The organism is Pseudomonas sp. FW305-3-2-15-E-TSA4, from assembly GCF_058787295.1.
Genome location: NZ_JBYSZP010000005.1, coordinates 113,258 through 169,458, shown reverse-complemented (window position 1 = coordinate 169,458; position 56,201 = coordinate 113,258). Strand labels below are relative to the sequence as shown.

Annotated in this window: 52 protein-coding genes (2 of these 52 running past the window's edge); 26 read left to right on the top strand and 26 right to left on the bottom strand. The window is 61.9% G+C overall.

What is annotated here, in order from left to right:
* The 5 genes from AC3WMV_RS08660 to AC3WMV_RS08640 form a co-directional block, all read left to right on the top strand.
* Positions 1-613 carry the end of a TROVE domain-containing protein gene (locus tag AC3WMV_RS08660; RefSeq protein WP_103367629.1) on the top strand. Its footprint begins 935 nt before the window's first position, so 613 of the gene's 1,548 nt are visible here — the last part of the coding sequence; the start codon falls outside the window, past its left edge; its stop codon occupies positions 611-613.
* Between the two features lie 335 nt (positions 614-948).
* Positions 949-2,175: an RtcB family protein gene (locus tag AC3WMV_RS08655; protein WP_027611573.1), complete on the top strand. Its 1,227-nt coding sequence runs from the start codon at positions 949-951 to the stop codon at positions 2,173-2,175.
* Positions 2,176-2,189: 14 nt separating this feature from the next.
* Positions 2,190-2,978, top strand: a complete 789-nt coding sequence (locus AC3WMV_RS08650; protein ID WP_097088701.1) for a nucleotidyltransferase domain-containing protein — start codon at positions 2,190-2,192, stop codon at positions 2,976-2,978.
* An 8-nt stretch (positions 2,979-2,986) separates the two neighbouring features.
* Positions 2,987-4,015, top strand: a complete 1,029-nt coding sequence (gene rtcA, locus AC3WMV_RS08645) for an RNA 3'-terminal phosphate cyclase (RefSeq protein WP_097088703.1) — start codon at positions 2,987-2,989, stop codon at positions 4,013-4,015.
* A gap of 106 nt (positions 4,016-4,121) precedes the next feature.
* A complete protein-coding gene (locus tag AC3WMV_RS08640) occupies positions 4,122-4,451 on the top strand; it encodes a hypothetical protein (RefSeq protein WP_007961262.1) in 330 nt (109 codons plus the stop codon).
* Between the two features lie 57 nt (positions 4,452-4,508).
* Here AC3WMV_RS08640 and AC3WMV_RS08635 read toward each other — a convergent pair whose 3' ends face one another.
* A complete protein-coding gene (locus AC3WMV_RS08635; protein WP_103367630.1) occupies positions 4,509-4,922 on the bottom strand; it encodes a VOC family protein in 414 nt (137 codons plus the stop codon).
* A 202-nt stretch (positions 4,923-5,124) separates the two neighbouring features.
* On the opposite strand from AC3WMV_RS08635, the gene AC3WMV_RS08630 reads away from it, so the two are divergent.
* On the top strand, positions 5,125-6,936 hold the full coding sequence (locus AC3WMV_RS08630) for an ABC transporter ATP-binding protein (RefSeq protein WP_103367631.1): 1,812 nt from the start codon (positions 5,125-5,127) through the stop codon (positions 6,934-6,936).
* Here AC3WMV_RS08630 and AC3WMV_RS08625 read toward each other — a convergent pair.
* The 3 genes from AC3WMV_RS08625 to AC3WMV_RS08615 form a co-directional block, all read right to left on the bottom strand.
* A complete protein-coding gene (locus AC3WMV_RS08625; protein WP_103367632.1) occupies positions 6,933-7,877 on the bottom strand; it encodes an alpha/beta hydrolase in 945 nt (314 codons plus the stop codon). The two genes, AC3WMV_RS08630 and AC3WMV_RS08625, sit on opposite strands and share 4 nt — an antisense overlap.
* 109 nt (positions 7,878-7,986) lie before the next feature.
* Complete coding sequence (locus AC3WMV_RS08620) at positions 7,987-8,985, bottom strand: NAD(P)H-quinone oxidoreductase (RefSeq protein ID WP_103367633.1); 999 nt, start codon at positions 8,983-8,985, stop codon at positions 7,987-7,989.
* A 61-nt stretch (positions 8,986-9,046) separates the two neighbouring features.
* Positions 9,047-10,237 (bottom strand): YbfB/YjiJ family MFS transporter, encoded by a 1,191-nt coding sequence (locus tag AC3WMV_RS08615; protein WP_103367634.1) that lies wholly within the window; start codon positions 10,235-10,237, stop codon positions 9,047-9,049.
* A 112-nt stretch (positions 10,238-10,349) separates the two neighbouring features.
* On the opposite strand from AC3WMV_RS08615, the gene AC3WMV_RS08610 reads away from it, so the two are divergent.
* Complete coding sequence (locus tag AC3WMV_RS08610) at positions 10,350-11,225, top strand: LysR family transcriptional regulator (RefSeq protein ID WP_103367635.1); 876 nt, start codon at positions 10,350-10,352, stop codon at positions 11,223-11,225.
* A 171-nt stretch (positions 11,226-11,396) separates the two neighbouring features.
* Positions 11,397-11,885 (top strand): hypothetical protein, encoded by a 489-nt coding sequence (locus tag AC3WMV_RS08605; protein ID WP_256578446.1) that lies wholly within the window; start codon positions 11,397-11,399, stop codon positions 11,883-11,885.
* Between the two features lie 51 nt (positions 11,886-11,936).
* Here AC3WMV_RS08605 and AC3WMV_RS08600 read toward each other — a convergent pair whose 3' ends face one another.
* On the bottom strand, positions 11,937-12,659 hold the full coding sequence (locus AC3WMV_RS08600; protein ID WP_097088717.1) for a pirin family protein: 723 nt from the start codon (positions 12,657-12,659) through the stop codon (positions 11,937-11,939).
* Positions 12,660-12,879: 220 nt separating this feature from the next.
* Between AC3WMV_RS08600 and AC3WMV_RS08595 the strand changes: the two genes are divergently transcribed.
* Complete coding sequence (locus tag AC3WMV_RS08595; protein WP_103367636.1) at positions 12,880-13,830, top strand: GlxA family transcriptional regulator; 951 nt, start codon at positions 12,880-12,882, stop codon at positions 13,828-13,830.
* 90 nt (positions 13,831-13,920) lie between these two features.
* Positions 13,921-15,390 carry an ATP-binding protein gene (locus tag AC3WMV_RS08590; RefSeq protein ID WP_103367637.1) on the top strand — a complete coding sequence of 490 codons (1,470 nt, stop codon included), beginning with the start codon at positions 13,921-13,923 and terminating at the stop codon, positions 15,388-15,390.
* Here AC3WMV_RS08590 and AC3WMV_RS08585 read toward each other — a convergent pair.
* Positions 15,355-18,162, bottom strand: a complete 2,808-nt coding sequence (locus AC3WMV_RS08585; RefSeq protein WP_103367638.1) for an ATP-binding protein — start codon at positions 18,160-18,162, stop codon at positions 15,355-15,357. The two genes, AC3WMV_RS08590 and AC3WMV_RS08585, sit on opposite strands and share 36 nt — an antisense overlap.
* A 354-nt stretch (positions 18,163-18,516) precedes the next feature.
* Between AC3WMV_RS08585 and AC3WMV_RS08580 the strand changes: the two genes are divergently transcribed.
* The gene (locus AC3WMV_RS08580; RefSeq protein WP_095136686.1) at positions 18,517-19,086 is read left to right on the top strand and encodes a flavodoxin family protein; all 570 of its coding nucleotides are present in this window, start codon (positions 18,517-18,519) and stop codon (positions 19,084-19,086) included.
* 34 nt (positions 19,087-19,120) lie between these two features.
* On the opposite strand, the gene AC3WMV_RS08575 is transcribed toward AC3WMV_RS08580, so the two are convergent.
* Positions 19,121-19,576: a helix-turn-helix domain-containing protein gene (locus AC3WMV_RS08575; protein WP_103367639.1), complete on the bottom strand. Its 456-nt coding sequence runs from the start codon at positions 19,574-19,576 to the stop codon at positions 19,121-19,123.
* Between the two features lie 119 nt (positions 19,577-19,695).
* On the opposite strand from AC3WMV_RS08575, the gene AC3WMV_RS08570 reads away from it, so the two are divergent.
* The 6 genes from AC3WMV_RS08570 to ycaC all read left to right on the top strand — a co-directional run bounded on the left by AC3WMV_RS08570 (position 19,696) and on the right by ycaC (position 24,619).
* A complete protein-coding gene (locus tag AC3WMV_RS08570; RefSeq protein ID WP_256584828.1) occupies positions 19,696-19,827 on the top strand; it encodes a hypothetical protein in 132 nt (43 codons plus the stop codon).
* Between the two features lie 57 nt (positions 19,828-19,884).
* Positions 19,885-20,808 carry a LysR family transcriptional regulator gene (locus tag AC3WMV_RS08565; protein WP_096796195.1) on the top strand — a complete coding sequence of 308 codons (924 nt, stop codon included), beginning with the start codon at positions 19,885-19,887 and terminating at the stop codon, positions 20,806-20,808.
* Positions 20,809-21,022: 214 nt separating this feature from the next.
* On the top strand, positions 21,023-21,439 hold the full coding sequence (locus tag AC3WMV_RS08560; protein ID WP_098964597.1) for a DoxX family protein: 417 nt from the start codon (positions 21,023-21,025) through the stop codon (positions 21,437-21,439).
* The gene (locus tag AC3WMV_RS08555; RefSeq protein WP_095136682.1) at positions 21,432-22,058 is read left to right on the top strand and encodes an antibiotic biosynthesis monooxygenase; all 627 of its coding nucleotides are present in this window, start codon (positions 21,432-21,434) and stop codon (positions 22,056-22,058) included. The genes AC3WMV_RS08560 and AC3WMV_RS08555 overlap by 8 nt, the downstream gene beginning before the upstream one ends.
* A gap of 30 nt (positions 22,059-22,088) precedes the next feature.
* Positions 22,089-23,927 carry an amidohydrolase gene (locus AC3WMV_RS08550; RefSeq protein ID WP_103367640.1) on the top strand — a complete coding sequence of 613 codons (1,839 nt, stop codon included), beginning with the start codon at positions 22,089-22,091 and terminating at the stop codon, positions 23,925-23,927.
* A gap of 68 nt (positions 23,928-23,995) precedes the next feature.
* On the top strand, positions 23,996-24,619 hold the full coding sequence (gene ycaC / locus AC3WMV_RS08545) for an isochorismate family cysteine hydrolase YcaC (RefSeq protein WP_007961287.1): 624 nt from the start codon (positions 23,996-23,998) through the stop codon (positions 24,617-24,619).
* 192 nt (positions 24,620-24,811) lie between these two features.
* Here ycaC and AC3WMV_RS08540 read toward each other — a convergent pair whose 3' ends face one another.
* Together AC3WMV_RS08540 and AC3WMV_RS08535 are read right to left on the bottom strand one after the other, a co-directional pair.
* On the bottom strand, positions 24,812-26,239 hold the full coding sequence (locus AC3WMV_RS08540) for a mechanosensitive ion channel family protein (RefSeq protein ID WP_103367641.1): 1,428 nt from the start codon (positions 26,237-26,239) through the stop codon (positions 24,812-24,814).
* 207 nt (positions 26,240-26,446) lie between these two features.
* Positions 26,447-27,463 carry an alpha/beta hydrolase gene (locus AC3WMV_RS08535; protein ID WP_097088731.1) on the bottom strand — a complete coding sequence of 339 codons (1,017 nt, stop codon included), beginning with the start codon at positions 27,461-27,463 and terminating at the stop codon, positions 26,447-26,449.
* A gap of 129 nt (positions 27,464-27,592) precedes the next feature.
* Between AC3WMV_RS08535 and AC3WMV_RS08530 the strand changes: the two genes are divergently transcribed.
* Together AC3WMV_RS08530 and AC3WMV_RS08525 are read left to right on the top strand one after the other, a co-directional pair.
* Positions 27,593-28,480: a LysR family transcriptional regulator gene (locus AC3WMV_RS08530; RefSeq protein ID WP_095136678.1), complete on the top strand. Its 888-nt coding sequence runs from the start codon at positions 27,593-27,595 to the stop codon at positions 28,478-28,480.
* A gap of 201 nt (positions 28,481-28,681) precedes the next feature.
* Positions 28,682-29,488 carry a class I SAM-dependent methyltransferase gene (locus AC3WMV_RS08525; RefSeq protein WP_103367642.1) on the top strand — a complete coding sequence of 269 codons (807 nt, stop codon included), beginning with the start codon at positions 28,682-28,684 and terminating at the stop codon, positions 29,486-29,488.
* Between the two features lie 134 nt (positions 29,489-29,622).
* On the opposite strand, the gene AC3WMV_RS08520 is transcribed toward AC3WMV_RS08525, so the two are convergent.
* From AC3WMV_RS08520 to AC3WMV_RS08440, 17 genes are all read right to left on the bottom strand, one after another.
* Positions 29,623-30,315, bottom strand: coding sequence for a GNAT family N-acetyltransferase (locus AC3WMV_RS08520; RefSeq protein ID WP_103367643.1), 693 nt, complete (start codon positions 30,313-30,315; stop codon positions 29,623-29,625).
* A gap of 55 nt (positions 30,316-30,370) precedes the next feature.
* A complete protein-coding gene (locus AC3WMV_RS08515; RefSeq protein WP_103367644.1) occupies positions 30,371-31,162 on the bottom strand; it encodes a ChbG/HpnK family deacetylase in 792 nt (263 codons plus the stop codon).
* A complete protein-coding gene (locus AC3WMV_RS08510; protein ID WP_103367645.1) occupies positions 31,134-32,318 on the bottom strand; it encodes a GNAT family N-acetyltransferase in 1,185 nt (394 codons plus the stop codon). The genes AC3WMV_RS08515 and AC3WMV_RS08510 overlap by 29 nt, the downstream gene beginning before the upstream one ends.
* 4 nt (positions 32,319-32,322) lie before the next feature.
* Positions 32,323-33,012 (bottom strand): GNAT family N-acetyltransferase, encoded by a 690-nt coding sequence (locus tag AC3WMV_RS08505; protein WP_103367646.1) that lies wholly within the window; start codon positions 33,010-33,012, stop codon positions 32,323-32,325.
* A 215-nt stretch (positions 33,013-33,227) separates the two neighbouring features.
* On the bottom strand, positions 33,228-35,147 hold the full coding sequence (locus AC3WMV_RS08500; protein WP_103367647.1) for a hypothetical protein: 1,920 nt from the start codon (positions 35,145-35,147) through the stop codon (positions 33,228-33,230).
* Positions 35,144-36,448, bottom strand: coding sequence for a lipopolysaccharide biosynthesis protein (locus tag AC3WMV_RS08495; RefSeq protein WP_027611601.1), 1,305 nt, complete (start codon positions 36,446-36,448; stop codon positions 35,144-35,146). Before AC3WMV_RS08495 ends, AC3WMV_RS08500 begins: the two co-directional genes overlap by 4 nt.
* Positions 36,445-37,446: a polysaccharide deacetylase family protein gene (locus tag AC3WMV_RS08490; protein WP_103367648.1), complete on the bottom strand. Its 1,002-nt coding sequence runs from the start codon at positions 37,444-37,446 to the stop codon at positions 36,445-36,447. The genes AC3WMV_RS08495 and AC3WMV_RS08490 overlap by 4 nt, the downstream gene beginning before the upstream one ends.
* A 13-nt stretch (positions 37,447-37,459) precedes the next feature.
* Positions 37,460-38,596, bottom strand: a complete 1,137-nt coding sequence (locus tag AC3WMV_RS08485; protein ID WP_103367649.1) for a glycosyltransferase family 2 protein — start codon at positions 38,594-38,596, stop codon at positions 37,460-37,462.
* Positions 38,589-39,557, bottom strand: coding sequence for a glycosyltransferase (locus AC3WMV_RS08480; protein WP_103367650.1), 969 nt, complete (start codon positions 39,555-39,557; stop codon positions 38,589-38,591). Before AC3WMV_RS08480 ends, AC3WMV_RS08485 begins: the two co-directional genes overlap by 8 nt.
* Complete coding sequence (locus tag AC3WMV_RS08475) at positions 39,554-40,924, bottom strand: O-antigen ligase family protein (RefSeq protein WP_103367651.1); 1,371 nt, start codon at positions 40,922-40,924, stop codon at positions 39,554-39,556. Before AC3WMV_RS08475 ends, AC3WMV_RS08480 begins: the two co-directional genes overlap by 4 nt.
* Positions 40,921-42,012, bottom strand: a complete 1,092-nt coding sequence (locus tag AC3WMV_RS08470; protein WP_103367652.1) for a glycosyltransferase family 4 protein — start codon at positions 42,010-42,012, stop codon at positions 40,921-40,923. Before AC3WMV_RS08470 ends, AC3WMV_RS08475 begins: the two co-directional genes overlap by 4 nt.
* The gene (locus AC3WMV_RS08465) at positions 42,009-43,601 is read right to left on the bottom strand and encodes a GumC family protein (protein ID WP_103367653.1); all 1,593 of its coding nucleotides are present in this window, start codon (positions 43,599-43,601) and stop codon (positions 42,009-42,011) included. Before AC3WMV_RS08465 ends, AC3WMV_RS08470 begins: the two co-directional genes overlap by 4 nt.
* A 17-nt stretch (positions 43,602-43,618) precedes the next feature.
* Positions 43,619-44,644 carry a polysaccharide biosynthesis/export family protein gene (locus tag AC3WMV_RS08460; protein WP_103367654.1) on the bottom strand — a complete coding sequence of 342 codons (1,026 nt, stop codon included), beginning with the start codon at positions 44,642-44,644 and terminating at the stop codon, positions 43,619-43,621.
* Between the two features lie 21 nt (positions 44,645-44,665).
* Positions 44,666-45,313, bottom strand: coding sequence for a CpsD/CapB family tyrosine-protein kinase (locus AC3WMV_RS08455; RefSeq protein WP_007961335.1), 648 nt, complete (start codon positions 45,311-45,313; stop codon positions 44,666-44,668).
* Positions 45,313-46,059, bottom strand: a complete 747-nt coding sequence (locus AC3WMV_RS08450) for a sugar transferase (RefSeq protein WP_096796214.1) — start codon at positions 46,057-46,059, stop codon at positions 45,313-45,315. Before AC3WMV_RS08450 ends, AC3WMV_RS08455 begins: the two co-directional genes overlap by 1 nt.
* An 18-nt stretch (positions 46,060-46,077) precedes the next feature.
* Positions 46,078-47,115, bottom strand: coding sequence for an NAD-dependent epimerase (locus AC3WMV_RS08445; RefSeq protein ID WP_097088761.1), 1,038 nt, complete (start codon positions 47,113-47,115; stop codon positions 46,078-46,080).
* On the bottom strand, positions 47,112-48,464 hold the full coding sequence (locus tag AC3WMV_RS08440) for a UDP-glucose dehydrogenase family protein (protein WP_103367655.1): 1,353 nt from the start codon (positions 48,462-48,464) through the stop codon (positions 47,112-47,114). The genes AC3WMV_RS08445 and AC3WMV_RS08440 overlap by 4 nt, the downstream gene beginning before the upstream one ends.
* Positions 48,465-48,853: 389 nt before the next feature.
* On the opposite strand from AC3WMV_RS08440, the gene AC3WMV_RS08435 reads away from it, so the two are divergent.
* The 7 genes from AC3WMV_RS08435 to AC3WMV_RS08405 all read left to right on the top strand — a co-directional run.
* Positions 48,854-50,551: a sulfatase-like hydrolase/transferase gene (locus tag AC3WMV_RS08435; RefSeq protein ID WP_103367656.1), complete on the top strand. Its 1,698-nt coding sequence runs from the start codon at positions 48,854-48,856 to the stop codon at positions 50,549-50,551.
* A gap of 304 nt (positions 50,552-50,855) precedes the next feature.
* Positions 50,856-51,509 carry an ABC transporter ATP-binding protein gene (locus tag AC3WMV_RS08430; RefSeq protein WP_027611612.1) on the top strand — a complete coding sequence of 218 codons (654 nt, stop codon included), beginning with the start codon at positions 50,856-50,858 and terminating at the stop codon, positions 51,507-51,509.
* Positions 51,506-53,977, top strand: coding sequence for an FtsX-like permease family protein (locus AC3WMV_RS08425; protein ID WP_103367657.1), 2,472 nt, complete (start codon positions 51,506-51,508; stop codon positions 53,975-53,977). Before AC3WMV_RS08430 ends, AC3WMV_RS08425 begins: the two co-directional genes overlap by 4 nt.
* Entirely contained in the window at positions 53,967-55,037 is a 1,071-nt protein-coding gene (locus AC3WMV_RS08420) for a lipocalin-like domain-containing protein (RefSeq protein WP_103367658.1), read from the top strand. The genes AC3WMV_RS08425 and AC3WMV_RS08420 overlap by 11 nt, the downstream gene beginning before the upstream one ends.
* A gap of 151 nt (positions 55,038-55,188) precedes the next feature.
* Positions 55,189-55,431, top strand: coding sequence for a hypothetical protein (locus tag AC3WMV_RS08415; protein ID WP_097088770.1), 243 nt, complete (start codon positions 55,189-55,191; stop codon positions 55,429-55,431).
* 11 nt (positions 55,432-55,442) lie between these two features.
* Positions 55,443-55,625, top strand: coding sequence for a hypothetical protein (locus tag AC3WMV_RS08410; RefSeq protein WP_027611616.1), 183 nt, complete (start codon positions 55,443-55,445; stop codon positions 55,623-55,625).
* A gap of 85 nt (positions 55,626-55,710) precedes the next feature.
* Positions 55,711-56,201, top strand: partial view of a hypothetical protein gene (locus AC3WMV_RS08405; RefSeq protein WP_103367659.1) — the 5' portion only. 94 nt of this gene lie beyond the right edge of the window; 491 of the gene's 585 nt are visible here — the first part of the coding sequence; its start codon is at positions 55,711-55,713; the stop codon falls past the right edge of the window.

Below are 56,201 nucleotides of genomic sequence, written 5' to 3'. Positions count from 1 at the left end.
TGAGCTGTCGCTGGCCAACGTGCCGAAGCTGGAAGGCGCGGTGGTGGTTTGCCCGGACGTATCGGGTTCGATGGGCAGCCCGGCGACCGGTTATCGTCAGGGCGCGACCACGGCGGTGCGTTGCATCGATGTGGCGGCACTGGTCGCGGCAGCGGTGTTGCGCAAACAGCCGGCGGCGCGGGTGATGCCGTTCGAAGTGAAGGTGGTGGATATCAAGCTCAACCCACGGGACAGCGTGATCAGCAATGCGGAGAAACTGGCCGCGGCCTTTGGCGGCGGCACCAACTGCTCGGCGCCATTGAAGAAACTGGCGGACAGCAAGGCCAGGGTCGATACGTTGATTCTGGTATCGGACAACGAGTCCTGGATCGACACGCGGCGCCGTGGTGCCAGTGAGACCATGCTCCAGTGGGAGCGCATCAAGCGGATCAACCCGCAGGCACGGCTGGTGTGCATCGATATCCAGCCGGGTTATGCAACGCAGGCAGCCGACCGCGACGACATTCTGAATGTCGGCGGTTTCAGCGATGCGGTGTTCGATGTGGTCGAGCAGTTCACCAGCGGTCGTTACGGTGCCCAGCACTGGGTCGAAGCGATCGAGAAGATGCAATGAATTGATTTGTCACAGGCGCTGAATGCCGGTGGGACTACATCCAAGACGTCTCATCAAACCCTTGTCAGCGTGTGTGACGGCACGAATGCCTGATGGCTGTACATCTGAGGCCGGTTAACCCCGGTGCGCGGCGACGCGCAACAGTCATCAACTTTTGTCGTGCCACCTTATTGAAAAAGAAGGCAGCGAATGCAACAGGTACTCCATCGGAACGCGGGTTCGAATCCCGCCCCGGCAACGGGGGCTCGACTGGCAGAGCCACAGTGTCTGTTTTTTTGTCGCTGCACATGACGGAACAACGCCGAATCATCGGCCAACGAATAAAGAATAGAGAAATGAAAGCACACACTTACCAACTGCTCGAAGTCGCCAACGGCAAGCCGATCAAACTCTGGACTGAAGGCGTCCCGGTGGAAAACGAGGCCCGCGAGCAGCTGATGAACACGGCAAAGATGCCATTCATCTTCAAGCATCTGGCGGTGATGCCGGATGTGCATCTGGGCAAGGGCTCGACTATTGGCAGCGTGATTCCGACGGTGGGCGCGATCATCCCTGCGGCCGTCGGCGTGGACATCGGTTGCGGCATGATCGCCGCACGCACGTCGCTGACCGCAGCCGACTTGCCGGACAACCTGCAAGGTCTGCGCAGCGCCATCGAGCAAGCGGTGCCCCATGGCCGCAGTTCGAACCGTTCTCGGCGCGACAAGGGCGCGTGGGACGAGATTCCGCAGCAAGCCGATCAGGCCTGGGCGGGGCTTCAGCCACGTTTCAAACTGATCACCGACAAGTACCCGAAACTGACCAACACCAACAACCGTGGGCATCTGGGCACGCTCGGCAGCGGCAACCACTTCATCGAAGTGTGCCTGGATGAAGCCAACCGGGTCTGGTTCATGTTGCACAGTGGTTCTCGCGGTGTCGGCAACGCCATTGGCAACCTGTTCATTCAGATGGCTCAGGCGGATATGCGGCAACATATCGCCAACTTGCCGGATCGTGACCTGGCGTACTTCGAAGAAGGCAGCCAGCACTTCGATGATTACGTGGAAGCGGTGAGCTGGGCGCAGGACTTCGCCAGACAGAACCGCGAATTGATGATGCGCGCGGTGATTCAGGCCACGCGCCAGATCATTCGCAAACCGTTCGAGGTGGCGCTGGAAGCGGTCAACTGCCACCACAACTACGTGCAGAAAGAGCGGCATTTCGGCGAAGAAATCCTGGTCACCCGCAAAGGCGCGGTGTCGGCGAAGAAAGGTGAACTCGGGATCATTCCGGGTTCGATGGGCGCCAAGAGTTTCATTGTGCGCGGCCTGGGCAACGAAGAGTCGTTCAGCTCCTGCAGCCACGGCGCCGGCCGCACCATGAGCCGAACGAAGGCAAAGAATACATTCACCGTCGAAGACCAGATCCGCGCCACGGCGCATGTCGAGTGCCGCAAGGACGAAGCGGTGATCGACGAAATTCCGATGGCCTACAAGGACATCGACAAAGTCATGCACGCCCAGCGCGAGTTGGTGGAAGTGCTGCACACCCTGCGGCAAGTGGTGTGCGTCAAAGGATAAAAGGATCAGCAGTCATGGAATTTGCAGAACGCCACCCGCTGTGCGCCACGATGCGTGCGCGGGTACTGGAAGAGTTGGCGCGTATAGAGCGTGAGCGCAATGTCACGGTGTTGTACGCCTGTGAGTCCGGCAGTCGGGCCTGGGGCTTTGCCTCGACCGACAGCGACTACGACGTACGGTTCGTGTACGTGGAAAAACCGCAGTGGTTCGTTCAGGTCGACACGCCGCGCGCGGTGATCGAGCGGCCATTGGACGATGAGCTGGACGTCAGCGGCTGGGAACTGCGCAAGACCCTCGGGTTGTTGCGCAAGTCCAATCCGACGTTGCTGGAGTGGCTCGACTCGCCATTGGTGTACCGCAGCGAAAGCGCGCAGGTTGCGCAACTGCGGGAACTGGCCGAAGCGTTCTACAGCCCGCCGGCAGCCCGCAACCACTATCTGTCGATGGCGAAAAACAACTTTCGCCAGTACCTGCAAGGCGATAGCGTACGGTTCAAGAAGTACTTCTACGTGCTGCGGCCGTTGCTGGCGGTGCGCTGGATCGATCAGGGGCGCGGGCGTCCACCGATGACCTTCGCCGACCTGCTGACCACGGTCGACGACCGCGCACTGCTCGCTGAAGTCGACGAACTGCTGGCACTTAAACGCAATGCCGACGAGCGCGCCTACGGCCCGCGTCGTCCGGCACTGCACAGGTTCATCACTGCCGAACTCGAGCGCGATGTGCCCACATTACTCAGAACTCAGGAAGACTCGCGACGACTGGATGACTACCTCAGGGAGACCGTCGGGTTGTACGCATAAGGAATGAAATGGAACAGCAAGTGATTGAACTGGACGGCGCGATTGGCGGCGGTCAGGTGTTGCGCAGCGCGCTGAGCCTGTCGATGGTGACGGGCCAGGCGTTTCGCATTAAACAGATTCGCGCCCGCCGCAGTCGGCCGGGACTGCTGCGTCAGCATTTGACGGCGGTGATGGCGGCCGCCGAAGTCTGCGGCGCACGGATCGCGGGAGCGGAACTGGGCTCGCAGGCGCTGTTTTTCGAGCCGGGAGCGATTCGTTCGGGTGATTACCGGTTTGCGATCGGCACGGCCGGCAGTTGCACGTTGGTGTTGCAGACCTTGCTGCCGGCGCTGTTGCAGGCGCCGGGCACAAGTCGCGTACGGATCAGCGGCGGTACGCATAATCCGTTGGCGCCGCCTGTCGATTTCCTTACGCGCAGTTGGTTGCCGTTGATGCGGCGCATGGGTGCCGGCATTGAGCTGGATCTGCTGCGTCACGGCTTTGTCCCGGCCGGTGGCGGTGAGATCGACGTCACGGTGCAGCCGTCGCAACTGACGCCGCTGGACCTGTGTGAGCGTGGGGCGCTGCTGTCGCAGCAAGCCTTGGCGCTGACGGCCGGTCTCGCACCGAGCGTCGCCGAGCGTGAACTGAATCAGGTGGCGAAACGCATGCGCTGGGCAGCGGAAACTTTGCATCCGATCACGCTCGACCCGGCGCGTGGCCCCGGTAACGTGCTGTTACTGGAGTACGTGTTCGAGCAGGTCACCGAAGTCTTCAGTGCCTTTGGCCAGGTGTTGTTACGGGCGGAGAAGGTCGCTGATAGCGCAATCAATCAAGCGACAGACTGGTTACGCAGTGACGCTGCGGTGGCGGAACACCTCGCCGACCAGTTGCTGCTGCCGATGGCGCTGGCCGGTGGCGGATCATTCACTACCCCAAGAATGACCGAGCATCTGCACAGCAACATCGCGGTGATCGAGCGCTTCTTGCCGGTCACTATCGAATGCTCGGAAGCGGGCCCCGAGCGTCTGCGGGTTGAGGTCCGCAACGGTCGCTGACCGCGTCGCAAGCCCGGATCAATCTCGCGAATGCGGCAATTTGCTGGCCCCCAGGCTTGGGCTTCCCCGGCAAAATCGCCTTTTTTCAAAAGGTTAGGTTGGCTATATGCGGACGATTGTCATAACCGTTGCAACGCTTTCCCTGGCTGCCTTCGCTTCGGCCATTGAAGCGAGGGAGTTGAGCAAGAGTCACCGGTTCGCCTGTACCTGGGGCTCGGACATCGCCGCCGGGGCGCAGCAGTCGAAGCTGTCGGGGATCTCGTTGTACGGCGCGCGCAAGCAGTTGCAGGTGCGCAAGTTCCAGCAACCTTGGATGCGCATGACGGCAATGGGGATTACCGAGCAGACCTACAACAGCACCTCGAAGCTCAAGCCGGCAGCGGTCAAGCAGACCTATTATGAACAATGCGTGCGGCATGAGCTGGCCCAGCGATAAATCGAAAAGCCCAACCTGAAGAGGTTGGGCTTTTTCATGCCTGACGAAACGTCGGCGTTACTTGTCAGTCTCGCAATTGACCATCCACGACACGCCGAAGCGATCGACCAGCATGCCGAAGCGGGCGGCCCAGAACGTGGTTTCCAGCGGCATATCGACGCGACCGTCCTTGGCCAGCGCATTAAACACCCGCTCGGCTTCGGCAATGCTGTCGACGTTGAGGGAGATCGAGCAACCGCTCATGCCCCCGGTCGGGCGATCAGGTGTGGTGTCCGAGGCCATGATCATCTGGTCGCCGACCTTCAGGCAGGTATGGATGACCAGGTTGTGGTGCTCTTTCGGTACGTGTTCGGCGGCGGGTGTTTCGCCGAAGGTCATGATTGCTTCGAGTTTTCCTTGCAGCGCTTGCTCATAAAAGGTGAAGGCTTCACGGCAGTTGCCGTTGAAGATCAGGTAGGGATTGATTCGCATGATGGCGTTCCTGGCAGTAGGCGCGGAGAGAGGCGATGTTCGCCAGGTTCCGCGAAAGGCGGTTAAACCATAGCAAAGCATTGGACGTCGCAACGGCCGGAGTTTTTCCAGATGTTTTTCTTCTGAAAACGCCGCGCTTCAGCACGGATAAAACCTGCGGAGTACCATGACACCCTGTATGACCTATCGAGCTTGTTCTGCCATGCCTTTGATTTCCCGCTTCAACGCCCTGTTCGATCAGGCCCGGCGCGCCTTGCTGCTGGTCTGGGCAACTTCACGCGGGTTATTTCTGGGCCTGGTGCTGGCGACCCTGATAGCGGGTGTGCTGCCGGCGCTGGCCGCATGGCTGGGTCAGCGCATTGTCGATGCGGTGGTGACGGCGATGCAGTTGCACGCGCAGCAGGGCGATGCACCGCTGTGGCCGGTGTTGCGTTATGTGCTGATGGAGGCAGGGGTGTTGGCGCTGTTATCCGGAACGCAACGGGCGCTCTCGGTGCAGCAGTCGTTGTTGCGGGTGCAGTTGGGGCAGAAGGTCAACACGCTGATTCTGGAGAAAGCGCAGACCCTGTCGCTGGTGCAGTTCGAGAATTCCGAGTTCTACGACAAACTGGTGCGCGTACGCCGCGAAGCCTCGACCCGGCCGCTGGCGTTGGTGATGAAGTCGCTGGGGTTGATCCAGAACCTGATCATGCTGATCAGCTTCGGTGTGCTGCTGGTGCATTTTTCGCCGTGGGCACTGCTGTTGCTGGTGATCGGCGCGTTGCCGGTGTTCTTTGCCGAGGCGCATTTCTCCGGCGACGCTTTCCGCCTGTTCACCCGCCGGGCCCCGGAGAGTCGGCAGCAAAATTACATCGAAACCTTGCTGTCCCATGAGGCCTACATCAAAGAGGTCAAGCTGTTCGGCTTTGCGCCGTTGCTGCTGCAGCGTTATCGGGACACTTTTGCCAAGCTCTACGCCGAGGATCGGCGCCTGACATTGCGTCGTGATGGCTGGGGTTTCGGTCTCGGCTTGCTCGGTACAGGGGCGTTCTATCTGGCTTATGCCTGGGTGGTGATCGATGCGGTGCACGGCAATATCAGTCTCGGTCAGATGACCATGTACCTGGTGTTGTTCAAGCAGGGGCAGAGTGCGGTCAGCAGCAGCCTGAGTGCGATCAGCGGTTTGTATGAGGACGGTCTGTACCTGTCGAGCCTGTATGAGTATCTGGCCGAACCGGTGTTGGCTGATTGCGGTCATCTCACCGTCGGCGCGCATCCGGGTGATGGCCTGCGTTTTGAGAACGTCGGTTTCCGCTATCCGGGGGCCAGCCGTGCCGCACTGGAAGGCATCGACCTGCACCTGGTGCCGGGCAAGAGTGTGGCGCTGGTGGGGGAGAACGGCTCAGGCAAAACCACGCTGATCAAATTGCTGACGCGCCTTTATCGGCCCGATCAGGGGCGGATTCTGCTTGATGGCAGCGATTTGCAGGATTGGGAAGAGAACACATTGCGGCGGCGTATCGGCGTGATTTTTCAGGACTACATTCGCTACCAGTTCACCGTGGGCGAAAACATCGGCGTGGGGGATACCTCGGCGTTCAATGATGAATCGCGCTGGCAGGCCGCAGCGGCCGAAGGCATGGCCGCGCCGTTCATTGAAGGTCTCGATCGTGGCTATGCCACGCAGTTGGGCCGCTGGTTTGCTGGCGGTCAGGAGTTATCGGGCGGGCAATGGCAGAAGATTGCCTTGTCCCGGGCGTACATGCGCCGCGATGCCGACATCCTGATTCTCGACGAGCCGACCTCGGCGCTGGATCCGGCAGCGGAAGCGGCAGTGTTCGAGCATTTCAGCCAGCACACCGAAGGGCGCATGACCTTGTTGATTTCCCATCGCTTTTCCAGTGTGCGCAATGCCGATCAGATCATGGTGCTGGAGGGCGGACGGATACTGGAGAAGGGCGATCACAACAGCCTGATCGCTGCAAACGGGCACTACGCCAAGCTGTTCGATCTGCAGGCTCGCGGCTATCGCTAGGAATCCTGCGCGCTGCGCACCAATGCTGGGCCGGCCACGCGCGGCGCGGGTTTGGACTGCATCAGCGCATCGATCGCCTTGCGATAATTCTGCCCGCCCAGCGCCATGCTGTTGTTGTGGGTGGCACCCGGCACCAGAAGCAATCGTTTCGGTTGTTGGGCGGCGTTGAACAGTTGCTCGCTGAAGCGTGGCGGCACGAACGCGTCGGCCATGCCGTGCACCACCAGCAGCGGCATGTGAATCTCGGCGATCTTGTCGATGGAGTCGAATTTCTGCGACAGCAGCCAGCGCACTGGTAGCGAAGTGTTGGCCACGGCGGCAGCCACGTCGGCGAGAGAGGTGAAGGTCGATTCGATCACCAGACCTTTGACCGGCAGCGGTGTCTTGTCCCGTGCGGCGTCCTGGCCGAGTTCGGCGGCCAGATCAATAGCCACGGCGCCACCCAGTGAGTGGCCGTAGATCAGGCGCTTGCTCGGGTCGGGCTGCAGGAGTTTGAAGCGCTCCCACGCCACACGGGCGTCTTCATACACGCTGCTTTCCGAAGGCAGATCGCCCTTGCTCTGGCCGAAACCACGGTAGTCGATGGCCAGTACCGAGTAGCCGGCTGCGCGCAACTGCTCGATGCGGAACAGCTGTCCGGTGAGGTTCCAGCGCACGCCATGCAGATAGAGAATCGCCGGAGCGTTCGGTCGTTCTGCGGGCCACCACCAGGCATGAATATTCTGCCCGGCCTTGAAGCTCTTGGGCTGCAAGTCGAGTTCCTGCACGCTGCCCGGCAAACCGTGATACCAGCCGGCCGTGCCCGGTTCGATGCGAAACAGCAGTTTGCGCTCGGTGTGTTCGAGCACCGCACAACTCGTCGGCACGCCAATGATCAGCGCAGCCATGCAGGCGAACGCCAGACGGCGACGACGCAAACGGGTCATGAAGGACAGGAACATTAAACGGTTCACCACAGCGCAGACAAAGAAGGCTTTTTACCAGAAGGCTCGGTCTGCGCGTGAGTTTTTCGACCACCGTCTACTCGCAACGATTACAAAATGCTGCAGCTCAGCCCACGCGCAGGACGATTTTGCCGATGTGGTTGCCACCTTCCATGCGCGCATGCGCCTGGGCCGCATCGTTCAGCGAATAAACCTTGTCGATGATCGGCAAGCAGCGTCCGGCGGCCAACGCCGGCCACACGTGTTCGCGCAGTTGCTCGGCAATTTCGGCCTTTTCCTCAGCGGTTCGCGCACGCAGCAATGAGCCAGTGATCACCGCACGCTTGGCCATGATCGCCAGCAGGTCGATGTCGTTGGCCTTGCCGCCACCGAGAAAGCCCAGCATCACCAGCCGGCCATCCATCGCCAGCGCGCTGACATTACCGTTGAGGTACGAAGCGCCCATGATGTCGAGAATCGCGTTAACGCCTTGGCCAGCAGTTTTTTCGGCGATGACCGTGGCGAAATCCTGCTCGCGATAATTGATCGGCTGCCCACCCAGTTTGCTGATCGCTGCGCATTTATCGGCGTTGCCGGCGGTGGCGAAGGCTTCGATGCCGAATTCGCGGCACAGCATCAGTGCGGTGGTGCCGATGCCGCTGGTGCCTCCGTGGATCAACACGCGCTGACCACGCTGGGCGTCGCCGAGGCCGAACAGGTTGGCCCACACGGTAAAGAAGGTTTCCGGGATAGCGGCGGCCTGCACCCAATCCAGTCCATCGGGGATCAGCAGGGTTTGTCCGGCCGGGACGTTGCAGTATTCGGCGTAACCGCCACCGTTGGTCAGCGCGCAGACCTTGTCCCCGACGGCAAACTGACTGACACCGGCACCCAACGCCACCACTTCGCCGGCCACTTCCAGACCGGGGATCGGATTCATCCCCGGCTTCATTGGATACTTGCCGGCCCGTTGCAGGGCATCGGGACGATTGATCCCTGCGGCATGCACGCGGATCAGCACTTCACCGGCTGCAGCGACGGGCAGGGGCACACGTTTGGCTTGCAAGACGTCCGGGCCACCAGGTTGAGTGATTTCGATCCGGGTCATTTCGTTGGGCAAAGTCATGTCGATTCCTGTTGCTTGAGGTTCTGAAGATGGGAGCGCAGCCCGCAGGCAATGATTCCCTTCAATTTTCACAGACACGTGGTTCAGTCGCTGAGGGCAGCCATTTCAGGGCGTACTCCAACAAAATCGCCACGACAATCGCCCCTGCGGCGATCACGAAGAGCATTGCGTGCTGACCGCCCGTGGCATTGAACAGCGCCGAATAGGCAAATCCGGCCAGCGCCTGAAACGTGGCAAACGATACGGTGGCGCGGCTCCAGGCGATTTGCTGGCGATGGTGATCCGGCACCAGTTCATGCAAGCGGGCCAAGGCCAGCGGGACGATGCCGGGCGGGAATGAACCGACGATCACTGCCAGCACGGCCAACGCCACGAAAGAGTGGGAAACCGCCAGCAGTCCCAGCGCAATCGCCTGCACCACCAATACCAGCCGAATGCCCATCCGCGCGCCAAGCCGGTCCGCGAGAAAGCCGTAACTTACCGGGCCGACAATTGCGCCCAGGCCATACATCACCCAAACCAGTGCACCAATCTGCGCCCCGGCACCGAGCCCGCGAGCCACGTAATCCACCAGAAACACCATGGCCGGCACCAGACCTGCGGCCATGAGTGCGTATTGGCCGAACAGCAAATAGACGGCGGAGGGCGTTGGCTCAACCGTCGCGCCTGCGTGAATGGCGGTCGGGTGTGGTAGATCAGCAGGCCAGCCAAACCAGCTTATTGCGGTCAGCAACAACGACAATCCGCCCAGCCCCAGCCAGGTGGCGTGCAGGCCCATATTCAACAAGGGCGGGACGATGGTTCCGGAGGCGGCGATGCCCAGGCCGATACCGAGAAAAATCGCCCCGCTGGCCAGTCCTTTGCGGGATGCCGGCACGTGGGGCAGAACAGTCGCCGCCACCAGCACCATAATTGCGCCGCCGGTAATCCCCGACAGCAGCCGCCAGCCAAAGAACCAACTCACCGACAATGGAAATGCACAGGCAAAAAACGCTGCGGTGACCAGCAGCATCATCAGTCGCAGGGCGTTTTTATTGCCCAGTTGCCGCGCGATCGGTCGGCCGAGCAGGGCGCCGATCAGATAGCCGACCAGATTGGCTGCGCCGAGGTAGACCACGTCATTGGCAGAAAACCACTGCGCCTGAATCAGCGAGGGAATAAGCGGTGTGTAGGCAAAACGCGCCAGCCCAATGCCGACCAGGCTGGCGCAGAGTCCCGAGAAAATCGGTAAGGCTGAGGTTGATGTACGCATGACAGCAATCCTGAGGAAGGTCTATGGCGCTCAGAATATCGGCTATCTTTGCTGCGGTAATGCAGCGATTTGGCTTTATAGTGATGCAAATTCGCATCGGTTGGGGGGCAGCATGAACTGGGATGATGCGCGGGTATTTCTCGCGGTATGCAGAGAGTCGACCTTACGCGGCGCAGCGCGGGTTTTGGGGGTGGATCAGGCGACCGTCGGGAGACGGATCACGGCGTTGGAAAAGTCCCTGAGCGCGACCTTGTTCCTGCGCACGTCCGACGGCTACGCATTGACCGCGGTCGGCGAGGCCGCGCTCAAAAGCGTGGAAAAAATGGAGCATTCGGCGCTGGAACTTGAGCGGCAGATTCAGGGCCTGGATGATCGTCTGACCGGCACCGTACGCGTCAGCACCACCGACTCGCTGGCCATCGACTTCCTGATCCCGGCCATTAGCCGCCTTCACGCGCAGCACCCGGACGTGCGTGTGCAACTGGACGCCTCCACGCAGATCCTCAGCCTGGCCAAGCGCGAGGCCGACATCGCTGTGCGCAATACCCGGCCTGACAATCCCGATCTGATCGCGCGGCGGATTGCGCGCTGGCCCGTGGGATTGTTCGCATCACAGGCGTATATCGACGCCCATGGCATCCCGCCTCAGGGTACCGCGTTCGAAGGCCATGATCTGGTGGTCTACCAACCGTATTTGCAGACGCACAAGGACATGACGCTGGTTTGCGAACCGCTGCATCGCGGGCGGATTGTCGCCAGCCTGAGCTCCAGTCTGCTGGTACGGCGCTCGATTGCGGCTGGCCTGGGCGTAGGAGAAATTCCGGTGTACATGGGCGAGCGCGATGGCCTGATCAGGCTTTGGCCGGAGCGCAATCGCCCGCAACCGTATGAGGTCTGGCTGGTGACCCACGCGGACTTGCGCCACACCGCACGGGTCAGGGCGGTGATTGAGCAGATTGTCGAGGCGTTTGCACTGGAGAATGAGTGACGGCTCAAAGCGCTTTGGAGAAGCTACAGCGTCTGACGAAACGCCCTACATCCACAGCAGAATCTGCCGGCTTGTGGGCTTGGAGCGCCAGTCCTAAGGTTGATGCAACTCGCAGCGCCAGGAAATCGGTGCGCCAGAGAAGGTATCGCTAACCCAGGGAAGGGGGTCGGATTGAAAGCCAGGGAATTCGAGCAATATCAAAGCTTCGACACATTGAGCAAAGGTCGTAATACACAAATCATGAACGCTATCAGCCGTGAAGAATTCAACGCCAGGATCGAGACCATCGAGGCAAGGATGGATGCTCGGGTAGAGCGAGTGCACGCAGATATCCGAGAGTTCCTTTGCTCCCAGGCAGAGCGAGACAAGGCGAATGAGCGCATCCAGTGTGAGCGAGATAAACGCTACGACTCGATGATTCAAGGCATTGCCATCGAGTCCAAAGAGGCGCTCAAAAAGGCGGGTTCCGTGAATGCCAACGTCTGGATGGCAACGGCTGTGCATCTGTTTGGTGTGGTCAGTATTGTCGTGGGCGGGTATTTCGCCAGTCAGGCCAACCTGTATGCAGCGATACAAACAACCTTGGCGGCGGTTCAGGCGGGCAAAGAAGTCGGCGCAGCCAAGCCTGCCGAGCAGCCATCACCGGTGTTGCCAAAATAAAAAAACGGCCTTCAATCGAAGGCCGTTTTTGTTGGCTTTGGAAACCCTGCCTCATGGCATTTGCGGCAGCTCTTGCGGACGCAGGTCAAACACCAGCACTTCTGCATCCGCGCCATTGCTCAGGGTCAACGCCTGTTCCTCGCGAACCCGCACGCCGTCACCTTCCTGCAGCAACTGGCCGTTGAGTTCAACACTGCCGCGAGCCACATGCACGTAGGCGTAACGGTTGGCGGACAGTTTCAGGGTGGCGCTTTCCTTGCCGTCGAACAACCCGGCGTAAACCCGCGCATCCTGGCGCACTGTCAGCGAACCATCGCTGCCGTCCGGCGAGATGATCAGTTGCAGGCGACCGCGTTTTTTCTGCGCACTGAAGTGCTCCTGCTGATAGCGCGGTTTGGCGCCGCTGATCTCCGGCACAATCCAGATCTGCAAAAAGTGCACGGGTTTGGTGGCCGAATGGTTGAACTCGCTGTGCGCCACGCCGCTGCCGGCGCTCATCAGTTGTACGTCGCCAGGGCGGATCACCGAGCCGGTGCCCAACGTGTCTTTATGTTCCAGTGCGCCTTCGAGCACGTAGGAAAAGATCTCCATGTCACGATGCGGGTGCTGGCCGAAACCTTTACCGGCGGCAACGCGGTCATCGTTGATCACCAGCAGGTCGGAAAAACCCTGTTCACGCGGGTCGCGGTAGCTGGCGAAGGAAAAGGTGTGGAACGACTTCAACCAGCCATGATTGGCGAGGCCACGATCGGAGGCTTTGCGAAGAGTCAGCATGATGAAATCTCCTTGGGGGACGTGAATTCGTCCGAGTGAGGAGGAGATTACTGTTTACTCTGCGGGGTAATAAGTAGATGGAAATTGAAATACTGTCCGTTTCTGGTTGACAGTTGTGTGCGCTCGATCACGTATTTTTTTCCGACGACTGTGCCGCAGTTGGCCATAATGCTCAGCCTGTCCTGTCCGCTTACTTTTGATTATCAGTGATGTGTACCCCATGAAAACCGTGGCCATGGTGTTGTTCCCCGACTTTCTGCTGCTCGACATGGCCGGGCCGCTGGAAGTGTTTTCGGTGGCCAATCGCTATTTGAAACCGGAGTCGCACTATCAGCTGACGACCCTTGGCACCGAGCGCGGGCCGTTGCGTGCGTCCAACGGTGTGCTGGTACACACCGACCGGCATATCGAACAAGCCCTTGAGCGCTACGATTTGCTGCTGGTGCCAGGAGGGCCGGGGGCTTACAACGAAAAACACCCGGCGTTGCTGGCCTGGCTGAAAGCGGCCGTGCCCTGTGCCGAGCGATATGGTTCGATCTGCACCGGCGCCTTCGTGCTCGGCCATGCCGGGTTGCTCGACGGCTATCGGGTGACCACTCATTGGAACTACACCGAACGCCTGATCAAGGCATTTCCAAAGGCGAGCGTCGCCACCGACCAGATTTTCATTGAGGATCGCAATCTGATCACCTCTGGCGGGGTCACGGCCGGCATCGACCTGGCGCTGGCCCTGGTGGCGCAGGATCACGGCAAGAAGTTGGCCCAGGACGTCGCCAAAGTGCTGCTGGTGGTGATGAAACGTCAAGGCGGACAGGCGCAGTTCAGCCCCTTGATGGCGGCGGTGGCGCCTCAGGAAACACCGATCACCCGAGTACAGAATTACGTCCTGGACCATCTCGACGAAGTGTTCACTGTCGAGCGCATGGCAGGATTGGCCAACATGAGTGCACGGCACTTCGCGCGGACGTTTGTCCGCGACATCAATATGACGCCGATGGAGTTCCTGCAAAGTGCGCGTATCGACTGCGCACGAAATCTTTTGGAAACCACTGACCTGCCTTTGAAAACCGTGGCCTACAAGAGTGGTTTTGGCAGTGTTCGGCACATGCGTCTGTTGTTCGCGGAAAAACTCGGCCTTACGCCTGTGCAATACCGCGAACAGTTCAGCTAGAGCGGTTCTGTCCGTTGTGCGCACCCGGATGTCCGTGCTGCGCCCTGTGTGAAGGTTGTGCCGTCATCGCAGGCTGCCAAGATAGTTGGCATGAACAGCCTCAACGATTTGCACTCGGCGTCAGTCCTGTATTTCGGCCCTTACGCCTTTCATTTGCGCCAACGGCTGATCCTCGACGGGGATCGGCAACTGCGCATGGGCGGGCGTGCGCTGGACATTCTGCAGGTGCTGGTCGAGCGTGCAGGCCGAGTGGTCAGAAAGGAAGAGTTGATTGCACGGGTCTGGCCCACTTCGGTGGTCGAAGAGATCAATCTTCGCGTCCACATTGCCGCCCTGCGCCGGGCGCTCGGTGACGGTGAGAACGGCCAACGCTACATCGTCAATGTGCCGCAATGTGGCTACAGCTTCGTTGCTCCGGTGCACGGCGACAATTTCGAGCACGTGGCCCTGGAACACCTGCAAGCGCCACAACACAACTTGCCTGTGCGGCTGACGCCGGTGACCGGTCGCGATTCAGTGGTGGGCTCGATGGTGCGGCAATTGCCACTGTGCCGATTGATGACCGTGACGGGGCCTGCGGGTGTCGGCAAAACCACGGTGGCGTTGCGTGCTGCAGAGTTGCTGTTACAGCATTTTCGCGACGGGGTCTGGCTGGTGGACCTGGCGGTAGTCAACGACGCCACGCCACTGCTCGATTATCTGTTGCACACCCTCGAAACCGATCTCGTCACGCTGGCAGCGCGTCACAGCTTGCTGGTGCTGGATAACTGCGAGCATCTGCGTGAAGCCTGCAAGGCTCTGGTTGAACGTTTACTGGAGGCCGCGCCACGGTTGTCGATTCTTGCGACCAGTCGCGAAGCATTGCAGGCGAGTCTGGAGACCGTGCAAACCCTGCCGCCACTGGCCATTCCCAAGTCCTCAGCGTTGGGCAGTGTCGAAGAGACCATGAGCTATTCGGGCGTGCAATTGTTTGTCAGTCGTGCCCGAGCCCGGCAGCAGGGTTTTACCCTGCGTGAACAGGATCTTAATGCTGTGCGCGACATCTGTCGGCGGCTCGATGGGCTGCCACTGGCGATTGAACTGGCGGCGGCGCACATTGATGCGCTGGCGTTGGTCGGCTTGCAGTCTCAACTCGACAATTGTTTACAGCTGCTCAGCCATGGTCGGCGTACTGCCGTGCCACGCCATCAAACCCTGAAAGCCGCGCTGGACTGGAGCTATCAGCACCTGAGTGAGCAGGAACAGCGGGTGCTGCAACGCCTGTCGGTCTTCAAAACGGCGTTTGCCATTGATGCGGCGATGGGTGTCATCAGTTGCTCGCAATTACCCCCGTCGACGTTGGCCCTGATGATTGATCGGTTGGCGCAGAAGTCTTTGCTGGCGGTGGAGCGGGGCAGTGCCGGGTTGCGCTATCGCATGCTCAACACCACCCGTCGTTACGCCCGCGAACAACTGGAACGCAGCGGTGAATCCAACGAGTACGAGCGTCGGCATGCGCGCTTCGTCAGCCGCAGTCGTTGGGTGTCAGGCTCGCAGTTGGCGGCCCAACTCGTCGAGTAACCAGCGCACCTTGCGCAGGTCCGGGGTAGCGTAGCCCTCGGTGAAGCGTTGATAGATCGGGTTCAATAACTCCAGTGCTTCGCGGTAGCGGTTCTGCCGTTGCCACAACTGCGCCAGCGAAGTAGCACTGCGCAGTTCCCAGGCCAGGGCGCCCTGGGTTTGCGCGATCGACAGTGCCTGGAGCAAGACCTTTTCGGCTTGCCGGGTGCTGCTGTCGGGGCAAGCCGATTGTTCAAGCAACATGCGATCGGCCCGAGCCCGCAGAATCTCCGCCGTGCTCCAGCCTGCAGCTCCGCTGTGTGCCCGCTCAAGCAACGCATCATCAACAAAGCGGCTGTCCAGGGTCACCATGATTTCTCTGATCAGACCGCTGTCATCGGTCGCTATCGGCACGGCGGCATCGGCGTCGAGGACCTGCGCGTATTGCCGTGCCCAGCGATAGAACAGCAATACGGAATGCTTCTGCGCCTGCTCCAGCAACAGCTGCAGCAAAGCACGGGCGTTTTGCGGGTCACCGTTGTAATGAGCAATCAGGCAACTGGCCAGCGCCAGGGTGTAGCAGATCGAGGTGCCGTGGTTGATTTGCACGGCGATGTCCAGTGCCTGCCTGGCCGTACGCCAGGCCTGTTCAGGGAAACCTTGCAGCCACAACACCCGGGCCAGCACCGTCAGCGAGGCGACGCTCTGGTCGTACTGCACGCCGAAGCCATGGGTGAAACGGTTGGGATTGCCGTTTTGCGCCATGTGCTGAATCACTTGCTCGGCATGCAGGCGTGCCTGCTGCTGGTCGCCGGCGTAATGCAGCGCCAACACCCGCAGGCGATGTGTACTCAGCGACAACTGCGGGTCGCCGTGCAGGCCGAGGCGATCGAACTGTTCGCTCTGTTCCAGCGCCGATCGATAGTGGCCACAGCTGAGGTTGACCGCCATGTGCCCGGACACTGCACGCAGCTGGCCGGCCACGTCGTCGTACGCTTGCGCCAGCGCATGGGCATCGACGAACGCCGCGATGGTTTCCGGGGTACCACCCCAGGTGTGGTAGCAGGCGCTGCCGAGCGCCAGCTTCAGCGCGATCTTCACCCGAGGGCAAGGTTCGGCAGCGTTTTCCAGCAGGGCCAGCGCCTGACGCACGTAACCGCCGTATTCCTTGAGCAGCGACAACTCTTGCCACAGGGGCGCCGAGGTCGCGGCCAGATAAATCCCCACATCGTTGGGGCCTGCACCGTTCAGGCTCCAGTCGAGCGCCGCGCGCAGGTCTTCCAGACCGCGTGCGTAGCGTTCGATCCACAGGGCGGTTGAGGTCGTTTCCCAATCGGTCTGCGCCTGATACATCAGCGCCAGACAACGTTCAGCGTGGCGTTCGCGGGTGTCGGCGAGTTCGGCGCCTTGCTCGAGTTTTTCCAGGGCATAGCGGCGCGTGGTGTCGAGCAACCGATAGAACACTTCTTCGTCACCGACTTCGACGTTGAGCAACGACTTGGCGACCAGTTGGGTGATCGAACCGAACACCTCGCCGGGCTGGATGTGCTGTCCACCGATCACCGCAGCGGCGGACCCCGGCGTGAAGCCACCCCGAAACACGCCGAGCCGGCGCAGGCAGGTCTGTTCGCAATCGGTGAGCAGGTTGAAGCTCCAGTCCAGCGTGGCACGCAGCGTCTGGTGGCGCTCCACGCTGCTTTGATTGCCGGCCGCCGATACCGGCAGACGCCCTTGCAGCTGGCTGAGCAAACCCTGCAGGCCGAGTTCTCCAACCTGCGCCGCCGCCAGCTCCAGCGCCAGTGGAATGCCATCCAGACGCCGACAGATTTCAAGCGCATCGGGCAACTCGGCGTCGCTCAATTCAAAGCCCTCGTGCGCGGCCAGGGCGCGTTCGGCAAACAGTTGCAGTGCCGAAAAACTCAACGCCTGCGCACGATCAAGCACGGCAATCGGCGGCGGGTAATCGAGGGATTCGAGACGTTGCACATACTCGCCTTCGGCACGCAGGCTCTCGCGGCTGGTGGCCAGAATGTGAACCTGCGGCGCACCGCGCAAAATGCTCTCGCTGAGCAGTGCCATGGCGTCGATCAGGTGTTCGCAGTTGTCGATCACCAGCAGCATCTGGCGCTCGCGCAGCGCATTGACGAGGTGGGTCAGCGGATCGTTGTCATGCGGCACCACGTCCAGCAGGGCCGCCAGGTGCGAGCAGATCATTCGTGCGTCGTTGATCGGCGACAGATCCAGCAGCCGGATACCGTCCCGATAGTGGCCGATCATCTGCTCGGCAACGCGCAGGGCCACGGTGGTTTTGCCGATGCCGCCGGGGCCGACCAGCGTGATGCAGCGCTGGCGTGGCAACTGCCTGATCAGGCTGTCGACCAGCGGCTGGCGGCCGATCATTCGCGTGCGGCGCAGTGGCAGGTTATGCCGGGTGCCGGTCTCTGCGCAGGTGTGCTGTTCGATCGATTGCAGCCTGATCGGTGCGACAAAGCTGTAGCCGCGCTGCGCCACCGTGACGATGTATCTCTGCCCGCCCTGACCATCGCCCAGGGCTTTGCGCAACGCCGCCATGTGCACCCGCAGATTGATGTCTTCGACGACGCTGTCCGGCCACACGCCGGCAATCAGTTGCTGCTTGCTCACGACATCGCCGGCATGCGCCAGCAGGATCAGCAGAATATCCATGGCACGTCGGCCCAGGCGTAACGGCTGCTCGCCCTCAAGCAGCAGCCGTTTGCCGGGCTGAATCCGATAGGGGCCGAAACCGAGGGCCTGATTCGGGGGAAGACTCAACAGCTCACTCCTGCGAAATTTTTATAATCCTGCCCACGGCGTGTGAAGCCTCCGTGAAGGGCAGCGCGGATCAGCGTCAGCGGCACGCAAGCCTTCTAATCCGCAGTTTTGCGGACATATTCCGCAGGTTCTGGCGTCAGTGCAACGTGCAGATTGCCGGCAATGCTCGAAAGTGATGCTGCGATCGGCATTTTTGCCCGTTGCAATGTTCAGACCAGCGCTTTGTCTCGCGGACAATTAACAACGATTAACTCGTCTGTGTTCGCTTCAACCCCAAAAATCCGCTGAATCAAGCTGGCCTCAGGCCAGGACCTGATGGCTGCAATGGAGTGCACCCGAGCGGAGGACGGCGCAATGAGCAACGTGGTGGTGGTCTATCACAGCGGCTATGGCCACACTCGCGTCATGGCAGAAGCCGTGGCGCAGGGCGTCGAACGGCACTTGGGCAGTACCTGTCGGTTGGTGGCGGTAGAAGAAGTCGAGTTCTATTGGGATGAGTTGCACCGCGCCGACGCGATCATTTTCGGTGCGCCGACTTACATGGGCAGCGCGTCGGCGGGCTTCAAGCATTTCATGGAGGCCAGCGCGGCGTTCTATCTGGCGAAACCGTGGCGCAACAAGGTTGCCGCCGGGTTCACCAATTCCGGAAGCCTGTGCGGCGACAAGCTCAATACATTGCTGCAAATGGCGGTGTTCGCCGCGCAGCATTCGATGATCTGGGTGGGTCTCGACCTGCTCCCGGCGCGCTCGGTGGCGGGCTGCTTCGATGGTCAGTTGAATCGTCTGGGCAGCTCGCTCGGGGCCATGTCGCAATCCAATGTCGAACAGCCCCCCGAGCAGGCGCCGCCGCTCGAAGATCGGCGTACGGCGGCACATCTGGGCGAGCGGGTGGCGCAAGTGGCGCAGCGGTTGAGGCAGCAATGAAGCGCAGGGAATTGAGCTTGGCGCGCGACAGCGTCTAGACCGCCAGGCGTATGCCGACAGGCGCGGCCGCTGATTGCGGTCTTTCGGGCTTCATGCCCGGCACCTCACGACACCGCCAGGCGAACGGGCTGATCCCTTCGCTGCGGGTGAAGATATGGCAGAAATGTGCCTGATCACAGAAGCCACATTCCAGGCTGATCTGCGTCAGGCTCAAGTGGGTGAGCCGGATCAACTGCTTGGCGCGAGCGATGCGCTGGGTGCGGATCCAGTCCTGTGGCGAGAGTCCGGTACTGCATTTGAACGCCCGGGAAAAATGACTGCGTGACAAAGAACAGGCCTCTGCCAGTTCGGTGACTTCCAGGCTTTCACCCAGGCGATCGAGGATCAACTGTTTGGCCCGCCGTTCGCGTTGCGGACTGAGGCCGCCGATGCGCGGTGTGCGGGATTCGCTGGAGGGGGCGAGGGCGACTGTTTGTTGTAAGTGAGCCATGGCCAATGTCCGTGTCGGGGGGGTAACGCACGCTCGGCACGTTTCCCTCTGGTCAAAAAAACAATGTTTCGCAGAGGGTTTCATTGTTGGACGGGGCCGGAAGACTGACGAGTTAAACGTTGTTAATTGCGCCGCAAAACGTTGAACTCAGCACATCGCTGCAAGTCGTCGCCATCGACAAACACTTCCAATGGGTGCCGCTGAAATACGGCCCATACAAACGTGCGGCCAGCGTACCGTTGATCAAGTAAAGTACGGCGCTATCGCACCTGACTGAACATGACTTCTCAAGCAAGGAACTCGAGCCCATGAACCGTAACGATCTGCGTCGCGTCGACATGAACCTGCTGGTGATTTTCGAAGCGCTGATGTTCGAAAAGAACCTGACCCGCGTCGCTGAAAAACTGTTCATGGGCCAACCGGCGGTCAGTGCGGCGCTGGGTCGTTTGCGCGACCTGTTCGATGATCCTTTGCTGCTGCGCAACGGTCGCAGCATGGAGCCGACCGCCCGCGCGCTGGCGATTCTGCAGGAGCTGCAACCGGCGATGGATGTGATCTCCGGTGCGGTCAGCCGGGCCAAGGAGTTCGACCCGGCCAGCAGTTGCGACGTGTTCCGCATCGGCCTGTCGGACGACGCCGAGTTCGGTCTGTTTCCGCCGCTGCTGCGACAGCTTCAGCAGGAAGCACCGGGGATTGTCGTGGTGGTGCGCCGTGCCAATTATCTGTTGATGCCGGCGCTGCTGGCGTCCGGGGAAATCTCGGTCGGGGTCAGTTACACCACCGATCTGCCGGCCAACGCCAAGCGCAAGAAACTGCGCGACATTCCCTGCAAAGTGCTACGCGGCGATGACCGGCCTGGGCCGCTGACGCTGGACGAATACTGCGAGCGCCCGCACGCGATGGTGTCGTTCTCCGGTGACTTGAGCGGCAACATCGACCTGGACCTGGCCAAGGTTGGCCGGCGTCGGCGCGTGGTGCTCGGCGTGCCGCAGTTCAGCGGTTTGCGCGCGTTGCTCGCCGGCACCGAAATGATTGCCACCGTGCCGGACTATGCCGCGTGTGCGCTGGTCGAAGGTTGCGCGTTGCGCGCTGAAGATCCACCGTTCCCGATCGACGCCGCACAGCTGTCGATGGCCTGGAGCGGGGTACACGACAACGACCCGGCCGAGCGCTGGCTGCGCTCGCGGATCAGCCAGTTCATGGCGGCGCCGCTGGATATCCCGCCTGCCTGACGCGCCAAGTTTCCCTGTGGGAGCGGGCTTGCTCGCGAAAACGGTATGTCATTCAACAATGATGCTGGCTGACCGGACGCCACTGTCGGATCGCCGCCCGCACCAGGCTCGCTCGCACAGGAATCCGACTCGCCTGAAAGAGAGCACATCCATTCAATTTTCCCTCGCCCGCACCGAGCATGATTCAACCCGATAAGGATTTAAGGGTAGGGTCATGAGCGCATCACAACACGATGAACAGGCACAGGATGTCGGTCTGCTGTTTCTGCGGGTCAGCGGCGGGCTGTTCCTGCTGTGGGTCCACGGTTTGCCCAAGCTGCTGGATTTCAACGCGCAATTGCAGCAGATCGAAGATCCGTTCCACCTCGGCGCGCACCTCACACTCTGCCTGGCGATTTTCGCTGAAGTCCTCTGTCCGCTACTGATCGTCGCTGGGGTGCTGGCGCGATTGGCCTGCTTGCCTATTCTTTTTGTTCTGCTGGTGGCGCTGCTGGTCGTGCATCCGCAATGGAGTGTGGCCGAGGGGCAATTCGGTTGGTTGCTGTTGATCCTGTTCGCCACTGTGTTTATCGCCGGGCCGGGACGCCTGGCGCTCAATGTTCGTCTGCCCGGAGTGCTGCGTTATGCCTGAAGCCCTGAGTCCAAAAGCACCGGGGGTCGGTGAAACCGTGACCCTGATCGTCAAGCACCGGGTCAAGGCCGGGTTTGAACAGCCATACGAGGCGTGGTTGCGCAACATCGTCCGGGTCGCCGGGCAGCGCGACGGTCACCTCGGGGTCGACGTGGTGCGCGGCAAGTTGGCCGGTCTCGACACCTACACCTGCGTCCTGCGCTTTTCCTCCACCGAGGCCATGCAGCTGTGGCTGGAGTCGCCGCAGCGTCAGGCGCTGGTGGATGAGGCGGCGCCGATGCTCGCCGATGGCGACCAGACTGAAGTCGCACCGGTCAACGAATTCTGGTTCGCGCCGCTGGCCGATGCCGCGAAGCCGCCGCCGCGCTGGAAGCAAGCGGTGATCACCCTGCTGGTGATTCTGCCGCACACGCTGTTGGTGCCGCTGATCTGGGGGCCGCTGCTCAAGCTGCACCCGCTGCTGTCCAACTACGTGGTCGCCACGTTCCTGATCACCCTGACCATCGTCCTGTCGGTGGTGTACGTGTTCATGCCCCGCGTGACCCGGTTGTTCGCGCCGTGGCTGGAAGCCGGTCAGGCCCATGCTCACGTCGAGCCGGCGAAACAGCCGTCACGCTGACACCCATTCATCTACTCGAAAGGAACTGCGATGAACGCCGATCTGATTCTGTTCAATGGCCAATTTCATACCGTAGACCGCAGCAAGCCGCTGGCCAGTGCCGTGGCGATCAAGGATGGCCGCTTTGTCGTCGTTGGCAACGACACCCAGGCCATGGCCCTGCGTGGTTCGGCCACGCAAGTGATCGACATGCACGGGCGCTGCGTGATCCCCGGTCTCAACGACTCGCACCTGCACCTGATCCGTGGCGGCCTCAACTACAACCTCGAACTGCGTTGGGAAGGCGTACCGTCGCTGGCCGATGCGTTGCGCATGCTCAAGGAGCAGGCCGACCGTACGCCGACTCCGCAATGGGTGCGTGTGGTCGGTGGCTGGAACGAATTCCAGTTCGCCGAAAAACGCATGCCGACCCTCGAAGAACTCAACCAGGCGGCGCCGGACACCCCGGTGTTCGTTCTGCATCTGTACGACCGCGCGCTGCTCAACCGTGCCGCACTGCGCGTCGCCGGTTACACCCGCGACACGCCGAACCCACCGGGCGGCGAGATCGTCCGTGATGCCAACGGCAACCCGACCGGCATGCTGGTGGCAAAACCCAACGCGATGATTCTGTACTCGACGCTGGCCAAGGGGCCGAAGCTGCCGCTGGAATATCAGGTCAACTCGACCCGGCAGTTCATGCGCGAACTCAATCGCCTCGGTCTGACCAGCGCGATCGATGCCGGCGGTGGTTTCCAGAACTATCCCGACGACTATCAGGTGATCGAGCAACTGGCCAAGGACGACCAGTTGACCGTGCGCATCGCCTACAACCTGTTCACCCAGAAGCCCAAAGAAGAGCTGACCGATTTCCAGAACTGGACCGGCAGCGTCAAGTTGCACCAGGGCGACGATTACCTGCGGCACAACGGCGCCGGCGAGATGCTGGTGTTCTCCGCCGCCGACTTCGAAGACTTCCTCGAACCGCGTCCGGACCTGCCGCAGACCATGGAACAGGAGCTGGAACCGGTGGTGCGCCATCTGGTAGAGCAGCGCTGGCCGTTCCGCTTGCACGCCACGTACAACGAATCGATCAGCCGCATGCTCGACGTGTTCGAGAAGGTCAATCGTGACATTCCGTTCAACGGTCTGCCGTGGTTCTTCGACCACGCCGAAACCATCACACCGCAGAACATCGAGCGGGTGCGGGCGCTGGGCGGCGGCATCGCGATTCAGGATCGCATGGCGTTCCAGGGCGAATACTTCGTCGACCGTTACGGCGCGAAAGCCGCCGAAGCCACGCCGCCGATCAAACGCATGCTCGCCGAAGGCATACCGGTCGGCGCCGGCACCGATGCCACGCGGGTTTCCAGCTACAACCCGTGGACATCTCTGTACTGGATGGTCAGCGGTCGCACCGTCGGCGGTCTGGCCTTGTACGAAGAAGGTCTGCCACGCACTACCGCACTGGAACTGTTCACCCACGGCAGCGCCTGGTTCTCGTCGGAGCAGGGCAAGAAGGGCCAGATCAAGGTCGGGCAACTGGCGGATCTGGCGGCGCTGAGCGCGGACTTCTTCCACGTCGAAGAAGAAGCGATCAAGTGGATCGAGTCGGTGCTGACCGTGGTCGGCGGCAAGATCGTCTACGCCGCCGGCGACTTCGAAGACCTCGGCCCACGCTCGATCCCCGTGCTGCCGGACTGGTCGCCGGTGGTCAAGGTGCCGGGCCACTGGCGCCCGAACTCGCCGTTGCAGGCGCAAGTGCACCAGTGCGTCGGTGCCTGCGCAGTGCACGCGCACAGCCATGAAAAAGCCCGACTGTCGAACGCACCGGTCAGCGACTTCGCCGGTTTCTGGGGCGCGTTCGGCTGTTCCTGTTTCGCTTTCTGATCACTACAAAAAAGCGCCGGCCAACCGGTCGGCGCCTCACGCAACAACCATCCACCGAGGAGTTTCCCATGAGCGTTCCCTACAAGCGTCTGAACAAAGATGATGCGGTCGTGCTGCTGGTCGACCACCAGACCGGTCTGATCTCGCTGGTACAGGATTTCACCCCCAACGAGTTCAAGAACAACGTGCTGGCGCTGGGCGACATCGCCAAGTTCTTCAAGCTGCCGACCATCCTCACCACCAGTTTCGATGCCGGCCCGAACGGCCCGATCGTGCCTGAGCTGCGCGAGCAATTCCCCGATGCACCGTTCATTCAGCGCCCTGGGCAGATCAATGCCTGGGACAACGAAGACTTCGTCAAGGCGATCAAGGCCACCGGCCGCAAGCAACTGATCATCGCCGGTGTGGTGACGGACGTCTGCGTAGCATTCCCGACCCTGTCGGCCATTGCTGAAGGTTTCGAAGTGTTCGTGGTCACCGATTCTTCCGGCACCTTCAACACCACCGTGCAACAAGCCGCGTGGGCGCGCATGTCGGCCGCCGGTGCACACCTGCTGAACTGGTTCTCGGTGGCGTGCGAGCTGCAAGGTGACTGGCGCAACGACATGGAAGGCCTGGCGCATCTGCTGTCCGAACGCCTGCCGAACTATCGCAACCTGATCAACAGCTACACCAAGTTCACGGCCAAGTGATGCCTGAAGCCCCTCACCCTAGCCCTCTCCCAGAGGGAGAGGGGACTGACCGAGGGGTTTGTTCGCGATACGCCGACCTGCAATACCGAGCCGATCTCCGAAATTGAAGTACCCGGAGATCGGCTCCCTTTCCCCCTCGCCCCCTTGGGGGAGAGGGTTGGGGTGAGGGGGGCTCTTGATCTTGCTTTCGCATCAGCGCTTTTGCAGCCAACCCAAAAAACCACCCTTGCGCACCGCCACCGGTTTGGCCATCAACGCCAGCCGGCTGTTCTGCTGTCGCACGGCCTGCAATTTGTTCAGCGCCTGGCCGACTTCGCTGCGCTGCTCCATGCATTGGCGGGTCAGCGCTTTGTCGAGGCGATAGATGATGCTCGACGTCAGCGCGGTGAATGTGGCTTGCGACGGGGTATCGGCGAGGATGCTCTGTTCGCCCATGACCTCACTCGGCCCCATGCGTCCGGCTTCGGTCTGGCCATTGCCGTCGGGCACGGTCGCACTGACCACCCCGGTGGCGATGACAAACAGACTGTCGGGCACTTCATCCAGCCCCAGCACCACCTGACCGGCCGCGTATTGCTGCGCGACCATCGATTCGGCGAGGCGATCACGTTCCTCATGGCTCAGCGAGCGGAAGATTTTCACTTCATCGAGCAAGGCCCGGGCGCGGGTCGAGGGTTCGATCACGCCATCAGGGTGCCGGGAAATACCTGCGGCTTCGAGATGCCGATGGGCGAGGTCGAACAGTTGATTGCGCACTTCGCCTTTCTTGCTCAGTTCACTGATGAAACCGCTGGCAACATACTCCGACATCTCCTCGCCGGCCTCTTTCAACACCGCTTTGGGCGGCGGATTGAGCAGCAGAATGCTGCTGCCTTGCAGCGTGCGGTCGAGGGCGTCGAGCACCCGCCGTGGGCGAATGTGATTCGGCACCTTGATGCTGATCGACACCCCGTGCAAGTTGGTCGGGCGACTGAGATTGACGATCTTCGCCTTGGCCGCCACCGAGTTCGGCACCACGGCCAGGGTTCCGCTGCTGGTCAACAGATGCGTGGCGCGCCAGTCGATGTCGATGACCTTGCCTTCGACGCCGTCGATCACCACGAAATCGTCGACCTGATACGGCTTGGTGGTGTTGAGCACGATCCCCGAGAACACGTCGCTCAAGGTGCTTTGCAATGCCAGACCAACGACGATCGCCACTACCCCGGAAGTCGCCAGCAAGCCCTTGACCGGCAGTTCCAGCACATAGCCGGCGGCCGCGACGATCGCCGCCAGAAACACCAGCGCACCGATCACGTCCTGCAACAGCCGACCGCTGTGGCCGATACGCCGCATCAGCGCCAGACCGATCACCTCGGTGAGCACCCGCGCGGAGTACAGCCACCAGACAATCCCCAACGCCGTTGCGCCCAGTTGCATCACCCGGTCATCGGCGAACAGCGGCGCCTGCAACGGGCTGATCTCGGCGTTGATGATCAGTGCGCTGAACGCCAGAAACAGCGCCAGGCGAATGCCGACTCTCGGTGCGCGATGCTTGAACGGGGCGAGGTGCCAGAGCAGCGCGTCGAGCAGCAGCAGGGCGGCGCTCCAGGACAGTGGGTGGGTGAGGAGGATGGACATGGCGATCTCCGGAACTGCATGAACGTTGGTGTAGAAGAGGCTTTTGTGGTGAGGGGATTCATCCCCGATGGACTGCGCAGCAGTCCCCTGCCTTTCTGGTTAGCGGCGGGGTCGCTTCGCAACCCATCGGGGATGAATCCCCTCACCACAAGGGTTCCTGCAGACAAAAAACTCGCCACACCGTCAGGTGTGGCGAGTGAGGGGGGCTCAGTTCAGATGTGTTTTCAGCTCAGCCGCGGCCTGGCGCACGGCCGCTTTCACTTCGGGAATCTGGCTCAGTGGGTTGAGCAAGCCAAAGTCATGAATCATCCCGTTGTAACGCACCGACGTCACCGGCACACCGGCCGCATCCAGATGCCGCGCATAGCCTTCGCCTTCATCACGCAACACGTCGAACTCGGCGGTCTGCACCAGCGCGGCGGGCAGGCCCTTGAGCTGTTCGCTGCTGGCGTTCAGTGGCGAGGCGTGGATCTGTGCGCGCTCGGCCGGGTTGGTGGTGTAGTTGTCCCAGAACCATTGCATCATGCCCTTGGTGAGGAAGTGGCCCTCGGCGAATTGCTGGTACGAGCCGTCGTCGAACTGTGCGTTGGTCACCGGCCACATCAGCAGCTGGAAGCGCAGGGCCGGGCTCTGCTTTTCTTTGGCCATCAGCGCCACGACCGCCGCCATGTTGCCGCCGACGCTGTTGCCGGCCACCGCCAGACGCTTGCCGTCGACGCCAATGTCCTTGCCATGCTCAGCCACCCATTTGGTCGCCGCATAGGCCTGGTTGATCGCTGTCGGGTACTGCGCTTCCGGCGACGGCGTGTAATCGACGTACACCGCGACCGCTCCAGAACCGACCACCAGATCGCGAATCAAGCGTTGGTGCGTCGGGTAATCGCCCAACACCCAACCGCCGCCGTGGAAGAACATGAACACCGGCAATTCACCTTTGACCTTGGCCGGACGCACCACTTTGAGGTTGATCGTCTGGCCATCGACCTTGATTGCCTTGTCGCTGACTTCAACTCCGGACAGGTCAACCTTTACCGACGCTTGCGCACCGGTCAGCACCGCACGGGCATCCTTCGGGCTGAGTTGCTCCAGCGGTTTGCCGCCGCCGGCGGCGAGGGCTTCGAGAAACGCCTGGGTGTTGTGTTCGACACCCGGGCTGCCGGCGGCGAACGCGTTGCCGATGGACAGGGCGAGGAGGGATGCGGTCAGGGTTTTTTTGATGTTCATGCTCAATTCCATTTTCGAAAGTTATTGGTGTTGTGTCGGGCTGTTTTCAAACCGTGAGCACAGATTAATGAGCTGTCGAAAAGTGAAAAAGCGGCTATAAAGCGTTTGACTGTCTACCAGAGAGTGACAATGAACCCGTTCGAAGACATGCGTATTTTTTGCCAGGTCATGGACTCCGGCAGTTTCACTGCTGCGGCCGATCAGTTGGGCTTGTCCAAGCAGTTCGTCAGCCGCCGTTTGATGCAGCTCGAAGAGCGCCTCGGTGTGCGGCTGTTGAACCGTTCCACCCGACGCCTCGACGTCACGCCACTGGGCCAGAGCTACTACGAATCGGCGCTGCGTCTGCTGGGCGAAGTGGAACAGGTCGAGCAGGGCATCGCCGGGCAGACTGCCGAGCCGCGCGGGACCATTCGCGTCAGTGCACCGCTGTCGTTTGCAGTGGCGCATCTGGGCTGTCTGCTGCCGCTGTTTCTGCAGCGCTATCGCGATGTCACCGTGGAGGTGGATTTGAGCGACCGCCCGGTGGACCTGCTTGGCGAAGGTTATGACCTGGCGCTGCGCATTGGTGTGCTGGAAGACTCGACGTTGATTGCGCGGCGCATCGCCGCCATCGAACGGGTGTACTGCGCCAGCCCGGCATATCTGGCCGAACGTGGCACGCCGCTCAATCCCGAAGACCTGCACAGCCACGACTGCCTGCCGTACGGCCATGGTCGTTCGGTGCAGTGGCGCTTCAACGCGGGGCAGGGCAAGCCGCTGCTGGTCAACGTCACCGGACGCATGCGGGTGAACAACGGCGAGTTGCTGAGGGACGCGGCGGTGCAGGGGATGGGGATTACTTATCTGCCGACGTTCATCGTCGGCGCGGCGCTGAAGGACGGGCGGCTGCTGCCAGTGCTCGACGACTACCGCCCCGAACCGCTGACCCTCTCGGCGGTGTATCCGCAGCACCGTCAGGCGTCGCGCCCGGTGCAGGCACTGGTCGAATTCCTGCGCGAACGCCTCAACCAGATGTGACCACGCCAACAGTGTGGGAGCGGGCTTGCTCGCGAAGACGTCGGTCCGGCCAACATCTTCATCGACTGACACGACCTCTTCGCGAGCAAGCCCGGTCCCACAGTGGATCGGCGGTGCGGCTTACAAAGTCGCAACAACCGTACTGATCGGGCTGTTCTAGACTCGGGTCCGCTCAATCACGAGCATCGCCCGGAGTGCGCCATGGAAGTGCCCGACAATAAAACCGCCATCGACAGCAATCGACAGGCGTGGAACGATTCTGCTCGTCATCACCGTGAGTCGGCGGAATGGCAAGCGCTGTTGAACGACGTGTCAAAGGCTGATTTCTCTTGCCTCGACGACACCTTGCGTGGCGTGCTGGAACAGGTCGGCGTCGACGGTAAAGCGCTGATTCAACTCGGTTGCAACAACGGCCGCGAAAGCCTGTCGCTGTTCGCCCTCGGTGCGTGCAGCGTGGTCGGCGTCGATCAATCGGAGGCGTTTCTCGAACAGGCCCGTGAGTTGAACCAGCGCTCGCCGTACAACGCCGAATTCATCGAAAGCGATATCCATCACCTGCCGGCTGCGCTGCACAGCCGCTTCGACGTGGCGCTGATCACCATCGGCGTGCTGAACTGGATGCCCGACATCGGCGAGTTCTTTCGCCATGTCGCGCTGACTCTCAAACCGGGCGGCAAACTGGTGATCTACGAAACCCATCCGTTTCTGGAAATGGTCGACCCCGACGCCGAAGACCCGTACCGCCTCGCCAGTTCCTACTTCCGCGCCGAGCCATTCGTGCAGGAAGAACCGATCGTCTACGTCGGCAAGGTCGAGCAGCAGGCTGCCAAGTCCTACTGGTTCGTACACACCCTCGGCGCGATCTTCAGCGGCGCCATCGCGGCCGGGCTGAACATCGCGCACTTCAAGGAGTATGCGCACTCGAATCGGGAGGAGGTGTATGACCAGTATCTGAATCGCGAGGCGCAGATGCCGTTGTGCTTCACCTTGGTCGCTCGCAAAACCTGAGAATTTGTTGCTCCATCTGGCCTCATCGTGAGCAGGCTCACTCCTACACGTGATCGGTGTCGTACACAAATCCACTGTGGGAGCGAGCCTGCTCGCGATGGCGGCCAAATGGCCGCCATGCCTCTAACGATTGATCACGCCTGCGCCGCCGCACTCACCACCGGCCGCCCAGGTTTGCGCAGGGGGTCCAGGCGTGAGCCGTCATAGCGGCTTTCGCGGTAGAAGCGCCAGCGGCCGAACAGGCCGTAGACGTGGGTGACGCGGCCCTGTTCGTGGTAGCCCATGCGGATGTGCAGTTTCAGCGCCGGGATGTTGTGGGTTTCGCAGACATCGACGACTTTGTCGCAACCCTGGGCAGCCATGGCTTCCCAGAGGGCGACTTGCACGTCCACCGACAGGCTGGTGCCGAAATACGGGCGGGCCATTTCGCCACCGAATTCGAAGAACTCGCCGGGTTTGACCGGGAACCAGCAGCCGTAATAGTGGCGGTCGTAGTAGTCGCGCATGCTGCCCCAGATGAACGCCACCGCGTGGCCGTCGGCATCCAGGTACATGTGCCCGGTGTGGCCCTCGGCGGCGAGTTCGGCCATGGTCTCGACGCGGTCGCCGAAGTGTTTGGCGAAGGCCCCGGTGTTGAGCTGGGTGATATCGACTTTGCGCAACCCTTCGTACGGGCGCAGCTTGTGCGGTGGCACCGGGGAGACCAGATCGCGCTCCATCCACAGCAGCTCCCAGTGGAAGAACACGTAGCGCTTCCACAGGGTGGCGAAGAGACGGCCGAGGCCTTTTTGACGAATGCGTTCGCGCAGTTTTCCGATGACGTTCATGTTGCCCTCCGTGGCCGAAGCCCGGTGTGGTGGATGTTGCTGTTGTGGGGATGAATCAATCGAGTGCCGTGGCACCCCGTAAAAAATCCTTGTGCAGATCGGCATAGGACACCCGTGGCACACCCGGCAGTCGCTGCTCCAGCACGCGGCTCAGGGATTCTTCGGGGTTGAGGTAGGCATCACCGAAATCGCTGCCTAGCTGATTCGGGTGGGCAACGATTTCCAGCACGCCGTCGTTCGGCGCGGGGTCGTTACGCAGATCCACTGGCGTGCACACATAGTCCGCCGTGGCTCCGGCCAGACTCTGCAAGCGCCAGTTGAGCAAACCTTTGAATATGCGTTTCGGCAGACTGAGGTTCTGCCCCAGGTTGCGCGCCAGGCGAATCGGCACGCCTTGATGGGCAGCAAAGCGCGCGACGATTTCGCCGATCGGCCAGATGTTGTGCACGTGCTGATGCGAGTCGATATGGCTCGGCCGTACGCCGTGTTCGACGCAGCGCTGCCACTGCGCCTGCAACTCTTCCCGTACCGCGTCGCGATCTTCGCGACTGAGCCAAAAGCTGTGCCGTGGCAGGCTCAGATCGAACACGCCGTGGCCGTCGCAGAAGGTGCGACTGCGCAGGATTGAGGTACTCAGCGGCCGCCCGTAGGTCAGGTTGAAATGCAATCCGACCCGACCTTGCAGCGACGGATGCCGGGCCATTGCGCAGGCTGCTTCGAACGCCGGCATGTTGGCCATGGCCGTGGCCGAGCTGATGACCCCGGCCTGAAACGCGGCGAAGATCGTCGCGTTTTCGTTCGGGCTCAAACCGAAATCGTCAGCGTTGACTATGACTTGGCGAGGCATGATCGCCCTCCGTGGTGATGACGACAGGTGTGGGCGCCGATGCCGGTCTGGCCGCACGTCGCGCGCGCCATTGCTGCACCGTCGGTTTCAAGCGCTGCCAGAGCCGCAACCCCAGCCCCAGCAACATCCCGCTGGGGCGCCAGGAATAGAAACTCCAGCGCCAGTGTTCCAGTTGTCCGGTCATGCGTTCGTGCAGTTGGTGGCTGGAGTTTTTCAGGCTGACCCGCGAGGCATCGATCCAGCGCCAATGCTCATCCAGCCCCCAGCGAATCCATTCCTCCAGCAGCACCCGGCCGCTGCCCAGATCGGCGTATTGCGGCAGGAACGCGAGGTTGTAATCGTAGAGTCGGCCCTGCTCCAGCAAGCCGAGGCGATAGCTGATGCAACGCCCGTTGAGTTCCAGCGTCACCACCCGCACCAGGCCCTGGCCGGCGAGGGCGGTGAAGGCGCGTTCGATCCATTGCCGACTGCGTTCGCTGGCAAAGATCCCTACGCCTTCGTCGCCTTTCCAGCTCACCGCTTCGACTTCGCTGATCGCCCGCAACAGCGGACCCATGCTCAGCGCGTCGGGGCAGATGCGCCGCACCTGGGCGCCACACGCGACAATTCGTTTGCGCGCCCGTCGCAGCTTGTAGCGCGGGTCGCCGGAGACCTCTTGGTGATCCGCGTCGCTGATCAGATGCACCGGCACCCGGCAACTGAGGCGGCGTTCGCCCGCAGAACTGTGGGCCATCCATTCGGTCAGGGCGCTTTCCTCACCCGCCGGCTCGGACAATTCGTTGAGTTGCAGCAGCGCGTGCGGCAGCTGTCGGCGGATCAGGTGCAAGGCTTCGCGCATGTCTTCGCCCTTGAGCAATGACAGCAGCGCCAGCCGGTCCGCCAGCGGATAGCCCAAGTGGTGCAGTACGCGAAACGGCACGCCGGCAAAGCGCTCACGGCCCGCTACCAGCGGCAGGCACAGGCGCAATTCGTCCGCTTCCCAGCCGAGCAGGATGTGCAGGCGCTCACCCGCGACCAGTGCCTGCTCCGCCGCGCACAACCAGCCCAGGTGGTTGAACGGCGTGTGATCCGTCACCTGCAGGCGCAGCGCTTCATAGGCGGCTGCCGGGAAGTCGGCGGCGCACAGTGAAGTGCGCCATTCGAATCGCGCCGTCATAGGCTCAGACCGCCGTGGCTGTGACAGGTGGACGGGACGGTTTGCGCAGCGCATCCAGTCGCGAACCGCTGTAGCGGGTTTCGCGGTAGAAGCGCCAGCGACCGAACAGGGTGTAGACATTCATGATCCGGCCTTGCTCGGTGTAACCCATGCGCAAGTGCAGTTTCAGCGCCGGGACGTTGTGGAACTCGCAGACGTCCACCACCTTGTCGCAGCCCTGGGCGGCCATGGCTTTCCACAGTTCCAGTTGCAGGTCCACCGAGAGTTCGGTGCCCCAGTAGGCACGGGTCAGCTCGCCGCCGAATTCGAAGAACTCGCCGGGTTTCACCGGGAACAGGCAGCCGTAGTAATGCCGGTCGAAGTAGTCCCGTGCGCTGCCCCAGATGAACGCCACGGCATCGCCCTGATCGTCCAGGTGCATGTGCCCGGTGTGGCCTTCGTTGGCCAGCTCGGCCATGGTCCCGACGCGGTCGCCGAAGTAGCGGGCAAAGGCGCTGGCGTTGTCGGCGGTGATCTTCACCACCCGCAGCGGCGGATACGGTTTGAGGCTGTGCGGTGGCACCGGACTGACCAGATCGCGCTCCATCCACAGCAATTCCTGATGAAAAAACACGTAGTGCTTCCACGCCTTGGCGAGGGTGGCGCGCAGGCCTTTTTGTTTGATGTGCTGGCTGAGTTTGCTGACGGTACCCATGTTCTGTACTCCGGCGTTCCGGCAGGGCGAACAACTGTGGCGAGGGGCTCTGTGGCGAGGGGATTTATCCCCGATGGGCTGCGAAGCGGCCCCGCATTTACAGGCTAAAAGCGACGACTGCTGCGCAGCCGATCGGGGATAAATCCCCTCGCCACAAAAACTCCCTACCCACAAATCTTTGTTCGCTTTACCTTTTCTGATATTCGGAATTGGCTTCATGACGCGCTCCAGCTCAGGGCGAACAGGGTTTCCCCCGGCAAGTCGAAGCTGACGCGTCCATCGCGGCAGGCAAACGGCGCGTCGCGGCTGCGGTTGTCCGTGCCGAAGTAACGCAACGCACCGTTGTTCAGCGGGCACTTGGCGCCACTCAGGTCAACACGTTGCAAACGCGTGCCTTTGTTCACACCGAGCAGGCCCCGCTGCTCGTCGCCGGCCATCGCCAGCACATCGACTTCAAAACCATCGTTCTCCAGCCACAGCACCTGATGCAGCCAGTGCTGCGCGATGAACTGCTGGGCCAGACCCACCGGTTTCAGCTCAAAACGCTCATCGCCCAAAACCCGGATCATGCCCTTGGGATACTGCGGTTCATCGGCGGCCTGAAACCAGTTGAGCATCGTCAGCAAACCGTCCTGCGAAGCGTTGATCACCACCGACGCCCACCACAGCGAGGCGTAGTGCGTCTCCTGATCGTAGGGGCTGAGGCTGGAACCACTGGACATATTGGTCTGATCCAGCAGCAAGGCCTTGCGCGGCTGACCGTGGGCGTCGAGGCCGACCAGTTCGGCGGCGCGGCGCACGCTGTCGCGGTAGACCCGGGTGGCGAGCAGGTCGCGGATCATCCATTCGTGCCACGCCAGTGCGTCGATCTGTTCGGCGGATTCACCGAGCAGGCGCCGCGCCCAGTCGATGCCGCGCTTGTCTGCCGCGTTATCGGCGAATGGCCCGTTGACCAGTCGTGAGCTGGCCGGCATGGCGATGCGCACCCCGGCCCGGGCATTCGCCGGATCGCTGCGCACTTGCCTGGCCATGCTGGCGAAAATCGCCCGGTATTGCTCGAAGCTCGAATAGTTGAGGTTCGGCTCATCAGCAAAACCGATGTAGTGCGTGCCCTTGCCGCCGAGCGCGCGCGTGCCGGCCAGCCATGCATCGAGGCCGCCATTGCTTTGCACGTCGGCGCGCAGATCGGCCTGACGCTGGCTGCCGGCGAGCAGGGTGATGTCCTGACGGATGCCGAAGCGCTCCTGATAAGCCTGGCGGAACGCGTCTTCGAAGTGCGGATTCTTCGCCGTGACATCGACAAAACTGTAGTAGCTGGCGGCGGTCGCTTTCAGCGCATCCAGCACCGCGTGACTACTGGCGGGTGGCATCACGTAGGGCAGAGCGATGCCCAGATCCGGCGTGCGCCCGAGGATTTTGTCGTGCAGGGTCAGGTGGATCTGGCCGGTCTCTTCGCGCACGGGTTTGAGTTGCTGCGCAGTCTGCGCAAACCGATTGGCCGTGCCGTCGAGCCAGAATGCTGCTTTGCCGCTGCCTTGCAGGCGCAGGCGCCAGACCTGTTCGCGCTCGCTGACCGGCAACGCCAGTTGATCGAACTGCCAATAGGCGCGATAGGGTTTCAGTGTCAGCGTCAGTGACTGATCTTCGCCTACCCGCTGCGCCTGCAACGCATTGACCCCGCCATGGAACTTGCCGGCGAGCACCGCGTGTTCCCCCGGCGCGACCTTGAAATACAGCTCGTCGCCATTCTGCGTCTGGGCGCTGAAATGCACCTTGGCCGGCTCGAACAGCGCTACGGTTCGGTCGTCGTGTTCGACCCGGTAATTGCGGAAGCTGTAGCCGGGAATTTCCAGGCGATAACTGGCGGCACCCGGCAGCAACGCCCAGCTCTGGGTGCCACGGGTTTCGCTGGCTTTGATCAAGCGCTCGCCCTGCAATTTGCCCTGACCGTCGAGCAGGTACAGATGCTCTTCGTTGGCATCGGCCTGCCACGCCGGGGTCCAGCGCACGGTCACGCTGTCCGGGCGGTCGGTTTGCAGATACAGGCTGCCGTCGCGGATCTCGCCCCAGCGCATCGACGCGGCAAAGGCGTCCAGCGACAGGCCGAGACCGAGCAGCAGGACCAGGCCTTTCATGCGGCCTTCCGTTGCAACATCTGCCACATCGGCGCGATGTCGCTGGGCAGGATGATCAGGGTTTGCCAGAACGCCACGCCGCTCAGACGGCAGTACAACACCAGCATCGCCACCGTCACCGCCAGATAGGCAATCGATGAAGCCGCCGCTGCGCCAACGATGCCGTAGGCCGGAATCAACACCAGGTTCAGCGCCAGATTGAGCAGGGCGCCGAGGCCCATCAGCAGCGACACCGTGCCGGGGCGGTTTTTCCCCAGCAGGTCCAGACGCAGGATGCTCGCGTAGCACAGGCCGAGCAGCCCCGGCAGCAAGGCGAGCAGCGCCGGATACGCCGGTTGGTAGGCGATGCCGAACAGGGTGACGATCAGCCAGTTGCCGATCACGGCCATGCTCAGGCACGCGCCGAGCATCACCGTGGCGGTCAGGCGCAGGGCCAGCGGAGTGACCTTGTCCATGCCTTCGTCCTGTTGCAACAGGCGTTTCATCAGCGGCGTGGTCACCGCTTCCGGGACGATCAGCAGCAGTTCGGCGGCGGCGCTGGCCATCGCGTAATGACCCAGCGCGGTGCTGCCGAGCAGGGCGCCGATGAACAGGTAATCCGAGCGCAGAATCACTTGCTGGAACAGCAGGTCCGGATGGCTGCGGGCGCTGTAGCGCAGCAGTTCGTTCTGGCTGGCGCGATCCCACTGCAACTGCAGCGGTTGCGCCCGTTTCAGCCAGACCCAACCGGCCAGCACTACCAGGCTGATCCCGGCCAGCCAACTGATCAACGCGGCTTCCAGCGCCGCGCTTTTCCACATCCAGAACAGCGCGAGAAACAGCAGCAACGGCGCCAGTGATTCGGTCAGGCGCAAGGCGTTGAACGCAACCACGCCCCCGGAGGCGTTGTGCAGAGTCAGCAGGCCGCTTTTCAGCACGGTCAGCGGCACCGCCAGCAGCAACAGCCACGCCAGCAGACCAAGCTGCACAGTCACATCCAGCTCACTGCCGAACTCACGCACCAGCGCTACCACCAGCAGGGTCAGCAGACCCGCGAGCAAGCACCCGAACACCAGCACCTGACTCAGCAGCAGGCCCATCGGCCGTTGCTTGGCGGCTTGATAACCGACGGCCGAATTCAACCCGCCACTGGTGGCGGCGCTGATCAGGTCGGGCAAGGTGCTGAGCAGCGCGAACAACCCGCGCTCACTCGGCCCGAGGATCCGCGCCAGTAACACGTTGCGCAGCAGGCGCAGGGCGATCATCGCCAGTTTGGTGCCCATGCTCAGCGCCAAGTGTTTGAGATAGTGGCTGCGGCTCATGGGCGGTTGCCACGAAAGATGCGCCACGACAGCAGCTCAGGATTGCGCGCAGTACGCTGGCTGACGCCGAAACGTGGCAGGTTCAGTGGATCGCCTTCGCCGCGATAGATGCCGGTGCCGGTGCCCAGGGCGAACGGGTAAGCGTGTTCGGCAATCTGCTTGCGCACCCGCTCGTCGTTGTTGCCGTTGGGGTAGCAGTACACCGGCAGCGGTCGGTTGCAGCCGTTGTACAAGGCGTCGCGGCTGCGGCTGATTTCTTCGCTCAGGCGCACATCGTCCAGTTCAGTGAGGATCGCGTGGCTGGCGCCGTGCGGGCCGAAGCGCACCAGCCCCGAGGCTTCCAGCGCCCGTACCTGATGCCAGTCCAGCGCTTGCGGCTGCGCTTCGGGCGGGCATTCGTCGGTCAGGCGTTCGAGCATCGCCGGTTCAAGGTTTTTCAGGCTTTGCAGGTAATGCAGCAGCGACAGGCTGCGGCGATCAACGTCGATGTCATCCACCAGCACCGGCACCGGGTGGTGGATTACGTGCAGGCATTCGATCAAGTGCATGCGGGCCTTTTCGCCGTGGCTGCCCCACAGGGTTTCGCCGAGGCTTTCCCACCAGAAGCGCTGACGGCTGCCGATGAAATCGGTGGAGAGAAAAATGCTCGCTGGCACCTGATGTTTTTGCAGCAATGGGAACGCATTGACCGCGTTGTCGCGCCAGCCATCGTCGAAGGTCAGCGCCACCCTTGGGCGTTCGCTGCGCAGTGCGGTGGGCGTGAGGATGTCCATCAGCGGCACGCAATCGAAGTGCCGGCGCAGCCACACCAGCAGGTGTTCGAACGCCTTGGGCCCGACACACAGCTCATTGCGGTGCGGCAAGTCGGCGGCGCGGTCGTTGGCCAGCACCCGGTGCAGCATCAGGATCACCCCGGCGCCGTGCAACTGGTTTCGTCCCACGGGCGAGTTGAGGTAAAGCCAGCCACTGGTGCGTTTTATCAGTTGTTTGATCGCCATGGCTTCGGTCCTCTCAACGGTTCTGTTCAGGGTTCCACTGGGCATATCGGTGGCCGCGCAGGAACTGCCACAGGCCGAGACTCATCCCGGCGAGGGTGACCAGCAGGAACGCGGCCAGACGAAACGGTTTGGGCAAGCGATGTTGCGAATCCAGCAGTCCGGCCAGCGCAATGGCGTAGCCGAACAGTTGGGCGATCAGGGCCAGTCGATAGAAACCGTGGTCATCCCACAGCCAGAAGTTGCTCAGCAGCAGCGGCAGCAGGAGGATCGGTGCCAGGCGCCGGATCAGTTTGTGGCTGATCAGCGCCAGCGAATACAGGCCATGTTTGAGCGGGTTGAGCAGCTCACTGCGCTGGGCGAGGCTTTGCAGGCCACCGACGGTGACGCGTTGACGGCGGCGGAACTGTTTGTCCGCTTCGTCGACACCGTGGTCGATCACTTGCGCCTCGGGCACGTACACAATGCGCTTGAAGGCCACCGGTGCACAGGTGCTGAGAAAGAAGTCGTCGTTGACCTCCGCCGGCACGCTCTGGAACAGCTCGCGGCGCAGGGCGAGCAGGGCGCCGTCGGCCGAGACCATGCAGCCGGTGCGATTCTCCACCCGACGCAGCCAGCCTTCGTAATGCCGGTACAGGCTGTCGCCGACGCTGAGGCCGCCGCCGGTCACCGGAATCACCATGTGCCCGGCGCAGGCCCCGACGTTGGGGTCGCTGAGTGGGGCGAGCAGGTAGCCGAGGGTTTCCCGCGACCATTGGTTGTCGGCGTCGGTGAACACCAGAATATCGCCAGTCGCCAGGGCTACGCCGGCATTCAGCGTCGCGGCTTTGCCCTGGCGCGGCAGATCGAGGACAGTGATGCGCGAATCAACCACTTTGTGCGCGCGGGCCACGGTGTCGTCGGTCGAGCCATCGCTGGCGAGAATGATCTGCAGCGTGGCCGGCTGATAGTCCTGCGCCAGCAGCGTGCGCAACTTGTGCTCGATGTGCCGCGCCTCATTGTGCGCGGCAATCACGATGCTGATGTTCAGCGGCGGCGCCGGGCTGTGGCGCCAGGCCGGGAACAGCGGCGCCAGCACAGTCAGCAGAAGCGGGTAGCCAAGGTAGGCATACACCGGCAGCAACAGGCACATCCAGAAAATGAATTCAGCCACGGGCAGGCCTCCTGGCGTTCCAATGACACAGACTGAGAATGAACGCGGCGCCCGCCAGGTGCAGACGCACCCAGTGCAGGCCCCACAGTTGCACGGTCAGGCCGATGTCGTGGTGTTTGATACTCTGCCGCACGCTTAGCACCAGCCCCGGCAGGAGGGTCAACGCGACCATGAACGCGGCGTGATGCGGGAAGCCGTCGAGCAACGCTGAAATCGCCAGAAAGTCGAGGATCCACACCGCAATCGACAGCAGCGGAAAGCGCAACAGACGCAGGCTGAAACCGTGAGTACGCAGCAGTTGCAGATGACTGCCCTGACGCCACATTTCCTTGCCCATCCACTCGCGCCAGTTCATCTCATAGCCCCAATGCAGGGCCACGCTGCTGTTCACCGACAGCAGCCGCGCGCCTTGTTCGTGCAGGCGCAGGGTGAACTCCTTGTCCTCGCCGGTGCGCAGGTGTTCGTTGAAGCCGCCAACCTTGTCGAACCAGCACCGGCGCATCAGCAGGTTGGAGCTGGGCAGCCAGTCCACCGGGTGTGATGCCTGACTCGACGGGCGCAGCGTGCGCCGTTGCCAGGCGGCGGCGTACCACGGCGCAGTGGCGGGGGTGTGCAGGTCGAGACCGAACACATCGGCCTGACCCTCGGCTTGCAGCTCGAACAAGGGCTTGAGCCAGTCTTCGGGCATCTCGACGTCGGCATCGATAAACGCGATCCACTCGCCGCTTGCCAGCAGGGCACCGCGATTGCGCAGCGCACCGATCAGCAGGCCCGGCAGCACCAGCACCTGTGCACCGAACTGGCGGGCGATGTGCGGGCCGTCGTCGCTCGAACCGTTGTCGACCACAATCAACTCGCAGTCGACATCGGCCGCATGTGCGGCTTTTTGCGCTGCCAGCAGCGTGCGGCCGATGTGCCGGGCCTCGTTGTACATCGGGATGATGATGCTGATCCGGCTCATGTTCTGGCCTCGGTCAGTGGCGCTTGCTCGGCCTTGAGGCGCAGGACGCTGGTCAGCGCGAGCATGATCCACAGGTATTTCTGGTTCGGCGCACTGAGGAACATCAGGAACAGGGTCAGCGACAGGAAGCTCACCCCGAGGTGTGTCATCAGGTCCGCCTGTTGCCAGTCGCGTCGCAGCATCCACGCGGCGCGGGCGCGGATCAGGTTGTACAGACCGAGGCCGAGCATGCCGACAAACAGCAGGCCGGCGGGAATCCCCAGTTCACTGAAAATTTCCAGATAAGTGTTGTGGGCACGGCGGTACAGATCGCCGATCTTGCGGTTGGCGGAAAACGCTTTGGCGTAGCCGGTGGTCGCGTAGTGCAGCGGGAAGGTGCCGGGACCGGAGCCGAGCAGCGGGTTCTCGCGGATCATCTGCCCGCCGACCACGATGTACGAGGCGCGGCGGCCGAGGGATTCGTCGTCGTGGCCCTTGGCGCCGGCGCTCAACACGCTCAGGGACTGAATGCGTGCGAGGTAACCGGCGGGCATGGCGTAGATCGCCAGCGGAATCACGATGGCTGCGCCGAGCATGGCGAACCCCAGGTGCCGTGGGCGAATGCGGGTCAGTTGCGCGCGGTAGTGCCAGCAGCCGATCAGCAGACTCAAGGCCACCACCACCAGCCCCGAGCGCGACTCGGTCTTGGTCATGCCGCCCAGCAGCAGCAGGCAGCAAGCGCCCCAGAACAAGCGGTGCAACAGATTCGGCCCACGAATCACCAGCAGCAGCGCCAACGGAATGGCGAAGGCGATCAGCAGGGCGAAGGCGTTGGGGTCTTCAAGCAGACCGGCAGCGCGGCCCTGATCCTGGAATTTGACTGAAAACATCGCCATGGCACAGGTGGCGCTGACACTCAGGGTCACCAGGCGGGCGAACAAGTCGAGATTCAGTTCGCGGCCGATCAGCAGGGTGATGACAAACAGGATCAGCCCGACGCTCAGTTCACGCAGATGCCCCAGCGACATGCCCAGATCATCGGTGTTGAACAGGCTGAGGAAATACAGCACCAGGAACCACAGCAGAAACCGCCAGATATTGCTGCGCAGGCGCTCGGACGGAATCTGGTGCATGGCCAGTTGCAGCATCAGGATCACCGCCAGCGAGGCGCCGATCAGTTTGCTCCCGGACAATGCGCTGTCCTTGAAGAAACCTTCGAACGGCACCAGTGCGGCAATGCCCAGCAGGCCCCAGGCCGGCTTGCGATACAACACTGTGAACCCCACCAGGCCAATGACCGCGCCGGGTGCGAGAAACGGATAAGGGCTGGCGAGCAGTCCGATGCATACCAGACCGAGCAGCGTGACGATCGAGAGCGGGAAAATCATGCGCGTGCCTCCCGTGCCGTGCGGATGTACAGCTGCGACCAGCGTTCGGCCAGGGCCTTGAGGTCGTAGCGATCCTGTTGCGTACGCTTTGCGTTGTCGCACAAATGCCGGGCCAGCTTCGGCTCGCTCAACAGGTTGTCGAGCTGACGGGCGAGGTCGGCGCTGTCGGCGGGTGTCGCCAGCAGACCGTTATGCCGGTGCTCGAGCACATCGGGAATGCCGCCGACGGCGAACGCCACCACCGGCACGCCGGCCTGCATCGCTTCCAGCAGAATCATCGGCGTGCCTTCGGTGCGCGAGCTGATCACCAGCGCATCCAGGCGCTGCCACCACGGTTGCATGGCAGTCTGGTAGCCGGGCAGACGAATTCGTTGGGTCAATCCGGCGGCGTCGATCCGCGCCTGCAGTGCTTCACGTTCCGGGCCGTCGCCGAGCATCACCGCGTCCAGTTGCGGATGCTGGTGACACAGCGGAATCAGCGCATCGAGAAACAGGTCCGGGCCTTTCTCGCTGCTCAGGCGCCCGACGTAACCGGCCAGCCAGCGCTGGCGGTCAACGGTGCTGACCAGCGCGTCGGCGGCGGGCAATCCGTTGGGGATCACCTGCAGTTTTTCCGCCTGCACGCTGGCCTGACGATGCAGCACGGCAATGCTCTCGGCCACGCACACCACCCGATCCACCGACGCGGTGCGGCACAACTGCAGACTCAGCCAGGTGTAGAACTTCTGCTTGCGGCTGCGCGGGGTGAAGCCGTGTTGGGTGATGACCAGCGGCAGACGCAACAGCGTCGCGCCGGCCCAACCGAACAACAGCCCCTTGAAGTTGTGCGTATTGATCAGCGGCCGTTCGCTGCGCCGGGCCCGCAGGTGGCGCAATAGCTCACCCAGCCCGGCGCAACCACGGCAGTCCACCCCGGCCTCGCGAAAGCGCGCGATCAACGCCGGCGGCGCATCGAGAAACAGCACCTGGTGCTGCCCCGGTGTCGCCAGGCAGTGATCGAGCAGCATGCGCTCGGCCCCATAGAAGCCGCCGCTGCTGAGCAAATGAATGATCGGCAGCGCGGCGTTCGGGGTGGACAGCGTGTTCAATTGCGCACCCAGTGCACGAAGCTTGGCACGGTCCAGTTCTTGTGCGGATTGCTCGGCAGCACGTTTTCGTCGTTGATCACCAGCAACACCGGCAGGCCCAGTTCGTGGGTGATTTGCGCCGGGTGTTTGAAACGGTGATCGAAGAACTCACGCACATAGACCAGGGCAATCGCCAGCAGCAGACCGGTGAACAGCCCGAACGGAATGATCAGCAGCGGTTTGGGGAACGCCGGCTCGGTCGGCTCGAACGGCGGGCTGAGCACCTTGGCGTTCGACAGGTCGTCGTTGAGCGAACCGGCGGTGCTGCTTTCGGCAAAGCGTTGCGCGTAGGTCGAGAACGCCGTGTGCAGCGCGTCGATTTCCGTGTCCATCTGCCGCAGCTTGCTCTGGGTCTGCTGCAAGGTGTGGATGCGGTTCTTGAACTCGGCGATGCGCGCGGTTTTCTGATTGATCACCTGTTGCACCACGGCCAGATCGTTGGTGCGCTCCTGAATGCGGTTGCTCACCACTTTGAGGAACTGCTGGCGGGTGCGGGCGATCTGTTCGCGGGTCAGCAGCATCGGCTCGCTGCCGGGCTGGAACACCGCGAGGTCATTCATGTAGCGGCTGACCTGGGTGGTCAGTTGCTCGCCCAACTGTTTGATTTCCCGATCCTCGAACGCCACGTTATCGACGGTGGTGGTGAAGGTGAAGGGGAAGGTGTAGTCGTTGAGCTTGTTGCTGCTGGCGGCCGTCAGCGCGGTTTTCAGGTATTCGAGCCAGCGCTGGCTCTGTAGCAGACGATCCTGGTACAGGTTCAGGGCTTGCTCTTCGGTGTTGATCGCGTTCAGGCGGAAGGTGATTTCTTCCTTCGGATCGGACGAAGCAACACTTTCCAGCAGCGTCTGCCGATTACCTTCCAGCCCGTCGAGACGCACCTGATACAGGTGCTTCTTGGTTTCGTAGAAGGATTGCGGCAAGTCGATCGATTGCAGCGCCTGACGGCTGCCCAGATAGTTCTGCAGCAGAGTGGCGACGAACGTCGTGCCCTGATGCGGATCGGGGAAGCTGTAGACGATCGAGATCACGTTGGAGCCGGGCAGGGTCTCGATCTTCAGGCTGTTGATCGCATCTTGCGTCAGGCCGTCGAGCACGGTGTCACGCACCGGATCGGTTTGCAGCCCGAGCATGTTGCGCAGCGGGTTGATCAGGTACTGCCGCAGCGGCGACGTGACATAGCGGCGGAACGGTTCGCTCACCAGTTTGGCGAACACGCCCACCGGCGGGTTGTACTCGCCCTTGTCGCGCAGCTCGCTGATGGTCTGGCGGATCAGCGCCGGGGACCGCAGGATGTTGCTTTCGGTTTCCATGTCCGCCAGCGACGGCGGAATGAAGGTGGCGTTATCGACCGTCAGTGACGTGGTGGCGTCACCCTGGGAGAGTTTTTTCGACTGCACGATCACCTGGGCGGTGATATCGAAGCTCTGTTTGAGCACCAACGGCAGCAGCAACGCGATGACTGCAAAGATCAGGAAGACCCGTTTCACCAATTGCTTGTTGGCGAAGAAGATCCTGAAGAACTCATGCAGGTAGTTTTCCTTTGGATTCATGATCGGTCACCTGAGAGTCAGTTGTTGTTACTGTCTTTGTTGTCGACGCGGTAGCCGAAGCTGAAGCCCACGCCCTGGAACAGCACCACGTCCGCCAGTTGCCGAGCCAGCTCACCGGCACTCGCCAGTTTGGTTTTCGGCACGAACAGCATGTCGTCCGGTTGCAGGTAGGCGATCTGCGACGCATCGCCCGACAGGGCTTTTTCCACGTCGTAGTGCACGGCCTGCACCTGGTTGCCGTTGCGGCGCATGATCACCACCGAGTCGAGCCGCGCCTTGACGTTGGTGCCGCGCGCCAGGGTCAGCGCTTCAAGCACCGAGACCGGACGGCGGATCGGGTAGGAACCCGGTTGGCCGACTTCGCCGAGTACGTAGATCTCATTGCCGGCGGTGGACTTGAGCATCACATCGACGCTCATCCGCCCCGGCAATTGCGCGTACTTCTGGTTGAGGAAAGTTTCCAGTTGGTTGATGGTCATGCCTTGCAGCGGCACCGCGCCGATTTCCGGAAAACTCGCATAACCGTCATTGCCCACGGTGATCTCGCGGCTCATGCCGGTGGCCGGGTGATTCAGTGCGCTTTTCAGGTTCTGCTCATTGGTCAGCGGGCTGATGACCTGCACCGTCAACTGATTGCGGTTGGGCTGGAACAGCTGTTTGCGCTGGTAGGCACGCTGGATTTCATCGCGCGCCTCATCGGCGGTCAGGCCGGCGATTTTCACCGAGGTGTTGGCGCCGGGCAGGTTGATGGTGCCGTCGGGCAGCACCAACTGGTTGCCATTGAGCTGGCTGGCGGCGGTGAAGTTCAGGCCGATCTGGTCACCCGACTGCACGCGGTAGGCGTCCGAGCCGCTGGTGCTGATGTGGAAGATCACATCCAGCACGTCTTGCGGGCGCAAGGTCTGCTCGATCTTCGGCATGTCGGTGGCCTGGGCGTTGGCCGGGGTGGCGGTGAGAATGTTCACCGGCATGTTCTGGGTTTCGGAATTGCTCGAGCAGCCTGCAAGCGGCAGCATCAGCAGAACCAGTATCTTGGCGTTCATGGCGTCATCCCTCGCGTTTGCTTACAGGTTTTTGTAGAGCCACTTGGGCATGTAGTACTTGCGCCGGTTGAACACGCTGCCGACCACCTTCGCGCCGGCCTGGGTCAGGCGTTGCACGGCGGCCTGGGCGACTTCCCAGCGGGTGTCTTCGGCGCGCACCACGAACACCACGCCATCGACCTGAGTGGCGAGCACCAGCGTGTCGGCGGCGGAATACACCGCGTCACCGTCGATCACCACGAAGCGGTACTGGGTGCCAAGTCGGTCGAGCAGCGGGCTCAGGCGCTCGGCGGTCAGGTGTTCCAGAGTGCGGATCGGCCGGCCGTTGGGCAGCACATGGAAAGGCAGGCTGGAAACCTGCACCACGCAGTCCTGCAACAGTGGCGGGTTGTCCGGGTTGAACAGCAGGTCGCGCAGGCCGCGCTCCTTGCCCAGGTTCAATTGCTGCGTGAGGTTGCCTGCCGACTGGCTGGCATCGACCAGCAACACCTGGCCGCTGCTCATCTGCGCCAGTTGGCTGGCCAATGCGAGGGCACTGGTGGTGGTGCCTGCGCCGGGGTTGGCGGCGGTCAGGAACAGGATCCGCAGATCCAGATCCAGCACGGTCGAAATCAGGTTCGATTCGCTGGGGTTGGCAATGCTCAGGCTTTTGTTGGTTGAACCGTCCATTAGCTTGCTCCGTGGCCGCTGAATACTTTGAAGGGGGTTTTCAACAAGATCTTCAGATCAAGCAGGAGGCTCTGCTCGGCGATATAGCTGAGGTCCAACTCAACGCGCTGGTCGAAGTCGATGTTGCTGCGCCCGGAGATCTGCCACAGGCCGGTCATGCCGGGGTAGATGCTCAGGCGCGCAAGGTGGTTGTCCTTGTAGCGGTAGGCGTTGAACGAGGTCGGCCGCGGGCCGACCAGGCGCATGTCACCGCTGACCACGTTGAACAGGTTGGGCAGTTCATCGAGGCTGGTACGCCGCAGGAAACCGCCGATGCCGGTGATGCGTGGATCCTTGTCGATCTTGAAATCGATGGCGTCGACCCCGTGCTTGTTGAGGTGGCGCAGCGATTCCTTCAGTTCTTCGGCGTTGCAGACCATGGTGCGGAACTTGTACATGCCGAAGGTGCGGCCGCGATAACCGGTGCGTTTCTGCACGAACATCACCGGGCCCGGGCTGGTGAATTTGATGGCCAGCGCCAGGCCCAGCAGCAGCGGCGAAAACACCACCAGAATCAGCAGCGCACCGAAGCAGGCCAATACCCGGTTGGTGCGTGACAGCGTCCATGGCCGGCCGCCGTCGCGGCCGGTCAGCCAGCCACGGCCCTGCCGGTGGATGGCGCTATCGAGGCGCATTCGGTGCTCGGGATCCATGCGCTTGTCGCGGCGCATCTGATTGATCGGTACACCTTGTTCATGTCCAGTCATGGGGTCCTCCGCTGATGTTCAGCCGCGAGCGGCGCGTGGGCGATAGGCAGTGGGGTAGTAGTCGCGAAACCAGGCGATGAAACGCCCCAGTCCTTCATCCAGCTCGATCCGGGGCTGGAACCCGGTGGCCTGGGCCAGATCATCGGTCTCGGCACAGGTGTTGAGCACATCGCCCGGTTGCAGGGGCAAGAGCTCGACAATGGCTTTCTGGCCGAGGTGTTTTTCCATCAGCGCCAGATAGGTTTTCAGCTCCACCGGGTGGTGGCCGCCGATGTTGAACAGGCACCACGGCGCCATGCTGCTGCCCGCGTCGGGATGTTCACGATCCCACTCCGGGTGGCTGTGCGGCGGATGGTCGGTGAGGCGCGCGATGCTTTCGACGATGTCGTCTATATAAGTGAAATCGCGCTGGTGCTCGCCGTAGTTGAACAGCTTCAGCGGTGTGCCTTCGGTGATCGCCCGGGCAAACTGAATGGGCGACATGTCCGGCCGACCCCATGGCCCGTAAACGGTGAAAAAGCGCAGGCCGGTGCTGGGAATGCCGAACAGATGGCTGTAACTGTGGGCCATCAGCTCGTTGGCTTTTTTGGTCGCGGCGTACAGCGACAGCGGATGATTCACCCCGTCATGCACCGAGTACGGCGTGTGCTGGTTGGCGCCATACACCGAGCTCGACGAGGCGTAGATCAAGTGCTCCACCGGATGGTGCCGGCAGCCTTCGAGAATATTCAGGAAACCGCAGAGGTTACTGTCGAGGTAGGCCTTCGGATTTTCCAGCGAGTAGCGCACCCCGGCCTGCGCCGCGAGGTGGATCACCACTTGCGGTTGCTCGCGGACAAACAGCGCTTCAATCGCGGCGGCATCGGCCAGATCGATCCGCGCCAGCGGGAAATGCCCGACCTGATCGCGCACCCATTGCACCCGATCGTGTTTCAGCTGCGGGTCGTAATAGCCGTTGAAGTTATCCAGGCCGACCACCGCATGCCCGTCGCGCATCAGCCGCAACACGCAATGGGCGCCAATGAAGCCGGCTGCGCCGGTGACCAGGATTTTCATGGGCGCAGTCCTTCCGGAGCGATGTGGCGCAGGCCGATGCCGCTGTAATGCAGACCGGCGGCGGCCACGTGTTCCGGGTTGAAGAGGTTGCGACCGTCGACAATCACTTTCGAGCGCAGCTTGCTCGCCAGCAGCTCGAAATCCACTACGAGAAAATTCTTCCACTCGGTGCAGATCACCAGCGCATCGGCATCTTCCAGGGTGTCGTCGCGGGTGGCGCACAGGTGCAGGTCGTTGCGATAGCCGTACAGGCGCCGGCATTCGGACATGGCTTCCGGATCGTAGGCCTGCACGCTGGCGCCTTCGGCCCACAGCGCGTCCATCAGGTAGCGGCTGGGGGCTTCGCGCATGTCATCGGTATTGGGTTTGAACGCCAGGCCCCAAATCGCAATCGACTTGCCGGCCAGACCCTGCGGAAACTGCGCCTTGAGTTTGCCGAAGAGGATGTGCCGCTGGCTGTCGTTGACGTCGGTGACGCTGCGCAGCAATTTCAGCGGCATGCCGTTGTGTTCGGCGGTGTGCAGCAGGGCGCGCAGATCCTTGGGGAAGCATGAACCGCCGAAGCCGCAACCGGGGTAAATGAAGTGGTAACCGATGCGCGGGTCGGAGCCGATGCCTTTGCGCACCGCTTCGATGTCGGCGCCGAGCAGTTCGGTGAGGTTGGCCAGTTCGTTCATGAAGCTGATGCGCGTGGCGAGCATCGCGTTGGCCGCGTACTTGGTCAGCTCGGCGCTGCGGTTGTCCATGAACATCAGTTTTTCGTGGTTACGGCAGAACGGCGCGTACAGCTCGCTCATCTGCTCGCGGGCTTCGTCATCGCGGGTGCCGACGATGATCCGGTCCGGGCGCATGCAATCGGCGAGGGCGCTGCCTTCCTTGAGGAATTCGGGGTTGGACACCACGCGGACCTTGAGGGCACTTTTGCCGCGACGGAGCAACTCTTCGCTGGCTTTGGCGGCGACCTGGTCAGCCGTGCCGACCGGCACCGTGGACTTGATGATCAGGGTGCGATCGGCCTCCATGTGCGAGGCGATCTCCCGAGCCACGTTCAGCACATGGGTCAGGTCGGCGGAACCGTCTTCATCGGCCGGCGTGCCCACGGCGATGAAAATCAGCTCGGCATGCTCCACCGCGTCGCTGGCCTGAGTGCTAAAGAGCAAGCGGCCGGCCTTGATGTTTTCTTCGAGGGTGCTGGAAAGACCAGGCTCACTAATAGGTGGCACAGCTTGTTGCAGTTGCTTGATCTTGTTGGGGTCAATATCGACACATAAAACCCGATGCCCTACATCTGCAAGTGCGGCGGCTTGAATTAATCCGACATAGCCGGTGCCAAATACGCTCACGTCCATCTGCGCACCCTCGATAGAGCGAAAAGAAGAAGTTCGGAAGAAGACTGTAAAAGGGGTATAGCGCAGGGTTTGGAAAGCGTGTCAGCAAAATGACATGTTGCACCTGTATAACACTTGAGCGCTTTTTGGCGATTGGCCATCAAGTCATTGCTGCGATTGGATTTGTTGTTTTTTTGCAGATTTGTTCAGATTTAAAATAAGCGATAAACGGTTGTAAGTCTTTAATTTAAAGGCTTCTAGCGTTTGGTGTGTGTCAGATTTGAGTCACCGGTTTTTTGACGCTTTCTAAAGAAAACAGTCAATTCTTGCGCTTTGATGGCTGGGTGCTAGTGTCAGGTTCTGACCGACAAACCTTTGACTCCCTGCCGTTTTGCACGAGCGGTATCGCCATGTTCAGATATGCCAAAGAAGTACTTTTAATTGTTTATTTGCTGCTTTATTCCGAATATTACGTTGATCGGTTAAATGCTATCGGCGTCGGTTTTGCTGTACTTCTTTTTGGCGCGATGTTTTTGGCGCTTACTTTAGCGTTATATCTAACGGCTTATATTCGTCAGGCTCTCATTCGCCACTTATTCGCAATAACACTGTTTGTCTCGGCGGTGTTTTTCGATGTCTATACCCGGGTCACCGCGGATTACCTGAGCTACAGCAGTTTTGTCTCGCTGGTGTACTCCGGCGGCTTCATTCAGGAGGCCGCCTACCAGTATCGCGACGCGATCATTCATGGCGCGCTCAGTGGTCTGCTGTTGCTGTTTGGCATCGGTCTGAAACCGCGCCATGCACTGGTGGTGCCCAACACGTTGCGTGTGGCGGCGCCGGTGTGTGGTGTGCTGCTGTTGAGCGCGGTGTTGTTCCTGCGGGCGGGCGAGGGCGCGCGCGGTTTGCCGATCATGTACACGCCGCTGGCCTATCTGAACCTGTTCGCTTATGAAGCGCTGCACAACACGGTCGGCCCGCGCGAGCCGGTGACGCTGGCGCGCAACGCAGTGGCGATCAATCACGACATCGTGCTGATCATCGACGAAAGCATTTCCGGCAATTACCTGGACATCAACGCGCCGTTCGGAGTGCACAGCAACCTGAATCAGGCGCATCCGGGCGTCGACATTTTCAACTACGGCTACGCCGCATCCATCGCCAATTGCAGCGCCGACACCAACGTCACGTTGCGCTACGGCGGCACCCGCGCCGACTACATGCGCATCAACAGCACGCTGCCGTCGATCTGGCAGTACGCGAAAAAGGCCGGGTTGCGCACGGTGTACATCGACGCTCAGCGCACTGCCGGCAATCTGCAGAACCTGATGACCGACACCGAGAAAAAAGACATCGATGAATTCGTCCAGTTTGACCAGACCAGCGTGCGTGACCGCGACATGGCTGCCGCCGCCAAGCTGATCGAATTGCTCAACGATGATCAGCCGGAGCTGGTGGTGATCAACAAGGTCGGCGCGCATTTCCCGGTGCACGACAAATACCCCGACGCCTTCATGGCCTACCGTCCGACCTTGCCGCGCGGGCAATTCACCGAAGTCGCCGACACCGGCAAACGCGACGGTTTCAACGGCCAGCCGGATGACTGGGTGCTGTACCGCAACGCCTACAAGAACACCGTGCTGTGGAATGTCGGCGAGTTCTTCGCCCGGGTATTTGCCCAGGCCAATTTGCACAATGCGCTGCTGATCTACACCTCCGATCACGGTCAGGACCTGCATGAACGCGGCAACCCCGGGCTCAATACCCACTGCGGCGGCGATCCGGTGGAGGAAGAAGGGCTGGTGCCACTGGTGGTGATTCAGGGCGATCAACTGCACGGGCCGGACTGGGCGCAAGCGTTGCCGGCGAACAAGGACCGCTCGAGCCACTACAACATTTTTCCGACGCTGCTGCAGGTGATGGGTTATGACCTGGCGGGAGTCGAGGCGCTGTACGGCAAACCGTTGACGCTGCCGACGGCGGACGACTTCACCTTCAACTACCGCTTCAATGCGCGGCTGGGGGCCAAGCCTGAGTGGAAGCACATTGATCTGAAGACCATCGTCACACCGGGTGCGGCGGCGACCAGTGTGGCGACCGGGGATTGAGATTTGTGCCGGTTTCACTGGCCTCATCGCTGGCAAGCCAGCTCCCACAGTGTTTCAGGGTGTACTCAGTATTTGTGGACAACCTCAATCCCTGTGGGAGCTGGCTTGCCAGCGATGGGGCCAGTTCAAACACCGCTGATCTGAAGATATTTCCTACGGTGTTTGATGGTGAGTCCAGTATTTGTGAGCAACCTCAATCTCTGTGGGAGCTGGCTTGCCAGCGATGAGACCAGTACGAACACCACTGATCCAATCAGGCCGCTATCCGCTATCCTTGCCCCACATTGACCCAACGGATGGCGGCATGCTTCAGGTTCAAGGCGTGTTCAAAAGTTACCTCACCCCCCAAGGTCCGCTCCCGGTGCTGCAAGGCGTCGACCTGACGCTCGAAGCCGGCAGCAGTCTGGCGCTGATGGGCGAATCCGGCAGCGGCAAAAGCACCTTGCTGCACCTGATCGCCGGCCTCGACAAGGTTGATCGCGGCAGCATCCACAGCGGCGAGCATCGGCTGGAGCAGATGAACGAAGCGCAACTGGCCGACTGGCGCCGTACGGAAATCGGTCTGGTGTTCCAGCAGTTCAACCTGATCGGCAGCCTGCGGGTCGAGGACAATCTGGCGTTCCAGGCGCGCCTGGCCGGGCGCCATGAACCGCGCTGGCAAGCGCATCTGGTGCAGCGTCTGGGGCTGGGCGATTTGCTCAAGCGTTATCCCGAACAACTTTCCGGCGGTCAGCAGCAGCGGGTGGCGCTGGCCCGGGCCTTGGCGTCGCGGCCGAAACTGCTGCTGGCCGACGAACCCACCGGCAGCCTCGACGAAGCCACCAGCGACGAAGTGCTGCGCCTGTTGCTCGAGTTGCTGGATGACACGCCGACCACGCTGTTGATGGTCACGCACAGCCCGCGGGTTGCAGCGCGGCTGGCGCAACGGGTGGTGTTGTCCAATGGCCGTCTGACGTGAACGTGTTCTGGCAAACCCTGCGTGCGCTGCTCAGCCACTGGCGGCGGCATCCGGTGCAGTTCTTCAGTGTGCTGACCGGGCTGTGGCTGGCCACCAGTTTGCTGACCGGGGTCGAGGCACTGAACAGTCAGGCCCGCGACAGTTACGCCCGGGCCAGTCAGATGATTGGTGGCGAACCCCAGGCCAGTCTGGCCACACCGAGCGGTGCGACCTTCACCCAGCAGTGGTTCATCGATCTGCGCCGCGCAGGCTGGCCGGTGTCGCCGCTGCTGCAGGGACGGCTGCTGCTCAAGGATCACCAAGACCAGCGCCTGCAACTGATGGGCATCGAACCGGTGTCGCTGCCGATGGACGCTGCGGTGGCCGGGCAGGCGATGCCGATCGAGCGCATCGTCGCGTTCTTCTCACCGCCGGGCAGCACCTGGATTTCCCCGGAAACCCTGCACTCCTTGGGCCTGACCGAAGGCGCCACGCCGCAAACCGCCAGCGGCCAGACGCTGCCGCCGCTGCACGCGCAAAAGGACATGGCGCCTGGCGTGTTGCTGGTGGACATCGGCGTCGCGCAAACCGTGCTCGAACAGCCCGGGCAACTGTCGCGCTTGTTACTGCCCAAGGATTTTCACGCCGAGCTGCCGGCCGCGTTCAACGGTCGACTGCAGCTCAAAAGCAGCGCCGAGGAAAACAATCTTTCGCGTCTGACCGAGAGCTTTCACCTCAACCTCGATGCCTTGGGCTTTCTCTCGTTTCTGGTCGGACTGTTCATCGTGCACGCGGCCATCGGTCTGGCGCTGGAACAGCGTCGTGGTCTGCTGCGCACGTTGCGCGCCTGCGGGGTCAGTGCGCGGATGTTGATCGGCTGTCTGGTCGTCGAGCTCGGTGTGCTGGCGTTGGCTGGCGGGGTGTTCGGGGTCATCAGCGGTTACTGGCTGGCGAGCGTGTTGCTGCCGGATGTCGCCGCCAGCCTGCGCGGTCTGTACGGCGCGGAAGTGGCGGGGCAGTTGCGCTTGAGCCCGTGGTGGTGGTTCAGCGGTATAGGCTTGAGCCTGCTCGGCGCGTTGCTGGCCGGCGCCAACAGTCTGTTGCGGGCGGCACGCTTGCCGCTGTTGGCGGTGGCGGATCCGCAGGCGTGGCATCAGCAGCATGCGCGCTGGTTGCGCCGTCAGGGGTGGCTGGCGGCGCTATTGGGCGTGATCGCATTGCTGGCGCTGCTGTTCGGCGACAGCCTGAGCAGTGGTTTTGTGTTGATGGCCGGGTTGCTGCTCGGCGCCGCGCTGGCGTTGCCGGTGGTGCTCAGCGCAGTGCTTACTCCTTTGCTCGGGCGCAGTCGTTCGGTGCTCGGTCAGTGGTTTCTCGCCGATTGCCGCCAGCAACTGCCGGCACTCAGTCTGGCGCTGATGGCGTTGCTGCTGGCGCTGTCGGCCAACATCGGCGCCGGCAGCATGACCGCCGGTTTTCGCCAGACCTTCGACGACTGGCTCGAACAACGCCTCAGTGCCGAGCTGTACCTCAACCCGGTCAATCCGGCGCAATCGCGCGAGATGTACGCCTGGCTCAAGCAACAGCCGAACGTCAGCGCGGTGCTGCCCAACTGGCAAGTCGCGGTCACCCTGCAAGGCTGGCCGGCGGATGTCTTCGGGGTGATCGATCATCCTTATTACCGGCAGCACTGGCCGTTGCTCGAGGCGATTGCCGGAGATCCGTGGGCGCATCTGGCGAACGACGATTCAGTGATGCTCAGCGAACAACTGGCACGACGGCTGAAGGTGCGGGTGGGGAATCATTTGAACGTGCCGACACCGGGCGGGGCGTGGTCACCGCGGATCGTCGGGATCTACGCCGACTACGGCAATCCCAAGGGGCACGTGCTGGTCAACAGCAATCATCTGCTGCGGCTGTGGCCATCATTGACACCGAACCGTTTCAACTTGCGCATCGCGCCGCCGGACATCCCGCCGTTTTTGCGCGCACTGCAAACGCGCTTTCAGCTTGATGACAGCCGCATCGTCGATCAGGCGCGACTCAAGGGTTGGTCGGTGCAGGTTTTCGAGCGCACCTTCGCCGCCACCGCCGCGCTCAACAGCCTGACCCTGGCGGTGGCCGGTGTGGCGCTGTTCATCAGCCTGCTGACTCAGAGCCAGAGCCGCCTCGGGCAACTGGCGCCGCTGTGGGCCTTGGGCGTGACGCGCCGCCAGTTGATGCTGCTCAACCTTGGCCAGACGTGGCTGCTGGCGGTGTTGACGCTGGTGCTGGCGTTGCCGTTGGGGATCGCGTTGGCGTGGTGTCTGGACGCGGTGATCAATGTGCAGGCATTCGGCTGGCGTCTGCCGTTGCGGATTTTTCCGCTGCAACTGCTGCAGTTGCTCGGGCTGGCGTTGCTGGCGACGCTGTTGGCCTCGGCGTGGCCGCTGTATTCGTTGTACCGCACACAACCGGCGGATCTGCTGAGGACGTTTGCTCATGAGGATTAACCGGGTTGCGCTGCTGTTCGCGCTGCTGCTGTTGGCCGGTTGCGATCAGCCTGTGCCTGAGCAGAAGGGCTTCGCCGGGCTTGGCGATCAGGCTGCGCAGTTCACCGCTGTGGTGCCGGGGCGGGTATTCAGCTTTCCGGCGGATCACGGCGCGCATGACGGTTTTCGTATCGAGTGGTGGTACGTCACCGCCAATCTCAAGGACCGGCAGGGTCACGATTTCGGTGTGCAATGGACTCTGTTTCGCAGTGCGTTAAAGCCTGCGGCAGAGCAGCCGGGCTGGGGCAATCAGACGATCTGGCTCGGGCATGCCGCGGTGACGTCGGCCACCGCGCACCATGCCGCCGAGCGCTATGCCCGAGGCGGAGTGGGGCAGGCCGGGGTGAACGTCGCGCCGTTCGAGGCGTGGATCGATGATTGGCGCTTCGCCAGTCAGGCGCAGGATCCGCTGACCGATCTGCAACTCAGTGCCAGCGACAAAGCTTTCAGCTATCAACTGCACCTCACCTCCAGTCGTCCACTGGTGTTGCAAGGTGACAACGGTTTCAGCCGAAAATCCGAACAGGGCCAGGCCTCTTACTACTACAGTCAGCCGTTTTTTCAGGCCAGCGGCACCCTGCAAATTGACGGCCAGACCTACACCGTCAGCGGCCCGGCGTGGCTGGATCGTGAATGGAGCAGTCAGCCGCTGGCAGCGAATCAGACCGGCTGGGACTGGTTTTCCCTGCACCTGGACAGTGGTGAGTCGCTGATGCTGTTTCGCACCCGGCAAACCGACGGCGCGCCGTATCTGACCGGCACCTGGATCAACGCCGACGGCCGTACCGAAACCCTGCACGGCGCGCAGATCAGACTCACACCCAAGGACACCGCAAAAGTTGCCGGCCGCCAGATGCCGGTGCGCTGGTCGATCAGCATTCCCGACAAACACCTCGACATCAGCCTCGACGCACTCAATCCCAATGCCTGGATGAACCTGCGCATCCCTTACTGGGAAGGGCCGGTGCGAATCAGCGGCAGCCACGGCGGGCGCGGCTATCTGGAAATGACCGGGTACTGAGTTTCGTACACAAACCCCTGTGGGAGCGGGCTTGCTCGCGAAGGCGCCGGTACAGTCACCCACAGAGCAATTGCCCGGAACTCCGCCCCGTCTACCACCCTCTACCTAACAATCCCGGCCCATTTCCGAGACCCCGGCGAGGAGCCCGCCCATGAGCGACGACCTGCAACCCCCAGACCTCACCACCTGGCAGCGCCTGTTCGACGATCAGACCTACTGGCAGCAATCCCCCGACGCTCACTATTTCGACCTGCAACGCATCGCCGACGACCTGCTCGGCCAGGGCGCGATCGATCTGGAGCAGTGGCAGATCCTGCGCGCCAAGGCCGATGACCTGCACAAGGATTCGCCTGCCGTGAACGTTACTAATGAACTGGATGACCCTGACGCCTGAGGAGAACCACCATGAAACCCGTATCCCCCAGCGAACACCCCGACGAACCCCGGCCACCGGGAGAAACCGAGCGCGACAACGACGCCCTGCGCCCGACCGACCCCAAACAGCGCGAGGACAGCGGCAAGGGCACCACCAGTGGCGAGTCCACCGCGCAGGAGACCGCCGCGGCAGAAACGAAAGCCAAGCCCTGAACAGCGTCTATGCTCAGTGGCACATTCGGCGCCAAACACACGTTGGCGCCGGTTGCTGCCATTCATTACAGGGAAAGTACCGCTTATGAAGCTCCACGCTCTGGCCAAGGCCATCACCCTCGCAACCGTTCTGTCCGCCACCAGCTTCGGCGTAATGGCGGCCGATATTCCGCTGTCCGCCACCGTCGAGGCCGATCAGGTCACCACCAAAGTGCTGGCCGTCGATGCAGCCAACCATCAGGTGGTGCTGGAAGGCGCCGAAGGTCGTCAGGTTCACGTTCAGCTCAGCGACAAGGCGAAAAACCTCGCCAATCTTCAGGTCGGCGATCTGGTAAAAGTCGAAGTACAACGCTCGGTGGCGGCTTACCTCGATACCGATGTAGATAAAGGTCTGCCTGGCACCGTCGAGCGTAGCGGCGAGCTGCGCAAGGCGCCGGGCAGCGAAAACCCGGGCGGCGAGGCTTATCGCCAGATTCAGGTGCAACTGAAAATCACCAAAATTGATTTGAAGAATAATCAGGTGACCCTGGAAAACCCTCAAGGTCAGTCGAAAATCCTCGACGTCAAAAAGCCTGA

What these genes read in the sequence shown, in the direction of transcription:
- AC3WMV_RS08655 (WP_027611573.1), top strand. Translation starts at nt 949, where the DNA reads ATGAAAGCACACACTTACCAACTGCTCGAAGTCGCCAACGGCAAGCCG.
- AC3WMV_RS08650 (WP_097088701.1), top strand. Translation starts at nt 2,190, where the DNA reads ATGGAATTTGCAGAACGCCACCCGCTGTGCGCCACGATGCGTGCGCGG.
- rtcA (WP_097088703.1), top strand. Translation starts at nt 2,987, where the DNA reads ATGGAACAGCAAGTGATTGAACTGGACGGCGCGATTGGCGGCGGTCAG.
- AC3WMV_RS08640 (WP_007961262.1), top strand. Translation starts at nt 4,122, where the DNA reads ATGCGGACGATTGTCATAACCGTTGCAACGCTTTCCCTGGCTGCCTTC.
- AC3WMV_RS08635 (WP_103367630.1), bottom strand. Translation starts at nt 4,922, where the DNA reads ATGCGAATCAATCCCTACCTGATCTTCAACGGCAACTGCCGTGAAGCC.
- AC3WMV_RS08630 (WP_103367631.1), top strand. Translation starts at nt 5,125, where the DNA reads ATGCCTTTGATTTCCCGCTTCAACGCCCTGTTCGATCAGGCCCGGCGC.
- AC3WMV_RS08625 (WP_103367632.1), bottom strand. Translation starts at nt 7,877, where the DNA reads ATGTTCCTGTCCTTCATGACCCGTTTGCGTCGTCGCCGTCTGGCGTTC.
- AC3WMV_RS08620 (WP_103367633.1), bottom strand. Translation starts at nt 8,985, where the DNA reads ATGACTTTGCCCAACGAAATGACCCGGATCGAAATCACTCAACCTGGT.
- AC3WMV_RS08615 (WP_103367634.1), bottom strand. Translation starts at nt 10,237, where the DNA reads ATGCGTACATCAACCTCAGCCTTACCGATTTTCTCGGGACTCTGCGCC.
- AC3WMV_RS08610 (WP_103367635.1), top strand. Translation starts at nt 10,350, where the DNA reads ATGAACTGGGATGATGCGCGGGTATTTCTCGCGGTATGCAGAGAGTCG.
- AC3WMV_RS08600 (WP_097088717.1), bottom strand. Translation starts at nt 12,659, where the DNA reads ATGCTGACTCTTCGCAAAGCCTCCGATCGTGGCCTCGCCAATCATGGC.
- AC3WMV_RS08595 (WP_103367636.1), top strand. Translation starts at nt 12,880, where the DNA reads ATGAAAACCGTGGCCATGGTGTTGTTCCCCGACTTTCTGCTGCTCGAC.
- AC3WMV_RS08590 (WP_103367637.1), top strand. Translation starts at nt 13,921, where the DNA reads ATGAACAGCCTCAACGATTTGCACTCGGCGTCAGTCCTGTATTTCGGC.
- AC3WMV_RS08580 (WP_095136686.1), top strand. Translation starts at nt 18,517, where the DNA reads ATGAGCAACGTGGTGGTGGTCTATCACAGCGGCTATGGCCACACTCGC.
- AC3WMV_RS08575 (WP_103367639.1), bottom strand. Translation starts at nt 19,576, where the DNA reads ATGGCTCACTTACAACAAACAGTCGCCCTCGCCCCCTCCAGCGAATCC.
- AC3WMV_RS08565 (WP_096796195.1), top strand. Translation starts at nt 19,885, where the DNA reads ATGAACCGTAACGATCTGCGTCGCGTCGACATGAACCTGCTGGTGATT.
- AC3WMV_RS08560 (WP_098964597.1), top strand. Translation starts at nt 21,023, where the DNA reads ATGAGCGCATCACAACACGATGAACAGGCACAGGATGTCGGTCTGCTG.
- AC3WMV_RS08555 (WP_095136682.1), top strand. Translation starts at nt 21,432, where the DNA reads ATGCCTGAAGCCCTGAGTCCAAAAGCACCGGGGGTCGGTGAAACCGTG.
- AC3WMV_RS08550 (WP_103367640.1), top strand. Translation starts at nt 22,089, where the DNA reads ATGAACGCCGATCTGATTCTGTTCAATGGCCAATTTCATACCGTAGAC.
- ycaC (WP_007961287.1), top strand. Translation starts at nt 23,996, where the DNA reads ATGAGCGTTCCCTACAAGCGTCTGAACAAAGATGATGCGGTCGTGCTG.
- AC3WMV_RS08540 (WP_103367641.1), bottom strand. Translation starts at nt 26,239, where the DNA reads ATGTCCATCCTCCTCACCCACCCACTGTCCTGGAGCGCCGCCCTGCTG.
- AC3WMV_RS08535 (WP_097088731.1), bottom strand. Translation starts at nt 27,463, where the DNA reads ATGAACATCAAAAAAACCCTGACCGCATCCCTCCTCGCCCTGTCCATC.
- AC3WMV_RS08530 (WP_095136678.1), top strand. Translation starts at nt 27,593, where the DNA reads ATGAACCCGTTCGAAGACATGCGTATTTTTTGCCAGGTCATGGACTCC.
- AC3WMV_RS08525 (WP_103367642.1), top strand. Translation starts at nt 28,682, where the DNA reads ATGGAAGTGCCCGACAATAAAACCGCCATCGACAGCAATCGACAGGCG.
- AC3WMV_RS08520 (WP_103367643.1), bottom strand. Translation starts at nt 30,315, where the DNA reads ATGAACGTCATCGGAAAACTGCGCGAACGCATTCGTCAAAAAGGCCTC.
- AC3WMV_RS08515 (WP_103367644.1), bottom strand. Translation starts at nt 31,162, where the DNA reads ATGCCTCGCCAAGTCATAGTCAACGCTGACGATTTCGGTTTGAGCCCG.
- AC3WMV_RS08510 (WP_103367645.1), bottom strand. Translation starts at nt 32,318, where the DNA reads ATGACGGCGCGATTCGAATGGCGCACTTCACTGTGCGCCGCCGACTTC.
- AC3WMV_RS08505 (WP_103367646.1), bottom strand. Translation starts at nt 33,012, where the DNA reads ATGGGTACCGTCAGCAAACTCAGCCAGCACATCAAACAAAAAGGCCTG.
- AC3WMV_RS08500 (WP_103367647.1), bottom strand. Translation starts at nt 35,147, where the DNA reads ATGAAAGGCCTGGTCCTGCTGCTCGGTCTCGGCCTGTCGCTGGACGCC.
- AC3WMV_RS08495 (WP_027611601.1), bottom strand. Translation starts at nt 36,448, where the DNA reads ATGAGCCGCAGCCACTATCTCAAACACTTGGCGCTGAGCATGGGCACC.
- AC3WMV_RS08490 (WP_103367648.1), bottom strand. Translation starts at nt 37,446, where the DNA reads ATGGCGATCAAACAACTGATAAAACGCACCAGTGGCTGGCTTTACCTC.
- AC3WMV_RS08480 (WP_103367650.1), bottom strand. Translation starts at nt 39,557, where the DNA reads ATGAGCCGGATCAGCATCATCATCCCGATGTACAACGAGGCCCGGCAC.
- AC3WMV_RS08475 (WP_103367651.1), bottom strand. Translation starts at nt 40,924, where the DNA reads ATGATTTTCCCGCTCTCGATCGTCACGCTGCTCGGTCTGGTATGCATC.
- AC3WMV_RS08465 (WP_103367653.1), bottom strand. Translation starts at nt 43,601, where the DNA reads ATGAATCCAAAGGAAAACTACCTGCATGAGTTCTTCAGGATCTTCTTC.
- AC3WMV_RS08460 (WP_103367654.1), bottom strand. Translation starts at nt 44,644, where the DNA reads ATGAACGCCAAGATACTGGTTCTGCTGATGCTGCCGCTTGCAGGCTGC.
- AC3WMV_RS08455 (WP_007961335.1), bottom strand. Translation starts at nt 45,313, where the DNA reads ATGGACGGTTCAACCAACAAAAGCCTGAGCATTGCCAACCCCAGCGAA.
- AC3WMV_RS08450 (WP_096796214.1), bottom strand. Translation starts at nt 46,059, where the DNA reads ATGACTGGACATGAACAAGGTGTACCGATCAATCAGATGCGCCGCGAC.
- AC3WMV_RS08445 (WP_097088761.1), bottom strand. Translation starts at nt 47,115, where the DNA reads ATGAAAATCCTGGTCACCGGCGCAGCCGGCTTCATTGGCGCCCATTGC.
- AC3WMV_RS08440 (WP_103367655.1), bottom strand. Translation starts at nt 48,464, where the DNA reads ATGGACGTGAGCGTATTTGGCACCGGCTATGTCGGATTAATTCAAGCC.
- AC3WMV_RS08435 (WP_103367656.1), top strand. Translation starts at nt 48,854, where the DNA reads ATGTTCAGATATGCCAAAGAAGTACTTTTAATTGTTTATTTGCTGCTT.
- AC3WMV_RS08430 (WP_027611612.1), top strand. Translation starts at nt 50,856, where the DNA reads ATGCTTCAGGTTCAAGGCGTGTTCAAAAGTTACCTCACCCCCCAAGGT.
- AC3WMV_RS08420 (WP_103367658.1), top strand. Translation starts at nt 53,967, where the DNA reads ATGAGGATTAACCGGGTTGCGCTGCTGTTCGCGCTGCTGCTGTTGGCC.
- AC3WMV_RS08415 (WP_097088770.1), top strand. Translation starts at nt 55,189, where the DNA reads ATGAGCGACGACCTGCAACCCCCAGACCTCACCACCTGGCAGCGCCTG.
- AC3WMV_RS08410 (WP_027611616.1), top strand. Translation starts at nt 55,443, where the DNA reads ATGAAACCCGTATCCCCCAGCGAACACCCCGACGAACCCCGGCCACCG.